At 63.6% G+C, this 42,288-nt stretch carries 26 protein-coding genes and 2 pseudogenes; 18 read left to right on the plus strand and 10 right to left on the minus strand.

Annotated features, from left to right (window positions below):
- Positions 1-6: 6 nt before the first annotated feature.
- The 3 genes from FJV77_RS18830 to FJV77_RS18840 form a co-directional block, all read right to left on the minus strand.
- Positions 7-690 (minus strand): M15 family metallopeptidase, encoded by a 684-nt coding sequence (locus tag FJV77_RS18830; protein ID WP_142868257.1) that lies wholly within the window; start codon positions 688-690, stop codon positions 7-9.
- Between the two features lie 40 nt (positions 691-730).
- A complete protein-coding gene (gene pbpC / locus FJV77_RS18835) occupies positions 731-2,821 on the minus strand; it encodes a penicillin-binding protein 1C (protein WP_246691308.1) in 2,091 nt (696 codons plus the stop codon).
- Between the two features lie 206 nt (positions 2,822-3,027).
- Positions 3,028-8,511: an alpha-2-macroglobulin family protein gene (locus tag FJV77_RS18840; protein WP_142868258.1), complete on the minus strand. Its 5,484-nt coding sequence runs from the start codon at positions 8,509-8,511 to the stop codon at positions 3,028-3,030.
- 279 nt (positions 8,512-8,790) lie between these two features.
- Here FJV77_RS18840 and FJV77_RS18845 point away from each other — a divergent pair, with 279 nt between their 5' ends.
- From FJV77_RS18845 to FJV77_RS18870, 6 genes are all read left to right on the plus strand, one after another.
- Positions 8,791-10,719, plus strand: a complete 1,929-nt coding sequence (locus FJV77_RS18845; protein WP_142868259.1) for an autotransporter assembly complex family protein — start codon at positions 8,791-8,793, stop codon at positions 10,717-10,719.
- 2 nt (positions 10,720-10,721) lie between these two features.
- Positions 10,722-16,769, plus strand: a complete 6,048-nt coding sequence (locus FJV77_RS18850; RefSeq protein WP_142868260.1) for a translocation/assembly module TamB domain-containing protein — start codon at positions 10,722-10,724, stop codon at positions 16,767-16,769.
- 256 nt (positions 16,770-17,025) lie between these two features.
- Positions 17,026-18,678 carry an ABC transporter substrate-binding protein gene (locus FJV77_RS18855; RefSeq protein WP_142868261.1) on the plus strand — a complete coding sequence of 551 codons (1,653 nt, stop codon included), beginning with the start codon at positions 17,026-17,028 and terminating at the stop codon, positions 18,676-18,678.
- Positions 18,679-18,905: 227 nt separating this feature from the next.
- Positions 18,906-19,940: an ABC transporter permease gene (locus FJV77_RS18860; RefSeq protein WP_142868262.1), complete on the plus strand. Its 1,035-nt coding sequence runs from the start codon at positions 18,906-18,908 to the stop codon at positions 19,938-19,940.
- Positions 19,941-19,952: 12 nt separating this feature from the next.
- Positions 19,953-21,110, plus strand: coding sequence for an ABC transporter permease (locus FJV77_RS18865; RefSeq protein WP_142868263.1), 1,158 nt, complete (start codon positions 19,953-19,955; stop codon positions 21,108-21,110).
- A 45-nt stretch (positions 21,111-21,155) separates the two neighbouring features.
- A complete protein-coding gene (locus tag FJV77_RS18870; RefSeq protein WP_185970374.1) occupies positions 21,156-23,477 on the plus strand; it encodes an ABC transporter ATP-binding protein in 2,322 nt (773 codons plus the stop codon).
- A 12-nt stretch (positions 23,478-23,489) separates the two neighbouring features.
- Here the strand turns inward: FJV77_RS18870 and FJV77_RS18875 are convergent, their stop codons facing one another.
- Positions 23,490-24,080: a transglycosylase SLT domain-containing protein gene (locus FJV77_RS18875; protein WP_142868265.1), complete on the minus strand. Its 591-nt coding sequence runs from the start codon at positions 24,078-24,080 to the stop codon at positions 23,490-23,492.
- Positions 24,081-24,297: 217 nt separating this feature from the next.
- Here FJV77_RS18875 and FJV77_RS18880 point away from each other — a divergent pair, with 217 nt between their 5' ends.
- Positions 24,298-25,836: a trimethylamine methyltransferase family protein gene (locus FJV77_RS18880; protein WP_142868266.1), complete on the plus strand. Its 1,539-nt coding sequence runs from the start codon at positions 24,298-24,300 to the stop codon at positions 25,834-25,836.
- Between the two features lie 57 nt (positions 25,837-25,893).
- Entirely contained in the window at positions 25,894-28,320 is a 2,427-nt protein-coding gene (locus FJV77_RS18885; protein WP_142868267.1) for an FAD-dependent oxidoreductase, read from the plus strand.
- Positions 28,321-28,341: 21 nt separating this feature from the next.
- Here the strand turns inward: FJV77_RS18885 and FJV77_RS18890 are convergent, their stop codons facing one another.
- Entirely contained in the window at positions 28,342-28,737 is a 396-nt protein-coding gene (locus tag FJV77_RS18890) for a DoxX family protein (protein ID WP_142868268.1), read from the minus strand.
- A 209-nt stretch (positions 28,738-28,946) separates the two neighbouring features.
- On the opposite strand from FJV77_RS18890, the pseudogene FJV77_RS18895 reads away from it, so the two are divergent.
- Positions 28,947-29,434, plus strand: a pseudogene (locus FJV77_RS18895) (hypothetical protein).
- A gap of 64 nt (positions 29,435-29,498) precedes the next feature.
- On the opposite strand, the pseudogene FJV77_RS18900 reads toward FJV77_RS18895, so the two are convergent.
- Positions 29,499-30,276: pseudogene (locus tag FJV77_RS18900) on the minus strand (VOC family protein).
- Positions 30,277-30,473: 197 nt separating this feature from the next.
- On the opposite strand from FJV77_RS18900, the gene FJV77_RS18905 reads away from it, so the two are divergent.
- Complete coding sequence (locus FJV77_RS18905) at positions 30,474-31,178, plus strand: gamma-glutamylcyclotransferase (RefSeq protein ID WP_142868269.1); 705 nt, start codon at positions 30,474-30,476, stop codon at positions 31,176-31,178.
- 54 nt (positions 31,179-31,232) lie between these two features.
- On the opposite strand, the gene FJV77_RS18910 is transcribed toward FJV77_RS18905, so the two are convergent.
- Positions 31,233-31,643: a hypothetical protein gene (locus FJV77_RS18910; RefSeq protein ID WP_142868270.1), complete on the minus strand. Its 411-nt coding sequence runs from the start codon at positions 31,641-31,643 to the stop codon at positions 31,233-31,235.
- 233 nt (positions 31,644-31,876) lie between these two features.
- Between FJV77_RS18910 and FJV77_RS18915 the strand changes: the two genes are divergently transcribed.
- The 6 genes from FJV77_RS18915 to FJV77_RS18940 all read left to right on the plus strand — a co-directional run bounded on the left by FJV77_RS18915 (position 31,877) and on the right by FJV77_RS18940 (position 37,277).
- The gene (locus FJV77_RS18915; protein WP_142868271.1) at positions 31,877-33,232 is read left to right on the plus strand and encodes an NAD(P)-dependent oxidoreductase; all 1,356 of its coding nucleotides are present in this window, start codon (positions 31,877-31,879) and stop codon (positions 33,230-33,232) included.
- Positions 33,233-33,237: 5 nt separating this feature from the next.
- Complete coding sequence (locus tag FJV77_RS18920; protein WP_142868272.1) at positions 33,238-34,080, plus strand: methyltransferase domain-containing protein; 843 nt, start codon at positions 33,238-33,240, stop codon at positions 34,078-34,080.
- A gap of 12 nt (positions 34,081-34,092) precedes the next feature.
- A complete protein-coding gene (preA, locus tag FJV77_RS18925; RefSeq protein ID WP_142868273.1) occupies positions 34,093-35,406 on the plus strand; it encodes an NAD-dependent dihydropyrimidine dehydrogenase subunit PreA in 1,314 nt (437 codons plus the stop codon).
- 416 nt (positions 35,407-35,822) lie between these two features.
- Positions 35,823-36,341 (plus strand): Rrf2 family transcriptional regulator, encoded by a 519-nt coding sequence (locus FJV77_RS18930; protein ID WP_142868274.1) that lies wholly within the window; start codon positions 35,823-35,825, stop codon positions 36,339-36,341.
- A gap of 31 nt (positions 36,342-36,372) precedes the next feature.
- A complete protein-coding gene (locus FJV77_RS18935; RefSeq protein ID WP_142868275.1) occupies positions 36,373-36,831 on the plus strand; it encodes a carboxymuconolactone decarboxylase family protein in 459 nt (152 codons plus the stop codon).
- Positions 36,832-36,899: 68 nt separating this feature from the next.
- A complete protein-coding gene (locus FJV77_RS18940) occupies positions 36,900-37,277 on the plus strand; it encodes a DoxX family protein (protein ID WP_142868276.1) in 378 nt (125 codons plus the stop codon).
- 2 nt (positions 37,278-37,279) lie between these two features.
- Here FJV77_RS18940 and FJV77_RS18945 read toward each other — a convergent pair whose 3' ends face one another.
- Both FJV77_RS18945 and FJV77_RS18950 read right to left on the minus strand, forming a co-directional pair.
- On the minus strand, positions 37,280-37,999 hold the full coding sequence (locus tag FJV77_RS18945) for an SDR family oxidoreductase (protein ID WP_142868277.1): 720 nt from the start codon (positions 37,997-37,999) through the stop codon (positions 37,280-37,282).
- Complete coding sequence (locus FJV77_RS18950) at positions 37,996-38,835, minus strand: SDR family oxidoreductase (protein ID WP_142868278.1); 840 nt, start codon at positions 38,833-38,835, stop codon at positions 37,996-37,998. Before FJV77_RS18950 ends, FJV77_RS18945 begins: the two co-directional genes overlap by 4 nt.
- 104 nt (positions 38,836-38,939) lie before the next feature.
- On the opposite strand from FJV77_RS18950, the gene FJV77_RS18955 reads away from it, so the two are divergent.
- Complete coding sequence (locus FJV77_RS18955; RefSeq protein WP_142868279.1) at positions 38,940-39,812, plus strand: helix-turn-helix transcriptional regulator; 873 nt, start codon at positions 38,940-38,942, stop codon at positions 39,810-39,812.
- A gap of 237 nt (positions 39,813-40,049) precedes the next feature.
- On the opposite strand, the gene FJV77_RS18960 is transcribed toward FJV77_RS18955, so the two are convergent.
- Positions 40,050-40,679 carry a TetR family transcriptional regulator C-terminal domain-containing protein gene (locus tag FJV77_RS18960; RefSeq protein ID WP_142868293.1) on the minus strand — a complete coding sequence of 210 codons (630 nt, stop codon included), beginning with the start codon at positions 40,677-40,679 and terminating at the stop codon, positions 40,050-40,052.
- 254 nt (positions 40,680-40,933) lie between these two features.
- Here FJV77_RS18960 and FJV77_RS18965 point away from each other — a divergent pair, with 254 nt between their 5' ends.
- Positions 40,934-42,262, plus strand: a complete 1,329-nt coding sequence (locus FJV77_RS18965; RefSeq protein ID WP_142868280.1) for an aspartate aminotransferase family protein — start codon at positions 40,934-40,936, stop codon at positions 42,260-42,262.
- The last annotated feature ends 26 nt before the right edge of the window (positions 42,263-42,288 follow it).

The raw sequence follows: 42,288 nt of genomic DNA on the forward strand, positions 1-42,288 counted from the left end.
GTGGTTTCAATTCGCAGTGACGGGGAAGTCGAAGCGCTGCTTCGGAAACGGCTCGTTTGCCAGCGTGTAGTGCCACCATTCGCGCGTATAATTCTTGAAGCCGCCGGCGCGCATGGCATCGAGCAGCTTTTTGCGGTTGGCCGCCGCATCGGCCGCGAGCGGGCGATGGGCGGTTTCGCTCGCCGGATCGAAACAGTCGAAGCTGGTGCCGAAATCCAGTGTGCCGGCACCCGTAGCACCGCAGGCAGCGGATGATGTGCTTTTGCCATCGCTGCGGGCAATGGCGACATCGACGGTCGAGCCGCGTGAATGGGTGGACAGTCCGCCGATATAGCCCTTGGCGATGAGGTCGCCGCGCTTGACCTTGGGATACCATTGCGGGTCGGACGGGCCGCCCTCCCTGGTCCATTCGCCCATGTCGACGACGGCGCGAGCCGGCCGGTAGCAGTCGAAGACGACCAGCGTCAGGCCATCGGTGGCGAGCGCTTTCTGCACGCCGGACAGCGCTTGCGCCGCCTGCCTTGTGAGGATGCAGACCGGCGCGTCATAGCCGTCGGCCTTGCGATGCAGAAAATTTTCCAGGCCGGCATAGCGGATGTCCTGGCGGATTGTGGAATCGACATCGGCAAGGCGGACAAAGCCGGCGGGCAGGGGATCGGCGGAGGCAGGCAGAGCGAAGACGAAAGGCATGAGGACGCAAAGTCCAATGCTTTGAATCGCCTGGCGCCACCTATTCAACGAACACCTTCACGCTCGCCGCGCGTCCTACGGCGTCGATAACGGTGAGGGTCGAATAGCCGGCGCCGTCTGGCAGCCAGGTGGCGGTGCGGCGGCGGTCGATGCCGACGAGCGGCTTGCCGTTGGCGAGCCAGCGGAATGGTGCGCGACCGCCTTGCAGCTTCAGCACCAGCGGCGAGGCCTCGGCGGAATTGGTGGCGAGATCGACGCGGGCGCCGTTGGGCGGGAAGATGATCGTCGGCGCCGGCTCGGTCGGGCCTGCCTGCACCAGCCCGTCGGCGCCCGCGCCGAAACGGGCCAGTGTCACCGGCAGATCTTCGCGTTTGGCCTTGACGACGCCGGCCGGCTGGCTGGGCAGCGGCACGGCGGCGAGGCCTGAACGGACAAAGCCCTCGAACAGGATGGGGGCGGCCGAGACATAGCCGGAAAGGCCGGGCACGGCGCCCGCATCGGCGCGGCCGACCCAGACGCCCAGCACGTAGCGGCCGTCGAAGCCGACGGACCAGGCATCGCGGTAGCCATAGGATGTCCCGGTCTTGTAGGCGATGCCGCGCTGCAAGGCGCCCTCGGGCGGCTTGACGCCCGACAATATGTCGGTGATCTGCCAGTTCGCCTGGGCGTCGAGAATGGTGGCGGTGGTGCGTTCGGCATTGGCCGGCTCGGTGCCGTCGTGCAGCGTGTTCGCCTTGCCGCCATTGGCGAGCCCCGTATAGAGCTGGACGAGATCGCGTAGCGTCACGCCGACGCCGCCGAGGCCGATGGCGAGGCCCGGCGCCTCGTTGACCGGCAGCACCGGGCTGACGCCGGCCTGGCGGAAGCGTGCCATCAGCCGCGCCGGGCCGACAGAATCAAGCACCCGGATCGCCGGCACGTTGAGCGACAGCTGCAGCGCCTGGCGGATCGAGACATCGCCCTGATAGCCCATGTCGAAATTCTTCGGCCGGTAGCCGCCGAAATCGACCGGGCTGTCCTCGATCAGCATTTCCTGCGCCACCAGCCCCTGCTCGAAGGCGAGGCCATAGATGAACGGCTTCAGCGTTGAACCGGGCGATCGCACGATCTTGGTCATGTCGATCCAGCCCGAACGGCTGGCATCGAAGAAATCGGCCGAGCCCACTTCGCCCAGAATGTCGCCGGTGCGGGCATCGGCCATCACCATGGCGACGGAGAGGCGAGGGCCAAGCTTGATGGCGGCATCGCGCGCCACCTGTTCCAACCCTTGCTGGACGCTTTTGCGGATCGTCAGCTGCAGCGGCTTGCCCGGGATGGCCTTGGGCAGCATGGCATAGGCGGCGTGCGGCGCCAGCGCCGGCAGTTTGCGGCGCAGGCCCGAGACATCGTCAAGTGCTGCACGCGCGGCCTCACGCTCGCCGAGCAGGCCTGATGAAACCATGCGGGTCAGCACGCGGTCGCGGGCGGCATGCGCAATGTCGAGATTGCGGTCGGGGCGGCGCTTTTCCGGCAATTGCGGCAGCGCCACCAGCAAGGCGGCTTCCGAGACCGTCAGCCGCTTCGGCTCCTTGCCGAAATAGGCGAGGGACGCGGCGCGCACGCCTTCGAGATTGCCGCCATAGGGCGCCAAGGTCAGGTAGCGTTCGAGGATCTCCTGCTTGGATAGCCGCCGCTCGATCTGGATGGCGCGCAGCATCTGCTTGAGCTTGGAGCCGAGGCTGCGGCTTTCGCGCGGCTCGATCAGCCGGGCGAGTTGCATCGACAGCGTCGAGCCGCCGGAAACGATGTGGCCGTTGGTGACAAGCTGGCCGCCGGCACGCGCCAGCGCCAGCAAATCGACGCCGTCATGATCCCAGAAACGTTTGTCTTCATAGGTGACCAGCATGTCGACGAACTGCTTGTCGACCTGGTCGAGGTGTGTATCGAGCCGCCAGTAGCCGTCCGGCGTGGCGAAGGCGCGCAACAGCTGGCCGTCACGGTCCTGGACTTCGGTCGAGACGGTGAGCTTTTCGGGCAAAGGCGGCGGGTAGGCGCGGTCGAGCTGCCAAAGGGTGGCGGCTGCAACCGAAAGAATCCCGGCGCAGGTGGCTGCGGTTATTGCGGTGCGGCGGAGAAATTTCCTCGAAAGCATGGCGCCGCCCCTCATTGTCCTGCCGGACATTTCTCCCCGTATAGAGACGGGGAGAAAGACGCTATTGCCGATGGTTTCGCCAATTGCCAACGTGGCAGAACAAGCAGGGAAATTCGCGATAGTCCCCTTCTCCCCGTCACTGTACGGGGAGAAGGTGCCGGTAGGCGGATGAGGGGCAGCGCCATCGCTACGTCTATCAAGGCGCCTTACGGCGCCTTGATCTCCATCATGCCGGTGGCGGTGCGGGCCGAATATTGCGGCCGGTACATGTCCTCCACCGTGGCTGCCGGGTGGGCATAGGTGCCCGGCGTCACCGCGCGCACGACATAGGCCAGCATGATGTTGCGGTCGCCGTCGCCGTCATTGGGGTTGAATGCCGCGACGAAACGGTCGTCGCGGAATTCGAGATGGGCAGCGTCGGTCTGCGCCAGCCAGGTGAAGTTCGACAGCTGGGCGCTGGAGACCAGGCCCGGATTGTCGATCTCGAAGCCGGCCGGCAACAGGTCGGTGATAAGCAGGCGCGACGGCCAGCGGTTCTGCTCGTAGACCTTGAGCACGACCACATAGCGTTCGTTCTGCGTCGCCTCGGTGACGTTGGCCTCGGTGCCATCGAGCTTGTAGTAGGTGCGGTCGATGGTGAAGCCGTCACCGCCGGCCGGCAAGGGCTCGACCGGCGAGGCGACCGTGGTGACGACCGCCTGCAGCGGCGTCGAGCCGGTGTTGGCGATGGTCAGCGGGCTGTCGGCGATATCGCTGCCGCTTACTTGAGTGGAATACCCACCGGCATGCGGCGCGCCGTTGACCGACAGCTTGATCGAGTCGTTGCCAGACTTCAGCGCACGAGCCGCCAGCAGCATCCAGGACTCGTCCTGCGTGCTCGTCCAGCGGGCATCGGCGCGTTCCCTTGCCACCAGCCGGATCAGCTCCGGCACGATGGTCGGCACCGGCTTCGATTCGGCGGCGAGCGCCAGGATCGCGGCGCCGTCACGCAGCCGCGAGCCATAGTCGGACCGGTAGTAGTCGTAGTCGGTGGTCGACTTGGCCAGTTGCAGCGCCGTCTGGAAGGTCGCTTCCGAACGTTGTGCATCGCCGTAGAGCGCCAGGCTCGCCGCCAGCTGGGCGACGGCCATAGGGCTGGAGAAGGCTTCGAGCTTGGTGTCGGCGTAGTAGCGCAGATCGCCGACCGAGGCCTTCTTGTTGCGAGCCAGAACGTAGAGCGCGTAGGCGATTTCGCTGCCGCGGTCCTGGACGTCCTGGTCGTAGCCGACCGAGTTCTGCAAATTGCTCAACGCCTGGCTCATCGCCAAAGCAGGGACGTCGTAGTTCTGCTCCCGCGCCCGGGTCAGGAAGTCGGTGACATAGGAATCGAGCCACAGATCGCCGGAGCCCGGGCCCCACAGGCCGAAGCTGCCGGCCGAAGCCTGGTAGCTCAGCACCTTGTAGATGGCGGCCTGGACGCGGTCGTGCAGATCGGGGTCGCTTGCCATGCCGATGGAGGACGCCAGGTCGTTGACGTAGAGCAGGGGCATGGCGCGGCTGGTGGTCTGCTCGGCGCAACCATAGGGGTAGCGGTCGAGCGTCATCAGCAGCGACGGCACGTCGAAGGCGGCTGCCTGCGAAACGCCGACGCTGACCGAGGCGCCGTCGAGCAGGCTTGCCGCGAGCAGCTCCTTGTCGACGCGCAACGAGCCGCCATTGCCCTTGAGGTCGACGACCAGGCGCGTGGTGACCGGCAATTGCGCCGGGCGCACCGGGACGTAGAGCGTCTGCTCGACAGCGGTGCCGTCGCCATGGGCGAGCTTGATGGTGATCGAGGCATTGCCCGCCGTCTGTGCAATCAGCGGCACGGTCAGCGTCTGGCGCTTGCCTTTGGCCAGCGTCAGCTTTTCAGGCAGGGGGTTGTCGCCGGTCGAGAGGTCGCCTGTGGTGTCGATCGACAGTGCATAGTCACCTTCCGGGCCGTCCGTGTCGGCGACGTCGAGCCGCATGACAGCGGCATCACCCGGCGCCAGGAAGCGCGGCAAGCCGGCGGTGATCACCACCGGATCGCGGACAATGACGTCGGTCGAGGCATGGCCGACCGCATCCTTGGTCCAGGCGACAGCCATGACGCGCACGGTGCCGTTGAACTGCGGGATGTCGAAGTCGATCCTTGCCTTGCCGTCGGCGTCGAGCTGGACCGGGCCGGAGAAGAAGGCGACCAGCTTTTCGGTCGGCGGGCTGCCTTGCGTCTGCATTGCGGCGCCGTCACCGCCGGTCCTGAGCTTGCCGGTGGTGCCGAGCGAGCCGTCGATCAGGCGGCCATAGATGTCGCGCACCTCAAGCCCCAGCATGCGCTGGCCGAAATACCAGTCCTCCGGATTCGGCGCCTTGTAGTTGGTGAGGTTCAAAATGCCGACATCGACGGCCGCGACCGTGACATAGGCATTGCTGCCCGCTGCAACGCCGGCGACTGAAACCGGGATCGACAGCTGCTGGCGCGGCATCGTCTTGTCCGGCGGCGTGAGCGTAACCGCGAGCTTTTTCGAGCCCGGATCGACCGTCAGCCATTTCACGCCGATGGCGCGGGCCGGCATGCGCGTCTCCTGCGCATCGCCCGGTCGGAACAGGGTTGCGGTGATGTAGGCGCCGGCGCCCCAGTCGTCGCCGACCGGGATGTCGACCGTGCTGCCGCCGGCCGGCACGGTTGCCGTGATGGTCTTGAGCAGCTTGTCGGCGCCGATGGTGACCAGAAGTTCGCCGGCAAAATGCGGCGACACTTTCAACTTGGCCACTTCGCCGGCGGCGTAGCTATCCTTGTCAAGGGCGATCTCGAGGCCATCAGGGGTTTCGGTGGAGGTCGAGGAGACATACCAGCCGGCGTCGAACTCATAGCTGGTCGCCGGGCCCTCGGGATCGGCGGTCTCGATTTCGAGCCGGTACTGGCCCCAGTCGACCGGCATCGTCACGGTCGCCTCGGTATCGGCGTTGAGATCGACCTGGCCATTGGCCATCGACTTGGTGAAGGTCACCGGCTCGTAGTTCCAGGAGTTGTTGTTGCGGTACCACTGGTAATTGCGTTCGACCTTGACCAGCGACCACTGCGCGCCTTTCAGCGTTTCGCGCTTGCCGTCGGGATCGACCGCAATCAGGCTGAATTTGGCGATGCCGCCCTGCGGCACTTCATTGTCCTCGAAATCCGGACGGATGCCGATCATGTGGCCCTGTGGGCGAATGCCGATGTTGAGCGAGCGCTCAATGGCACGGCCGCCGGTTTCGCGCATGCGCACCGTGACCTTGGCGTCGACCAGCTTGGTAGTGGCGGGCAACTGATCGACCGTGACCGGGAAGGTCGCCTTGCCGTCGTCGCCGACCACGGGAAGACCGGTGAAAGGGGTGACCGAAGGCTCGGCCGACTGTTCATCGGCAAGGCCGAACGAATAGCCGGCGAAACGGTCCCAATCGCGCGCCGTCGACAGCGTCAGTTCGCCTTCGAGGGCGAGGCCAGCAGCCGGTGCGCCATAGAGGAAGCGGCCGTCAATGTCGATGTTGGCGGTTTCGCCCTGGGCGATCTCCTGCTTGTCGGACTTCATGTCGAACTCGATGCGATCCGGCACGAAGTCTTCGACCAGGAACATCTGGCTGGAGACGGCGGCCTGCTTGGGATCGGTGTAGATCGACACTGTCCAGGTGCCGCGCATGGCGTTGGCTTCGAGCGGCAGGTCGACGGCATAGCCGCCGGCCGAGACGCCGTCGGCGACAATGCGGCGGTTCTCGACGCCGTCGGGACGGGTGAAGATGAAGGTCAGCGGCAGGTTCTCGACCGCCTTGGAGGCGCCGTCGCGGGCAAGGGCTGCGACATGCACGTCCTCGCCGGCGCGGTAGATGCCGCGTTCGGTCCAGGCATAGACATCGAGCGCACCAGGTGCGGCACGTCCGGAGACGCCGCGATCGGAAAGATCGAAGCCGGCGCGGCCCATGTCGAGAAAGACGAAGTCGTTGTCGCCCTGCTTGGCCATCAGCACGGCCGGCACCATGCCGCCGTCGCCGCGCGTCAGGCCGGGGTTGAAGACGGCGTGGCCTTCGGCATCGCTGGTCGCGGTGCCGAGGATTTCATTGTTCCTGGCCAGCAGCGTCAGTTCCGCGCCGGCGATCGGCTTGGCGGTGCCGAGCGAGCGGGTGAACACATTCAGCCCATCCTGGCCGGTATAGGTCGAGAGGCCGATGTCGGAAACGACGAACCACTGGGTGGCAAGCGAATTGTAATCGTCGTCGTCATTCTCGTTGACCGGTTGCGCGGTCAGCACATAGACGCCGGGCTTGCGCTGCGGCAAGGCCTCGTCGACCGGGAACGACGTGGTGACGTCCTTGTTGAGGTCGTTGGCGATGTCGAGCTGGCCCTGCCAAACAGGCTCGCCCATCTGGTCGGAAATGCTTGAGATGTCGTAGCCGTCGAGCTGCTTCAGGAACTGGTAGCCGGACAGAAGCTGCGCCAGGGAACGATCGCCGATGCGGTAGAGCTTCATCTGCGCAGCGGTCATGTTGACGGTGACGACCGGAATACCGCGGCGGGCGCCGGCCGGCAGCACGAAGCTGTCGCCGGTGAAGCGGGCGGACGGTGCGCGGTCCTGGACATAGATCGACAGCACGACAGGCGCTGCGGTGACCTCGCCGATTGCGGCCGGCAGGCCGGCGCGGAAGGTCACTTCGTAATGCTGGCCATGCTCCAGACCTTCGACGCAGATCTGCTTGTCCTTGGCTTCGACGCCCTTGGGCGGCTGGTTGTCGACGGTGACGAACTGCGCGTAATCGACGCCGGTCTTGACCAGTTCCTCGGAGAATTGCGCGCAGATGCGCGGCGCGCTGGTGTCGGCATCGACCGAGTGATCGATGACGCGGAAGCCCTTGCGGGCCTTGAGGTCCTCATATTCGGCCTTGACGGCCGGCGAACTGACCAGAGCAAGGCTCGCCTCATAGGCCTGCAGGGCCGGGCGGTAGAGATCGCGGCGGTCGAGGCCGTTGCCCAGCAGCGCCAGCACCTCGGCGCGGGTCTTGGTGGTGCGCAGCAATTTGTAGGCGTTGATGGCGGCGGAGGTGCCTTTAACCGGCAGATTATAGGATTCTGAACTGCCGCTAGCCGGCTGTATGGCAAGCGTTTCACGCGCCAGACCGAGCCAGAGCTGGCCGTCATCGGGCAGGACCGAGACCGCGGCCTCGTATTTGTTCATGGCCTGGCCATGGTCGCCGGTCAACGCCGCCTGCTCGGCTGCGGCGCGGAGCGCTTCCAGACCCTCGGTTGGCTTGTCATAGGCCGGATCGGTCAGCTTGTTGCGGTACTGCTGGGCCTGGTCAGCCATCCAGTTGGGGAAGAAGGTGAGTTCCGGCGGGGCGCCGATATCGGGATCGCCATCGACATTGACGACCTTGCCGGCGATAGCGCCGCTGAACGGTTTCAACTGGTTAAAGTCGGATTTGAGGAAGCACCACTTGGCCTTGTTGTTGTAGGTGAAGGCGCGGCAGGCGGGGTCGCCGAGGCATGTGGTCTTGCACTGATCGAGGCTGACATTCTGGTCCGATCTGAGATCGAAACCGAAATAATCCGAATTGTTTGAGGTCACCACCCGGCGGGCTTCGGCCGCTTGCGCGACAGTTCCCCAGGCGAAAAAGAGAAGGATCAGGATAGACAGACCACGAGCCGCGCGCATTGCCATAACACCCTCCAGACACTGCTGACGTCCAAGGCTTGTTCAAGCTCCAGTCAAGCTTGTCAACACGAGGACGGGCAGGTTTCCGCCCACCAACGGTTGCCATGCCGGCTGATACCGGTATGTGAGACAGTTCATCCACAGGGAAAGGGATCACGCTTTCTTGCGGCAACGCAAAAGGTGTGAATTCCAAGCCCTGCCTATTTCAGACAATTGGATTGTGGCCCCTTTACGAGCACTTCAGAACTTCATTCCAATTTTAGTTTTGTAGCCTAGGTTGTCTTAATGCCGGCGTATGAAGCGCAGATGTCGAAGGGACGCACGCCACGGCGTGCGCTTTCGCGCGCGCTGATTTTGGCGTTGGCGTGCTCGACCGTGCTCGTCGTCGAATCAGGCTCGGCCGCCGCCTTCGAGATTTTCGGCATCAAATTGTGGGGTTCGTCTGATAACGAGGACGCTGATATCGTCGACCCGCTGCGCTATTCCGTCAGCATCGAGGCGCCCGATGCCGACAAGGACCTGGTCAAGAAGCTCGAAAACGCCTCGACGCTGAAAGCCGACGAGGAGCGCCCGGTTTCCGGCTCGCTCGGCTTGCTGGCCAAGGCGCGCAGCGACCGCGAGCAACTGGTCGCGGCGCTTTATTCGGATGCCCGCTATGAGGGTGTGGTCACCATCACCATTCAGGGCAAGGCGCTCGACGATTTGCCGCCGGATGCCGAATTTACCGGTCCGCAGCCGATTCCGGTGGTGATCAGCATCGCCAGCGGGCCCAAATTCACGCTCGGCAACATCCGGCTGGAAGGCGATGCCGCAGGGCTTGCGAGCGCCGATTTCGGCCTGATCGCGGGCGGGGATGCCGGTTCGGGCGCCGTGCTCAAGGCCGAAGCGCTGATTGTGCGGGCGCTGAAGCAGGAGGGCCGGCCGCTGGCCCGGATCACCGATAGGCAGATCGTCGCCGAGCACAACACCTCGACGCTCGACGTGACGCTGACGGTGGCCGCTGGACCGGTAGCCGGCTATGGCGACACCACCGTCGAAGGCACCGAAAAGGTCGATCGCGAGTTCACCGAATACATGACCGGGCTGAAACGCGGCCGGCAATATTCGCCTGACGAGATCGACGATGCCCGCGACCGGCTGCTTGGGCTCGAAGTGTTCAACAGCGTCACGCTGAAGGAAGCCGACAGTCTCGACGCCGACGGCAACATCCCGATCGGCGTCCAGGTCAGCGAGCGCAAGCCCCGCTATTTCGGCGTCGGCGGCACGTTCTCCAACACCGAGGGGCTCGGCCTCGAAGGCTATTGGGGCCATCGCAATCTGTTCGGCCGGGCCGAAAAGCTGCGCATTGACGGCAAGATCAGCGGTATCGGCAGCAATGATCTCAGCGAGCTCAACTACAATGCCGGCATCATGTTCGAAAAGCCGGGCGTGGTCGGACCGGCCTCGAAATTCATCGCCAGCGTCAAGACAGTGCTCGAACATCCCGACGCCTACGACCATTTCTCGATCAAGGGCAGCACCGGCCTGTCCTATGAGATCGACAAGAAGCAGACGGTGTCGGCTGAAATTGCGCTCGACTATTCCAGGGTCACCGACACCTTCGGCAAACACAAATACCTGATTGCCAGCATCCCGCTGCAATATGTCTATGACAACAGGGACAACCGGCTCAACCCGACAAGCGGCTTCAGGGTGCTGGCCTATGCCGAACCGAGCTACGACATTATGAGCGGTGCTGCCTTCCTCAAGCTGAAGGGCGAGGGATCGGCCTATCAGTCGCTCGATACGGCTTCGAAGTTCGTGCTTGCCGAACGCGTCGCCCTGGGTTCGATTGTCGGCACCAGTCTAGAGCACGTTCCGGCCGACCGGCGCTTCTATTCCGGAGGCGGCGGCTCGGTGCGCGGCTATGCCTATCAGGGCATCGGTCCCAAGGACATCGACAATCAGCCGATCGGCGGGCTGTCCTTCTTCGAGACATCGGTCGAGATGCGCATCGCGCTCACTGACACGATCGGCATCGTGCCGTTCGTCGACGCCGGCACCGTCTCGACCAAATCGACGCCGGACTTTTCCGACATGAAGGTCGGCGCCGGCGTCGGCCTGCGCTATATTACGCCGTTCGGGCCGCTGCGCATCGACGCCGCCCTGCCGCTCAACCGCGACCGTGGCGATCCGCGTTTCGGCATCTATGCCGGCATCGGACAGGCTTTCTGACGATGAAGATGTTGAGACGCATTCTTCGCCTCTTTTTCTACACGCTGCTGATCGTGCTGGCGGCGGCCGTCGGCGCGCTTGTCGTGCTGACCAAGACCGAGCGTGGCCGCGAAAACCTTGCCGGCATCATCTCGAACATTGCCTCATCAGGGGACAGCAAGGTCACCGTCAGCGGCATTGACGGCATCTGGTCGGGCGCGCTGACGGTGGACCACGTCGTGCTGGAAGACCGCGAGGGCGCATGGCTGGTGGCGCGCAAGGTGGCGGTCGACTGGTCGCCGCTGGCATTGCTGTCGAAGAACTTCAGCGCCGACCGCATCGCCGCCGAGCGCATCGAACTGGCACGGCTGCCGGTTGCGAGCACGGAGCCTGCCAAGAGCGGGTCGACCGGCCTGCCGGTTTCGCTCGATATCAGGCAGATCGATCTGCCGCAGATTGCGCTCGGCCAGCAACTTGCCGGCAGCGGTATTGCCGAACTCGCGGCCAAGGGATCGGCCAAGGTCGATGCCTCGCCGCTGGCGATTGAGACGGTGCTCAACGTTACCCGCCATGACGGCAAGCAGGGCAATGTCGACGCCAACATCCATTTCGCGCCCGCCGACAACAAGCTAGACCTCGATCTCAGGGCAGCCGAGCCGGCCGGCGGCATCATTGCCAATCTGCTCAAGCTGCCGGGCGCGCCGCCAGTCAACATCGTTGTCTCCGGCACTGGGCCGCTGGCCAACTGGAGCGGCGTCGGCACTTTCATGGTCGACGGCCAGATCGTCACCCAGCTTACCGGCCGTCATCAGCTGACCGACAGGGGCAACCGGATCGAGGCCAAGGGCGACGGTTCCTTCGAAGGTTTTCTGCCGGAACAGTTCAGATCGCTGTTTGCCGGCAAGACCAGTTTCGACCTCGCCGGCACCGCAACCGCGGCCGGCGGCGTCGACATCGAGCGCGCCACGATCGAGAGCGGCGCTGTCCACGGCACCGCCTCAGGCATGGTCGACCCGAAGGGCGCCAGCGACCTTTCGGTCGAACTCGCTTCCAAGGGCGAGCCTGTCACGGTCAATGTCGGCACCCCGGCGCAACCGATCATGGTGGCCATAAACAATGTCACGGCGCGCGCGTTCGGCGACGGCAAGGCGCCGATGATCGACGCCGGCGCTTCACTCGTCTCGGTGGTGGCGGGCGGCTCCCAGGTGAACAATCTCGATGCACGGATCCATTCCGACGGCTTCGACATCGAGAACCGCAGCGGCCCGGTCAGCGTGTCGCTGGCGGCAGCCGGCCTGAAGACCGACGTGGCGACGCTGGCGCCGCTGATCACCGGCAAGCTGACGGCCTCTCTGGCCGGTACGGTCAGCAAGGATGAAATCTCGCTCGATGAGGGCACGCTGCGCAGCGACGCGCTCAATGCCGGACTGACGGCCAAGGTGACGCTGGCCGACCTCGCCATGACGCTGAAGATGAATGCCGATGCGGTGTCGACGGCGCTGCCGCCGCAGATCAGTTCGCTGCTTGGCGAACGGGTCAAGTTCGCGGCGACGGCCACCCGCGATCCGCAGGGGGCCTTCGCCGCCAATTCGATCGAGCTGACCTCCGGTTCGCTCAGCGCCAGCGGTACCGCCAGCGCGCAAGGCAGCGACATCCAGGCCGACATCAAGGGCAAGCTCGGCGATGTCTCAGTACTGTCGCCGCTGGTTGGCGTGCCGGTTGCCGGCGGTGTCGATTTCGCGCTGACGGCAAGTGGCGCGCGCAACGCGCCGGATTTTTCTGTCGCGGCCGACAGCGCCAGCCTGACGGCGTCGGGGCGGACGGTCAAGGACATCAAGCTGATCGCCTCGGGCAAGGCGGACATCGCAAGCCCGGCGGCGCAAGTCTCGCTGACCGGCTCGGTCGACGAGCAGCCGCTCGCCATCAAGGCGGCGCTGGTGACCAGCGAAGGCAAGCGCTCCATCAACGGGCTCAGTGTGGCGCTGGGCGAGAACAAGGTGTCGGGCGGCCTCGCGCTGGACGAAAAATTCCTGCCGCTGGGCACGCTGACCATCGCCGCTCCCGACATCGCGCCGCTGGCGTCGCTGGCCGGGCAGACGGTGGCCGGCGACATCGGCGGCACCGTGGTCTTCGCCAAGGACGGCGAGGCGCCCACCGTCACCATCAATGCGGCCAGCGTGTCGGTTGCGCGCGGTGATGTGGCGGCCAAGGCGATCACCGTCAGCGCGCTGATCGCCAACTATCTCGACAGCCCGGCGATCTCCGGCACGATCAAGGCCGACAGCGTGACGTCGGGAGCGACCGTCGTCAGCGGCATCGGCGTCGACCTGAAGCGCGACGGCGACTGGACCAACTTTACCGGTGGTGCCACCATATCAGGCATTCCGGCGACGGCCGTGGGGCGGGCGAAGATCGCCGGCGGCACGACCAGCATCGAGATCGCGTCCGGCGAGGCGACGGTGCGCGGCATCAAGGCGGCGGTTACCGAGTCGTCCAGCCTGACGATCGCCGATGGCGTGACCAGCATTCAAAGGCTGGTGGTCGATCTCGGCGGCGGCTCGGTCACGCTGTCGGGCACGGCAGGCCAGACGCTCGATGTGGCGGCAACTTTCTCCGCCTTGCCGGCAGCCCTCGCCAATGATTTTTCGCCTGGCCTCGACGCCGCGGGCACGCTGGACGGCACGGCGCAAATCACCGGGGAGTCGGCCAATCCGGACATCCGCTTCAATGCAAGGCTCGCCGGTGCCGAGACCAACCAGACCCGCCAGGCCGGGCTCGGGCCGCTCGATCTCGATGCGGCCGGCAGTTATTCCACGGCAGGTGGCGTCGTGTTGGATCAGGCAACGCTGTCGGGCGAGAAAATCTCCGGCAAGGCGGCCGGGACCATCAACCCGAACGGCGCCAGCGATTTTGCGCTCGACCTGACTTCGTCCGGTCCGAGCCTGCCGCTGACGCTTGGCAGCACTGAGAGCCCAATCAAGCTCGAACTGCAGGCGCTGTCGGTGAAGGCGGCCGGACAGGTTGCGCAAGCAAAGCTCGACATCTCGGCGGTGTTGCCGTCGGTGGCGACGAATTTCACCAAGGTTGAAGGCATCGCGCTGGCGCTGCATTCCGATGCGTTCGATGTGAAAAGCCGAACCGGTCCGATCTCGGGCACGGTGACGGCGGAAAAGATTGGTCTCGACAATCCGACCATCGCCCCGCTGATTGCCGGCAAGATCACTGCCAAGGTCGCCGGCAGTTTGGCGGCGGATGCCATCACCATCGACAGCGGTTCGGTGCAGGGCGCAGCGCTGGAAAGCGCCTTCAATGGCCGCGTCTCGCTGGCCGACGGCGCCATCGACCTCAACCTCAAGGCTGACGCCCTGTCGGCGGCATTGCCGGCAGCGGCGCGCGGCGTGCTGGCCGAGCGGACGCAGCTCAGCGCTACACTCAAGCGTGATACGCACGGCAATGTCAGTGCCAGTCCTGTCAAACTGATGTCAGGCGCGCTGACCGCCGACGGCCAGGCCAGCCTCGTCGACAACAAGCTCAGCGCCGACATCAAGGGCGCACTGTCGGACATCTCGCTGCTGTCGAAGGACGCCAAGGGCGGGGTTGGCTTTGCGCTCAACGCGCAAGGGCCTATCATGGCGCCGGACCTGTCGCTGACGGTGAGCAGCGACCGGCTGCTGGTTGTGGAGCGTGAAATCACCGGGCTGAAGCTGACCGCCACCGGCAAGGCCGATGCCGCCAGCCCGGCGGCCAATGTGCAACTGACCGGCAATGTCGCCGGACAGGCGCTGCAAGGCAGCGCGGTGCTGGCGACGGCGGACGGCAAGAGCGCCATCAACGGCTTGCTGCTGTCGCTCGGCAAGAACAGGATTTCCGGCGACCTAGCGCTCGACGAGGCTTTCGTGCCGGTCGGCACCATCGCGCTCGACTTGCCCGACATCGGGCCGCTGGCAGCGCTGGCGCTGGAAAAGGCCGAAGGCGACGTGCGCGGCACCATAGCCTTCACCAAGAGCAGCGATGGCCCTAACGTCGCCGTCAAGGCGTCGACGGCGTCGATCACGCGCGGCGACTTGCGGGCGAAGACCGTGTCGATCGATGCGCTGGTCGCCAACTATCTCGCCGCGCCGGTCATCTCAGGCAAAATCCGCGCCGACAGCGTCATCTCGGGAGGCACCGCTATCAGCGGCATCGATGTCGACCTGAAGCGCGACGGCGACTGGACCGGCTTTTCCGGCGGTGCCACCGTCAAAGGCATTCCGGCGAAAGCGGCGGGCCGGGTGAAAGTGGCAGGCGGCACCACCACCATCGAACTCGCTGCCGGGCAGGCCACGGTGCAGGGCATCAAGGCCGCCATCGCGCAGGCCTCGACCGTCAGCATCGCCAATGGCACGACGACATTGGACAGGCTGGTGCTCAATCTCGGCGGCGGCACGGCGACGGTGACGGGCAAGGTCGGGCAGGCGCTCGACATCAATGCCGCGCTGGCCAAGGTGCCGGCATCGCTGGCCAACAGTTTTTCGCCGGGCCTCGATGCCGCCGGGTCGATCTCCGGGACCGTGAAGGTGACGGGCGCGCCGGCCAATCCGGCCGTTGCCTTCGACATCGACGCCGGAGGGGTGCAGACGTCGCAGACGCGCAATGCCAGCCTTGGCGGCATGAACATCTCTTCGTCGGGCACCTTCGCCGGCAAGAAACTCACCTTCAACGCCGACATCAGCGACGGCGCCGGGCTTGGCCTCAAGGGTGGCGGCAGCGTTACCACAGCGGGAACGCCGGCGCTGGTGCTCGACTTCAACGGCAAGGTGCCGTTTTCCTTCCTTGCCGCCAAGCTTGCCGCGCAAGGCCTGTCGCTGAGCGGCACGGCCAACGTCAATGTCCAGGTGCGCGGCCCGGCGACGTCACCCGTAATCGGCGGCACAGTCAGCACGTCCGGCGCACGCCTGGTCGACGCGCGCTCGGGCCTTGCCGTCAACGACATCGCCGCCGACGTTTCGATCGGCAATGGCGTCGCCCGGATCAATCGGCTGACCGGCACGCTGTCGACGCGCGGCAGCCTGTCGGCCAGCGGCACCGTCGGCATCAATCCGGCGCAAGGTTTTCCTGCCGACTTGTCGATCAAGCTGGTCGATGGCCGCTACACCGACGGGCGGGTGGTCACCGCCAATCTCGGCGGCGATCTGACGATCAAGGGGCCGCTCACCTCGGCGCCGGTGATTTCGGGCACCGTCAACCTCGCCAAGACCGTCATCACCGTTCCGGAGAAACTGCCGGGCTCGCTGACGGCACTCGGCGTCAAGCACAAGAACGCGCCCGCCAGCGTGCGGGCGCAAGACAAGGCCTTGCGCCCGGCCACTGCCAGCGGCGGGGGCGGCAGCGGGCTTGTCCTCGACGTCACCGTCAACGCGCCGAACCAGATCTTCATCCAGGGCAGGGGCGTCGACGCCGAGCTCGGCGGTTCGCTGAGGCTGACCGGTCCGGCGGCGTCGCCGCAAGCAGTCGGCACATTCACCTTACAGCGCGGGCGGCTGTCGATCCTCGGCAAGCGGCTGACCTTCACCGAAGGCTCGGTCGGCTTTTCCGGCTCACTGGTGCCCTACCTCAATTTGACGGCGACATCGACGACGACCAGCGCCACCGTCACCATCGTGGTGTCGGGCGAAGCGACCAATCCGAAATTCACCTTCTCCTCGGTGCCGGCACTGCCCGAGGATGAGGTGCTGGCGCAATTGATCTTCGGCCGCTCGATGTCGAACCTGTCGCCGCTGCAGATCGCCCAACTCGCCGAGGCCGCCGGACAACTGGCTGGCGTCGGCGGTTCGACCTCGCTGCTCGAAAATTTGCGCAGTGCAATCGGCGTCGACGATCTGGACGTAACCACCGACGAAAAAGGCGGCACCGCCGTCTCGGCGGGCAAATACGTCAACGACCGTACCTATGTGACGATCCAGAAGGGCGACAAGCCCGGATCGGGCAAGGCGACGATCGACCTCAATGTCGGGCGCGGCGTCAAGCTGCGCGGCGAGGCCAACGATGGCGGCGAAGCCAAGGGCGGCATTTTCTACGAGAAGGAATATTGATCCTTGGGCCGGACTTTGGGCCCACCGCTGGAACTGGCCAAGCTTGAGTCAAGGTCTCAGTTTAACCGACGAAACGAGATTCCTGAGGAATCCATTGGGCAGTAGCAAATTTGCGTCAAGACTGTCGCTATCACGCGAACCGCTCCCCTTTCAAAGTTGCACATTCGCTAACATGTTCCCAATCCATGCCGTCTTTGACATCACGGCCTGGATGCGGAATGTTACAAGGCGGAAAGCCAACAATGGGAGTTAAGTCATGACAATTTACAAGAGTAATGGCGATCGCGTTCCCGACCACATCCTGGCCATGGCCGAAGAAGCCAAGGCGGGCAAGGTCGATCGCCGCGAGTTCCTCGCTCTGGCCAGCGTCTTCGGCGCGTCCACAGCGATGGCCTATGGCATGCTCGGACTGGTAGACCCGACGCCGGCCAAGGCCGAAGAAGTGCAAGGCAAGAAAGGCGGCACGCTGAAGGTCGCGATGTGGGTCAAGGATCCGAAGGATCCGCGCAAGGCCGACTGGTCGGAAATCGCCAACGCCGAGCGCCAGGCGCTCGAGCCGCTGGTCAAGTACACGACCGAATACACCTTCCGCCCCTATCTGCTCGAAAGCTGGGACGTCAACGACGACGCCACCGAATACACGCTGCATGTGCGCAAGGGTGTGACCTGGTCGAACGGCGATGCATTCACCGCCGATGACGTGATCTTCAACCTCAAGCGCTGGGGCGACAAGAAAGCCGAGGGCAATTCCATGCCCGGCCGTCTCGGCACCCTGATCAAGGACGACAAGCTCGACGAGAGTGCCGTAACCAAGGTCGACGATCACACCATCAAGCTGAAGCTGGGCTCGCCAGATATTTCTATCATCCCCAATGTCTGCGACTATCCGGCCCTGATCGTCCACAAGAGCTTCGATGAAAAAGGCGGCGATTTCAAAGCCTGTCCGATCGGCACCGGTGCTTTCGAGCTGGTGTCCTACGATGTCGGCCAGAAGGTGGTCTACAAGCGCCGCGAAGACAACAAGTGGTGGGACGGCGAAGTCTTCCTCGATGGCATCGAGTTCATCGACTATGGCACCGATCCGGCGGCCACGGTCAGCGCCTTCGAAGCGGGCGAAGTACACACCAACTACGAAACCACGGCCGACTATGTGTCGATCCTCGACGGCATGGATCTGGTGAAGTCCGAAGTGGTCACCGCCTCGACCATCGTCTGCCGCACCAACGTCAACAACAAGCCTTATGACAACCAGAAGGTCCGCAACGCGCTGCAGCTCGGTGTCGACAACGCCGTCGTCCTGCAGCTCGGCTATGGCAATGCCGGCACCGTCGCCGAGAACCATCACGTCTGCCAGATCCATCCGGAATATTTCGAACTGCCGAAGATCTCGCGTGATCCCGCCAAGGCCAAGGCCTTGATGGCGGAAGCCGGCCAGGCTGATTTCGAGCATGACCTGATCACGGTCGACGAGGACTGGCAAAAGAACACCGGCGATGCGATTGCAGCCCAGTTGCGTGACGCAGGGATCAAGGTGAAGCGTACGGTGCTGCCGGGCTCGACGTTCTGGAACGACTGGACGAAGTATCCGCTGTCCATGACCACCTGGAACATGCGGCCGCTGGGTGTCCAGGTTCTGTCGCTGGGCTACCGCACCGGTGAGTCCTGGAACGAGACAGCCTGGTCGAATCCCGACTGGGACGCCAAGCTCAATGCCGCGCTTGCCGTTGCGGACGCGGCAAAGCGCAAGGACATGATGAAGGACATCGAGCAGATCCTGCAGGATGCCGGCATCATCGTCCAGCCTTACTGGCGCAAGCTCTACAGCCACTCGGTCAAGGCGGTGCAGAACTACAAGATGCACCCGACCTTCGAACGCGACTATGGCAAGGTCTGGCTCGAGCAGGCCTGATCGGACCGATTGGGGGAAGGAGCTGTCCGCTCCTTTCCCCTGTCCCTTGCATCACCCGGGATCTGAAGTCGGCGCAGCAAGAATGTTGCGGACTCTTCGAGCAGGGACGTGCAATAAAACAGAGTTGATCGCATCCGAGGGTTCGCCTGACAGCCAGCTCCGCCGTTCGCGGCAGAGACGGTTTGGCAAGCCGACTCCAACCCCAACCAGACCGGCAGGGGGCCGCCATGCTTTCTTTTGTTATCAGGCGTCTCGGCACAATGGCATTGACTATGCTGTGCTTGACGATGATCGTCTTCTTCCTGATCAATCTCGATCCCAATCTCAAGAAGCTGGCGATCAGTCAGACCGAAATGCACACGTCTGCCGAGCAGCTCGAAAACTGGCTGGCCGGACACGGCTATCGGCAGAATTTCTTCGTGCGTTATGGCCAATGGCTAGGCGTCGTGCCCAAGCAGCCAGTGACCGACCCGGCGACGGGCAAGCCGGCGCAGCGTTTCACGTTCTGCAACGATCCGGTCGTGCCGACATTCTCCGGCGTGCTGGAGGGCGATTTCGGCTGCTCGACCAAGTTCAAGACCACGGTCGCGTCAAAGCTCTTCCCGGCGCTTAGCGCCACCGGGCTATTGATGTTGTGCGTGCTCATGGTGATGGTGCCGATCTCGCTGCTGGTCGGCATCCTTGCCGGCATGCGGGAGGGTTCGCGAACGGACCGGACGCTGTCCGTCGCTTCTATCGCCTCGACGGCGACGCCCGAATATGTCTCGGGCGTCATCTTCACCGTCATATTCGCCTCCTGGCTCGGCTGGCTGAACGGCTCGGCGGCCTCTGCAAGCCAGGGAATCACCTTCTATAATTTCACGCTGCCGGTGATGACGCTGGCGATCTACGGCATCGGCTATATCGCCCGCATGACGCGCGCTTCGATGGTCGAGGTGATGACGCAGCAATATATCCGCACCGCCCGCCTGAAAGGCCTCTCCTTCGGCAGCGTCGTGGTCAAGCACGCACTGCGCAACGCGCTGATTGCGCCGTTCACCGTGATCATGCTGCAGTTTCCCTGGCTGCTCACCGGCGTCGTCATCGTAGAGGTGATGTTCCGCTACCAGGGTTTTGGCTACACGCTGGTTGAGGCCGCCGGCAACAACGACATCGACCTTCTGCTCGGCTGCTCGCTGGTCTCGGTGTTCATCGTGCTGATCACGCAGCTCATTTCCGACGTCGGCTACGCGTTTCTCAATCCGCGTATCAGAGTTCAGTAGGGGGCAAGGCGGATGCAGGTCGAATATATCAGCGCCTTCAATGTCGTCTTGGGCGTCCTCGGGCGTTTCTGGCCGGTCTGGATCGCTCTTGCCATCGTCATGGGGGCGAGCTTTGCCTACAAGAAGAAGCTGGCGCTCTACGGCCAGCTGTTCGACAGCGGCGTCGGCATCGTCGGCGTCGGCATCTGCCTGTTCTGGCTGTTCACGGCGATCTTCGCGTCGACCATCTCGCCCTTCGATCCGCTGGCACAGGTGCCGATCATGAAGGACGCGCTGCCGGGCGGGATCGAGCCGGTATCCAAGCTCATCTACTATTTCGGCGGCGACAAGCTCGCCCGCGATGTCTTCTCGCGCATGGTCTATGGCAGCCAGATCGTGCTGATCATCGCACCGGCGGCGACAGGGTTCGCGCTGATGGTCGGCATCACGCTCGGCCTGCCCGCCGGCTATTACGGCGGCAGGATCGACACCGTGCTGTCGTTCCTGGCCAATCTGGTGCTGGCTTTCCCGGTGATCCTGCTGTTCTACCTGCTGGTGACGCCGGGCATCATGGACACGCCCATCCCGTACGCCATGGCCGGGCTGTTCTTCCTGTTCCCGATCATCTTCTTCTCCGTGCTGTTCTGGACGCGCTACAAGAACCGTCCCGACCGGCTTTACATCCTGCTCGGGCTGACGCTCGTCATCGGCGGCTGGGTCTATGCCGGCCTCGTCTTCGACAAGGATCCGCTGAAAATCATCCACATCGACCCGAACCAGCTCAACATCTTCGTGGCGGTGGTGTTCGCCTCCAGCCCCGGCGTGTTCCGCATCGTGCGTGGCCTTGTGATGGACATCAAGACGCGCGACTATGTGGCGGCGGCGCAGACCCGCGGTGAATCGCCCTGGTACATCATGCTGTGGGAGATCCTGCCCAATGCGCGCGGACCGCTGATCGTCGATGCCTGCCTGCGCATCGGCTACACCACGATCCTGCTCGGCACATTGGGGTACTTCGGTCTCGGCCTGGCCCCGGAGAGCCCGGACTGGGGCACCGCGATCAAGGACGCCAGCCGCCTGCTGCGCTCCTTCATCCACCCGGCGTTGCCGCCGACGATCGCGCTGATGTCGTTCGTGCTGGGGCTGAACCTGCTCGCCGACTCGCTGCGCGAACAATCGATGAAAGACTGATCTGCGGGTTCGGCCCGACGCATGAAAACAGGATTGGAGCGACCCATGAATGAGGCAGTTCGAAATCCCGGAGAACCGATCATCGAGATCGAGAATCTGTCGATCTCCTTCTTCACCCGCAAGGGCGAGATCCCTGCCGTCATGGATTTTTCCTGCACGGTGATGCCCGGCGAGGCGATGGGCATCGTCGGCGAATCCGGCTGCGGCAAGTCGACCGTATCGCTCGGCATCATGCGCGACCTCTCCAACATCGGAAAGATCGTCGGCGGCAAGATCAAGTTCCAGGGCAAGGACATGGGCGAGCTCTCCGACGAGGAGCTGCGCGCCATCCGTGGCAACAAGATCGCCATGATCTACCAGGAGCCGATGGCGAGCCTGAACCCGGCGATGAAGGTCGGCCAGCAATTGATGGAAGTGCCGCTGATTCATGACAAGGTGTCGAAGGAAGAGGCCTACACCCGCGCGCTGGACATGGTGCGGGCGGTGAAGCTGCCCGATCCCGAGCGCATGATGCGCTCCTATCCGCACCAGCTCTCCGGCGGCCAGCAGCAACGCATCGTCATCGCGATGGCGCTGTTGTCGAAGCCGGCGCTGCTGCTGCTCGACGAGCCGACGACGGCGCTCGATGTGACGGTGGAGGCCGGCATTGTCGACCTGGTCAAGGGACTGGGCGAAAAGTTCGGCACGTCGATGATCTTCGTGTCGCACAATCTCGGCCTGATCCTGGAAACCTGCGACCGCATCACTGTGATGTATTCGGGCGAAGCGGTCGAGACCGGCAAGATCAAGGACGTGTTCGACCGGATGCGTCATCCCTATACGCAAGGGCTGTTCCGTTCGATCCCGCTGCCGGGCGCCGACAAGAATTCGCGGCCGCTGATCTCCATTCCGGGGCAATTGCCGCTGCCGCACGAGCGGCCCAAGGGCTGCAATTTCGGTCCGCGCTGCCACCATTTCGTCGAGGGCGTCTGCAACGCCGCCGAAATCCCTATGATCGAAGTCGCCGGCCATGAAGGGCATTTCTCGCGCTGCGTGCGCTTCAACGAGATCGACTGGGAAGCACTGCCGCCCGGCGCCAAGAAGGTCAATGAGCGCGTCGTGCCCGGCGCGCCGGTGCTCAAGATCGAGGACCTCAGGAAATACTACAAGGTCGGCGGCAGCGAGGTATTCGGGTCGAGCGAAGGCCGCGTCGTCAAGGCCAATGAGACGATCTCGTTCATGGCGCGCGAATCCGAGACCGTCGCCATTGTCGGCGAGTCCGGCTGCGGAAAGTCGACGCTTGCCAAGGTTCTGCTCGGCCTGGAGACGGCAAGTTCCGGCACGGTGACGCTCGGCAACAAGGAGATCCAGTCGACCGGCATCGAGAAGCGCAGCGTCGATACGGTGTCGTCGATCCAGATGGTGTTCCAGAACCCGTTCGATACGCTCAATCCCAGCCACTCCGTCGGCTCGCAGATCATCCGCACGCTGGAAAAATTCAATGTCGGCAACAACGTCGCCGAGCGGCGCAAGCGCATGCTGGAACTGCTCGACCTAGTAAAGCTGCCGCGCGCCTTCGAGACCCGCAAGCCGCGTCAGCTGTCAGGCGGCCAGAAGCAGCGCATCGGCGTGGCGCGCGCCTTTGCCGGCGACGCCAAGGTGGTGGTGGCTGATGAGCCGGTCTCGGCCCTCGACGTCTCGGTGCAGGCGGCGGTGACCGAGCTGCTGATGGACATCCAGCGCAAGAACAAGACGACGATGCTGTTCATCAGCCACGATCTGTCCGTCGTGCGCTACATCGCCGACCGCGTGGTCGTTATGTATCTCGGCTATATCGTCGAGCAAGGCACGACCGACCAGATCTTCGCGCCGCCCTACCACCCCTATACCGAGGCGCTGCTGTCGGCGATCCCGATCGCCGACACCAGCGTGGTCAAGAAGCACATCGTGCTCGAAGGCGATATCCCGTCGGCGATGAACCCGCCGAGCGGCTGCCCGTTCCAGACACGCTGCGGCTACAAGAAGCTGGTGCCCGACAATCTGTGCGAGACCAAGGTGCCGCCGGTGAAGAACCTCGGCGATGGTCATATGAGCCTGTGCTGGTTGTCGGACGACGTGCTTTCGACGATGGAGCCGGTGATCAAGTTCGACAAGGAACACGCCGCGCATGAAGGTGTGCCGGAAGACGCACCGCAAAGCACTGGGCCGGGTTCGACAGGAACAGCGCCCAAACGGCCGCGTGGCAAATCGTCGACCGCGGAAGCGGACGAGATCGGCGAGGCCGTGGAGCAGGGCCAGGCTGGGATGCGAGCCCGTCGCCACAAAGTACAAGACGAGGCTTCCGAAACCGGTGTTAAGAAGCCGAAAGATACGACAAGGCGGCACTAAACCAGGAAGGTGCTAGTTTTCGCATTGCCGTAGCTGCGCATCATAGTCGCGGGCCATCTTGTCTGTCGCCCGCGCATAGCCCTGCACGCCGGCATCGCCGCGGTTGCCGCGGCCATAGGCGGTCCAGCCGAGATAGTAGGCGAGATAGAGATTGTAGGTGTCGTTGCGGGCGACACCGAACGTGTCGGCGGTTTTTGAGTGGTACCAGCCGACGAAATCGACGGCATCGGCGAATTTTGTCCGCCGCGCCGCCCAGCTGCCGGTTTCGCTCTGGTATTGCGACCAGGTGCCGTCGAGCGCCTGCGAGAAACCGGTGGCCGAGGAGACGTGCTTCCACGGAATGAAGCCGAGCAGCTTGGTGCGCGGCGGCCTGGCGTTGCTCTTGAAGCCGGACTCCTTGCGCACCGTCGCCATCAGCACGGGAACGGGGATACTGTATTTCTGCGATGCCCGCTCGGCCGCCGCCTGCCAGTTGTCGAACCAGCCGTCATTCTGGTCGAAGACGGCACAGACATTGTTGATATGGTTTGGCGGCGTCGCGCAGGCCGACAACGCCAGCAGCACACCAACCGCTACAATTTTACTAAAACTCGACCTACGCATGGGAAGACGAATAGGCCGAAATCATAAAGGGAATCTTGCGGCGTTTCTTAACGGGCTGCCGGCTCGGCTCCGTTGGTGAGAGCCGGTATCATTATTTCGACCTCTTGCGCCGCTTTTGTCTTCATTCAAATTCGAAAATGCCGCCTTGGCTAAAATCACGCCCGCGAAGGGCGGATTTCTGACAGCCATATCCGGATACCGGCGCTCTGATGCCGGCATGAATGAACCAAGACGCAAGCGCGGCGCCGAGCGGACCAGCAACAGGGGGCCGTCGGCCATCCCGCAACTGCCGCTCAGGCGGGTGACCAATCCCTATCCGCCGATGGCACTGCTGTCGGCCGACCAGATAGAGGCGATCCATCAGGCGTCGATGCACATCCTCGAAAATTTCGGCATCGAGGTGATGAGCCCGCGGGCGCTGTCGCTGTTCGAGAAGGCCGGCGCCACGGTCGATCATGCGACGGCGAATGTGCGCATCGACAGGGGGCTGGTTGCCGAGGCGCTGAAGACCACGCAGTCCAGCTACCGGCTGACGCCGCGCAATTCGGCCAACGCCATCCATCTCGGTGGCAACACGATCAATTTCACCTTGGTCGCCGGGCCGCCCAATGTGCATGACATGGAGCGCGGCCGGCGCGCCGGCAATTTGCGCGACTATGCCGATCTCACCCGGCTGGCGCAGCATTTCAATTGCATCCACATGCTTGGCAACCAGGTCTGTGCGCCGGTCGAGCTGCCGGCCAATACCAGGCATATGGACACCTATTTCACCAATCTGACGCTGACCGACAAATCCTTTCATGTCTCGGCGATCGGCAGGGGCCGGGCGCTGGACGGCATCGAGATGATGGCGATCGCGCGCGGGCTGACGCTGGATGAGATGCGCGACGATCCAGGCATCGCCACCATCATCTCGGTAAACTCGCCGCGCCGCTTCGACGAGATGATGGCCGAGGGGCTGATGACCATGGCCGAGTTCGGCCAGTCTGTGGCGGTGACGCCGTTCACGCTGATGGGCGCGATGAGCCCGGTGACGCTCGCCGGCGCATTGGCGCAGCAGAATGCCGAAGCACTGTTCGGCGTGGTGCTGACGCAATTGGTGCGCCCCGGCGCGCCGGTCATGTATGGTGCCTTCACCTCCAATGTCGACATGAAGTCGGGCGCGCCGGCCTTCGGCACGCCGGAAAACACCAAGGCCAACATTGCCTCGGGGCAGTTGGCGCGGCGCTACAATCTGCCTTACCGCACGACGCCGGGATCGGCCTCCAACGCCGCCGACGCGCAAGGCGCCTATGAGACGCTGATGGCGCTGTGGGGTGCGGTGCTCGGCCACGGCAACCTCGTCTATCATGCCGCCGGCTGGCAGGAGGGCGGGCTGACGGCATCGTTCGAGAAGCTCATCATCGATGTCGAGATGATCCAGCACATGATGGAGTTTCTGCGCCCGATCGTCGTCGACGAGGCGGAACTGGCGGTCGAAGCGCTGGGCGCTGTGCCGACCGGCGGTCACTTCTTCGGCGAGCCCCACACGCTGGAACGCTATGCGACCGCCTTCTACCAGCCGATGCTGTCCAACTGGCAGAACTACGAGGCATGGCAGGAGGCTGGCGGCCTCGACACGACGGCGCGGGCGACGCGGCTGTGGAAGAAGGCGCTGGAAGACTATGTCGAGCCGACGATGGATCCTGCGGTGCGCGAGGCGCTGGAGGCATATGTGGCCAGGCGCAAGGAAGCGATCGGGCAGGGCGAGCCGTGATGCTTCCCATCCTGATTCATCTCATCGATCCAACTCCCTGATATCAGAGAAGAATCCATGAAATCGCATGCAAAGGTCGTGGTCATTGGCGGTGGCGTCGTCGGATGCTCGGTTCTGTTCCATCTGGCGCGCCATGGCTGGACCGATGTCGTGCTTCTGGAGCGCGATGAGCTGACTTCGGGCTCGACCTGGCACGCAGCCGGTGGCATGCACACCATCAATGGCGACCCCAACGTCGCCAAGCTGCAGAAATACACGATCTCGCTCTACAAGGAGATCGAGGAACTGTCGGGCCAGGCGACCGGCGTGCACCTGACCGGCGGCGTGCTTCTGGCGGCGACCGAGGCGCGGCTCGACTGGCTGCGCGGCGTCGTTGCCAAGGGGCGTTATCTCGGCATCGACCTCGAGGAAATCTCGGCCAACGAGGCGGCCGAACTGATGCCGCTGCTTGACCCGAAACAATTCGTCGGCGCTGTCCGCAACAAGGAGGACGGCCATCTCGATCCCTCTGGCGTGACCCATGCCTATGCCAAGGCGGCGCGCAAGCTCGGCGCCGAGGTCGAGCGCTTCACCAAGGTGGAGGACATTGTGCGGCGGCCCGACGGGCTATGGCGCGTCATCACCAACAAGGGCGAGGTGGTGGCCGAGCATGTAGTCAATGCCGGCGGCCTGTGGGCGCGCGAGGTCGGCCGCATGGTCGGGCTGGAACTGCCGGTGCTGGCGATGGAACACATGTACCTGATCACCGAGGACATGCCCGAGGTCGCCGCTTGGAACGCCAAGACCGGTACCGAAATCATCCATGCTGTCGATTTCGACGGCGAGCTTTATCTGCGCCAGGAGCGCGGCGGCATGCTGATGGGCACCTATGAGAAGGCCAATAAAGTGTGGTCCGAGTTCTCCACACCGTGGAATTTCGGGCATGAATTGCTGGAGCCGGACATCGACCGCATCGCGCCGTCGCTCGAGGTCGGCTTTCGCCATTTCCCGGCCTTCGAGAGAACCGGTATCAAGCAGATCATCAATGGCCCGTTCACCTTCGCGCCGGACGGCAATCCACTGGTCGGGCCGGTGCGCGGGCTGCCGGGTTTCTGGGTCGCCTGCGGCGTCATGGCCGGCTTCAGCCAGGGCGGCGGCGTCGGACTGGCGCTGTCCAACTGGATGATCGAAGGCGATCCCGGCGCCGATATCTGGGCCATGGATGTTGCGCGCTATGGCGACTGGGCAACGATGACCTACACCAACGCCAAGGTGCGCGAGAATTATTCGCGCCGCTTCTCGATCCGTTTCCCCAATGAGGAACTGCCCGCCGGGCGGCAGCTGAAGACGACGCCGATCTACGATTTGTTGGCGGCCAAGGGGGCGCAGTGGGGCGTTTCCTATGGGCTGGAAGTGCCGCTCTGGTATGCGCCTTCGGGCGTCAAGGACGAGTTCTCGTGGCGTCGGTCCAGCGATTTCACCCATGTCGCGAAAGAAGTCGCGACGGTTCGTGAAGGCGTCGGCCTGGCGGAGATTTCGAACTTCGCCAAATACAAGGTGACCGGCGAGGAGGCGGCCGCCTGGCTCGACCGGATCTTTGCCTGCAAGCTGCCAAAGCCGGGCCGGATGACGCTGGCGCCGATGCTGAAGGACGACGGCAAGCTGATCGGTGATTTCACGCTTGCCAATGTTGGCGACGGCGAGTGGTTCATCGCCGGCTCCGGCATTGCCGAGCAGTATCATATGCGCTGGTTCGAGGCGCATTTGCCTGGGGAAGGCTCGGTGCGCATCGAGGCGCTCGGGCAAAAGATGACCGGCCTCGCCATCGCCGGGCCGAAGGCACGTGACGTGCTGGCGAAAGTCAGCCGTGCGGATGTCGCCAATGCGGCGTTCCCGTTCATGGCGGTGGCGAAAATGGATATCGGCATGGCGCCGTGCCTGGTCGGCCGTGTCAGCTACACCGGCGATCTCGGCTACGAAATCTGGGTGGCGCCGGAATACCAGCGCGCCGCCTTCCAGGCGCTGATGGCGGCGGGAGAAGAGTTCGACATCGGGCTGTTCGGCTCGCGTGCGCTCAATGCGCTGCGGCTGGAGAAAAACTATGGTTCATGGGCGCGCGAGTACCGGCCGATCTATGGGCCGCTGGAGGCCGGGCTCGACCGCTTCGTCGCCTATGGCAAGGATGCCAATTTCATCGGCAAGGCCGGCGCTCTCGCCGAGCGCAAGCTGGGCGGCAAGCTCCGGCTGCGCACCTTCATTCTCGATGCCGACGACGCCGATGTCATCGGCGACGAGCCGATCTGGTTCGGCGGCGCGGTGCGCGGCTGGGTGACGTCAGGCGGCTATGCGCATCATCCGAAAAAATCCGTCGCCCTCGGCTATGTGCCGAAGGAGATCGCCGACGAGAGCGACGGCTTTGAGATCGAACTTTTGGGCAAGCGCCATGCCGCACGCATGCAGGCGGCGCCGCTGTTCGATGCCAATTTCGAACGGATGCGGGGATGAGGGTCACCCCCGCAAGGGACATCAGGCGTTGCGGCGATTGTCGAGCGCGAAAGCGCCGGCACCGGCAAACACCAGATAGAGGAAGATGAAGCAGAAGGAGATGGCGGCGTCGCCGTTGTTGTTGATCGGGAAGAAATCGCGCGGGTAGTGCGCCATGAAATAGGCAATGGCCATTTCGCCGGCCAGCAGGAAGGCGACGGGGCGAGTGAGCAGACCGAGCGCCAGCAGGGTGCCGCCGGCGAATTCGAGAATGCTCGCCGTCAGCGTCAGACCGGTGAGGGCGTGCGGCTCACCGCTGCTCACCGGGAAATTGAACAGTTTCTGCGAACCATGCTCGATGAACTGCAGGGCCGTGACGATGCGCAAGATGCCGAGCATCTGCGGCTGAAATCTGGCGAGACCGTCAAAAAGCTTCATCTAAAACTCCATTTTTCCAGCCCTTCCGTTCGGCCATAGATTATCGCCCGACAGTGGACCATTCACTTCCCATGGCCTGCCATCAACAATCGGTGATTGGAAATCACTTCCAGTCGGACTTCGATATTTGTTCTCGGTATGGTTGCATTTATATCGCTATGGTTGTATATCTGCATGTAGACTCTCCAACCAAATGGGTTCCCCTGGTCATGAAAAAAGTCGTCCTCAGCCTGTTCGCAATCCTTGCAGGCACCAGCTTCGCCATGGCCGCAGACGGCGGCTGTGATGCCTTCAAATGGCCGGTGGCGCGCGAGCAGGCGCTGTTCGCGGCAGCGCCTGCTACGCAGTCCGGCGCTGCCCTCGCGGCCGGCGAGGCCGCGGACCTGGCGCTTGAGCCGGTCGACGCGGTCAGCTTTACCGTGCCGCCGGAACGTGCGCCGGCAGCCGGAACGTTTGGCGCGACGGCGAGCGTGACCGTCCACCGGAAGGCGAGCTCCAGATCAGCCTGTCAGGCGAGGCCTGGATCGATGTGATTCAAGACGGCCATGCCACGAAGTCGGCAGCGTTCAGCGGTGTGAAGACCTGTCCCGGCATTCGCAAGAGCGTGCGCTTCAAGCTGACGCCGGGCGCAGCCACCATCCAGCTCAGTGGCGCCAAGGACGAGAGCATCAAGGTCGCGGTGCTGGCGCCGGAATGATGCGCTTCCTCATCGCACCGGCGTGCGATGAGAGCAGTTTCGTGTTGATGCGCCTCTGGCCGGATCAGCGTCCCGGCGCGATCAGCGCGAAATAGGCGCCTTGCGGATCGGTGAACTGGGCGATCCATTTGGCCGGTCGGCACCGGCATCGGACCCATCACGATCTTGCCGCCATTGTCGGTGACGCGTTTGGCGGCGGCGTCGATGGCTTGGACATTGAAGTAGAACAGCCATACCGGCACCGGCAGCTGCTGCGGCTTGTTCATGATGCCGCCGCCGGATTCCGGGCCGGCCGAGAAGGTCTGATAGATGCCCATCTCGCCAATATCCATGCTACCGGCATCGGTCCAGCCGAACTGGCTGGAATAGAAATCGAAGGCCTTCTGTCGGTCCGCTGCATAGAGTTCATGCCAGCCGACATGGCCGGGTGTGGTGGCCGGCAGGACGGGCTGGTCGGGTCCATTGGGCTGCAGGAACATGAAGGTGGCGCCCTGCGGGTCGGCGACCACGGAGAAGCGGCCGACGCCTGGAATGTCGTCCGGTTCGCGGTAGACCGCGCCGCCGGCGGCCTTCACTGCCTTAGTCGAGGCGTCGGTATCCTTGGTATGGATATAGCCGATCCAAGCCGGCTTCATACCGGTTTTGGCAGCCTCCTCGGGCAAGGTCATCAGCCCGCCGACGCCACGCTCGGCGGAATTCACCACGATGTAGCGCGGCATACCGGGCGCCTTGTCGAAGGGCTCGGCCCGCCAGCCGACCACCTTGGTGTAGAAGGCCTCAGCGGCGTCGAGGTCGTCAGTCATCAGTTCGTACCAGAAGAAGGGCATCGGGGTTTTCGGCATTTTTTCGGTCTCCTCACCTTCATGCATCGATCGTTGTCCGATCCATCAAAGGACGATTTCAGCGGCGCAAATCCGACAGCGCGCATGAGAGAATTCAACGGCTGCGTTGACACATCGTTCCGCATTTCGTCGCGCCCGGCGGCTTGCACGTGCGGCGGTTTTCGACTTTCCTTGGGCGAACGAGGGGTAGTCGTTTCATGCGCTGTATGTCGCTCACGTCAGAGCTTGTCGCACTGTGTCATCGCCAGGAGACCGATCCTGGGCCTGACGGCAGTTGGACACAGTTGACGGACGAGGATTACCGCAGCCTATCGGCGCGACTGGCCGAGGAAGCGGATGACGGGCCGCTCTGGGTGTTCGCCTATGGCTCGCTGATCTGGAAGCCGGCTTTCGAATCCGTCGAACGGCAGCGCGCCACCGCTTTCGGCTGGCATCGCTCGTTTTGTCTCGACATGGTGCGCTGGCGCGGCACCGCCGCACAGCCTGGGCTGATGATGGCTCTGGAACGCGGCGGGCGATGCGATGGCGTCATCTACAGGCTGCCCGACGGCGACAAGGCCGAGCAGATTGAAAGGCTGCTGCGGCGCGAAATCGACGACCATGAGAGTGTCAGCTCGGTCCGGTGGGTTCCGGTGCGCACGGCGCAAGGGGTGGTGCGGGCGCTCGGCTTCTGGGTCGGGGTGACGGGCAGAGGCACATCGCTCGGGCAGCCGCTGGACCGGGTGGCGCGGGTGCTGGCGCGGGCCTGTGGCCATGTCGGCTCGGGCGCCGAATATCTCTACAACACCGTCAGCCACCTCGAGGAATTCGGCATCCGCGACCGCAATCTGTGGCGCCTGCAGCAGCTGGTCGCCGATGAGATACGGTCGATCCATGGCAGTACCCTTGGAGCGAGCGCCTAGACGGCACCCTAACCAGCGCCGGCCCATCATCAATCTGAGGTCTGTCCCGGGTGGTCAGATCCAACCGGCTGTGGCTTCACGAGCGATCACCTCAACTGTGCATTCGAGACTAAGCAACAGAAAATGCGAGCAGTCGTCTGTTGGGCCTGGGATCGATCGCAACCAATGTGAATTTTCCACCCGCAGGATGGGCCACCTATAGGTTTTTTGGGCGCCGGAATCTATCAACGGGATCGAGTCGCCATCGCGCACATGGGCCAGCCCCAGCATGTCGTTATGAGCCGAAAGGACCTCCACTCCATGAAAGTCTATCTTGAGGGTTCGTTTGGCCGTCCCGACGAGGAAGTCGCCTTCGACGATCAGTTCAAAGTAATTGTCGGATTTCAAACGCCAAACCTGACAGGCAGCAAGTGGTAAATCTTCCACAGGCTCCCACCGATGAACCGTCTCCTGATCGTTGGTCATCGCTTTCTCCATTTTGCTCAATCGCCTATCATCCCGCGTGAGCTTCGAACAGTTTGTCGCTGCTTGGGGCTGTCGTGCTCGTCTTCTTGGAGGCGCAACAGATTACCCATAACATGAGTAAAAAAATCATGTTATTGTAGAAGCTTTTCAGAGGCTTGCACCGAAAATTGACCAATTGATAAAAAAATAAAACGTGCTAGCCTTCCCCAAAACGAAAACATGGGGAACTGACGATGCCAGAAGGCCAGTTCAAGGACGGTATTGCCGGTGGCCGGCTGCCGACCGACCAGTATGCCGAGAATTTTTCCGACCTGCATCCGCCGCTCGATCATCACGAGGCCCTGGTCGAATCCGACCGCTGCTATTTCTGCTACGATGCGCCGTGCATGAATGCATGCCCGACCTCGATCGACATCCCGTTGTTCATCCGCCAGATCTCGACCGGCAACCCGATCGGTTCGGCCAAGACGATCTTCGACCAGAACATTCTGGGCGGCATGTGCGCCCGCGTCTGCCCTACAGAGACGCTGTGCGAAGAGGTCTGCGTGCGCGAGGTGGCGGAAGGCAAGCCGGTGCAGATCGGCCGCCTGCAGCGCTACGCCACCGACGTCGCGATGGCTGAGCACAAGCAGTTCTATCCGCGTGCGGAATCGACCGGCAAGTCGGTCGCCGTGGTCGGCGCCGGGCCGGCGGGCCTTGCCGCCGCGCACCGGCTCGCCCGCCATGGCCACGAGGTGACCATTCTGGAAGCCCGCCCCAAGGCCGGCGGCCTCAATGAATATGGCATCGCAGCTTACAAGAGCATCGACAATTTCGCCCAGGCCGAGGTCGACTATGTCACCGGGATCGGCGGCATCGACATCCAGAACGGCAAGGCGCTCGGCCGCGACTACCAGCTGTCGGACCTGATCCGGAATTACGATGCCGTCTTCCTCGGCATGGGGCTTGGCGGCGTCAATGCGCTGCGCGCCGAGGGCGAGGATGCCGACGGCGTCACCAATGCGGTCGAGTTCATCGCCGAACTGCGCCAGGCCAGCGATCTCGCAAGCCTGCCGGTCGGCCGGCGCGTCGTCGTCATCGGCGGCGGCATGACGGCGATCGACGCGGCGGTGCAGTCGAAGCTGCTCGGCGCCGAGGAGGTGACGATCTGCTACCGGCGCGGCCAGGAGCATATGAACGCCTCCGAGTTCGAGCAGGATCTGGCCGCCGCCAACGGCGTCACCATCCGCCACTGGCTGCAGCCGCGGCGGGTCATTGCCGAGAACGGCAGAGTGTCGGGCATCGAGCTCGAATACACCGCCATGAACGGCGACAAGCTTGCCGGCACCGGCGAGCGGCTGACGCTCGTCGCCGACCAGGTGTTCAAGGCGATTGGTCAGAGTTTTGTGCCGGCGGCACTCAACGGCAGCGGTGCATCGATCGAACTCGAGGCCGGCCGCATCAAGGTCGATGCGGAAGGCCGCACCTCGCTCGCCAATGTCTGGGCAGGCGGCGACTGCATCTTTGGCGGCGACGACCTGACCGTCTCGGCCGTAGCCCAAGGGCGCGATGCGGCTGAGAGCATTAACAGGAGCCTGACGCAGGGATAGAGATCATGGCCTCGGTGGAATCGGGCATCGCCCGTCACTACGACGTATCGGGTCTTGAGCAGAACATCCTTGCCGTGCTCGCCGATACCGGTGTGGACATTGCCCGTCTGCGCGCCGGCGATCTCGAAGCGGTCGACGAGTTCCACATTGGCGGTATCGCCGCCACCAGGGAACTCATCGGCCAGATGGGTTTGAAGCCGGGGGCCAGGCTGCTCGACATTGGTTCCGGCGTGGGGGGCCCAGCCCGCTTTGCCGCCAACAATGCCGGTGCCGATGTCACCGGCATTGATCTGACGCAAAGCTATGTCGACATCGCGACCAGCCTGTCGAAGCGGGTGGGAATGGCCGACAAAGTCCGGTTCATGCAGGGCAGCGCGCTGGACATGCCGTTCAGCAACAAAAGCTTTGATACAGCCATGATCCTGCATGTCGGCATGAATCTTCCCGACAAGAAAAAGCTGATGAGCGAGGCGGCGCGTGTGCTCAAGCCGGGCGGCATCTTTGCCGTCTACGATGTGATGCGGCTCAAGGCAGGTGCGCTGACCTATCCGTTACCATGGGCATCCGATGAGAGCACGTCCTTCGTCGCCACGCCCGACGACTATCGCTCGGCTGCCGCGGCTGCAGGGTTCTCTGTCACCGCCGAGCGCCCACGCGGCGCCTTCGCCATCGACTTCTTCGCCACGATACGGGCGCGCATGGCTGCGGCGCAGGCGGAAGGCAAAAAACCGCCGCCCGGCGTTAATCTTATCATGGGCGAGAACGCCCGCACCAAGATCGCCAATCTCACCGCCGCGCTTGAAGGCGGCATTCTCGCACCCGTCGAACTGCTCCTTCGTCTCGGTTGAAAGGGACCTGTCATGGCTGACATCCGCAACAACTTCGTCGGCATCAAATCGCCCAATCCGTTCTGGCTGGCTTCGGCGCCGCCGACCGACAAGGCGTATAACGTCATCCGCGCCTTCAAAGCTGGCTGGGGCGGTGTGGTCTGGAAGACGCTCGGCGAAGAAGGCCCGCCGGTGGTCAACGTCAACGGCCCGCGCTACGGCGCGATCTGGGGCGCCGACCGCCGCCTGCTCGGCCTCAACAATATCGAACTGATCACCGACCGCGATCTGCAGGTCAATCTGCGCGAGATCAAGCAGGTCAAGAAGGACTGGCCCGACCGCGCCATCGTCGTCTCGCTGATGGTGCCGTGCGTCGAGGAAAGCTGGAAGGCGATCCTGCCGGTGGTCGAGGAGACCGAAGCTGACGGCATCGAGCTCAATTTCGGTTGCCCGCACGGCATGTCGGAGCGCGGCATGGGTGCGGCTGTCGGTCAGGTGCCGGAATACATCGAAATGGTGGTGCGCTGGTGCAAGGCCAACACCCGCATGCCCGTCATCACCAAGCTGACGCCCAACATCACCGATGTGCGCAAGCCCGCGCGTGCGGCACTTGCCGGCGGCACCGACGCGGTGTCGCTGATCAACACCATCAACTCGATCACCGGTGTCGACCTCGATAGCTTCGCGCCGCAGCCGACCATTGACGGCAAGGGTTCGCACGGCGGCTATTGCGGCCCGGCGGTGAAGCCTATCGCCATGAACATGGTGGCCGAGATCGCCCGCGACCCCGAAACCCACGGTCTGCCGATCTCCGGCATTGGCGGCATCACCACCTGGCGCGATGCAGCCGAATTCATGGCGCTCGGCGCCGGCAATGTGCAGGTGTGCACGGCGGCGATGACCTACGGCTTCAAGATCGTGCAGGAGATGATTGCCGGCCTGGAAAACTGGATGGACGAGAAGGGCCACGCCTCGCTCGACGACATTGTCGGCCGCGCCACGCCCAACGTCACCGACTGGCAGTACCTCAACCTCAACTATGTTGCCAAGGCGCATATCGACCAGGATGCCTGCATCAAATGCGGCCGCTGCCACATCGCCTGCGAGGACACTTCGCATCAGGCGATCACCAACATGGTCGACGGCAAGAGGCATTTCGAGGTCATCGAGACCGAATGCGTCGGCTGCAATCTGTGCGTCAATGTCTGCCCGGTCGAAAACTGCATCACCATGGAGCCGCTGGCCGCAGGCGTGATGGACCAGCGCACCGGCAAGCCGGTCTCGCCGGTGTATGCCAACTGGACGACGCATCCGAACAACCCGATGGCCAAGGTGGCGGCGGAATAGGGTTTGCTTCACGGTTTAGCTTAATCGCCCTGTGCACCCGCATGGGGCGATTTTGCATCTGTGCGATGCTTCGATTTCAGAGGTTAGCGCCGCCCCTCATCCGCCCTTCGGGCACCTTCTCCCCGTGAACGGGGAGAAGGCAAGCTGCGGCGGCCGCTGTCGCCTTTTCCTGCAACGTCAGTAATTGGCGAAATCATCGATGACGGCATCTTTCGCCCCGTTTACGGGGAGAAATGCCGGCAGGGCAATGAGGGCAGCGCCAACTTCGAGTCTATGCGCGGAGAATTCCTTTAGCTCTCCACACCACCGTTGGCACAACGAATAACATCGTCACGAACACGTGAAACTCTCCATTTTCCTATTGCAGATAAAAACTATCCACGATAAAATGTATCCACGAACTGGAGATCGTCACTATGAAGCTGGGCGAGGGCGTTGAAGCGGCCATCCACTGCGCAGCCACGCTTGCCAGCGTGGAGGGCAACAGCACCATGCCGGGCGCTGCCTTGGCAGAGTCTTTCGGCCTGTCGCCGAGCTATCTCTTGAAGCATCTCAACATGCTGACGGCGGAGCGCATCCTGGAATCGGTACCCGGGCCGGCGGGCGGTTACCGGCTGGCGCGGCCGGCCGAGCGCATCACGCTGCTCGATATCGTGCTGGCGATCGAAGGGCGGGAGCCGGCGTTTCGCTGCGGCGAGATCCGCCGCAACGGGCCAGTCAAGCTCGACGCGTCCGCCTATGTAAAACTGTGCGGCATCAACGCCGCGATGCTGAAGGCCGAGCGCGCCTATCGCGCGGCTCTCGCGGAAACCCGGTTGTCCGACATCGTGGCTGACTACCAGGCAGAAGGCGATCCGAGATCGATCGCCGCCAGCTGCGCCTTTGTGGCGCGCCATCAGCGGCCGCAGAAATCCGCTTCGACCAAGCAAGTTTAATCCCCGCCAGAGAGACGTGAAAGGAAAGACGATGAAACAGAGACTGCAATTCTTCGCCAAGGCGCCGGAAATCATGAAGGCGGTGTCGGCGCTCAACAAGGCGGTCGACGAATGCGGGCTGGAAGTGGGCCTGCTGCATTTGATCAAGCTCAGGGCTTCGCAGATCAATGGCTGTTCCTACTGCGTCGAGATGCACAGCCGCGAGGCGCGGCGCGACGGTGAGACCGAGACACGGCTCTATCTGGTTTCGGCCTGGAAGGAATCGCCGCTGTTCTCCGAGCGCGAACGCGCGGCCTTTGCCTGGACCGAGGCCACGACCCTGATCGCCAACAATGGCGTGTCGGACGAACTCTATGCCCGCACGCTCGCGCATTTCTCGGAAGAGGAACTGGTCAAGCTGTCGGTCGCAATCGGCATGATCAACACCTGGAACCGGCTCTGCATTCCGTTCCATGCCGTTCATCCGATGCCGGCTGCCAAAGCAGCCTGACCGTCCGGTTTTGTAACGGAGCGCTGTCGAGAGGGCGGCGCTCCGACTGTTTTCAGTGGGAGGATTTCATGCCTGTCGATTTGCCTTTGACCTTGTTGTTTATCGGCCGCCTGTTGCTCGGCGGCGCCTTCGTTTTCGCCGGCCTGCGCAATGTCCAGAACGAGACCTTGCTGACCGGGCTGATGGCCGCGCGCGGCGTGCCGCAGGCCAAGCTGGCGCTGTGGGCCGGCATCGTCCTGCAGACCGTTGCCGGCGCGCTGGTGATGGCAGGCGTGTGGACCGCGATCGCAAGTGCTGTGCTGGTGCTGTTTCTTATCGCCGCCACGCCGATGTTCCACAATTTCTGGGACCATCAGGGTCCGGACCGGGCATCGCGCATCAACGGCTTCGTCGGCAATGTCGCGCTGGGCGGCGGGTTCCTGACGCTGATCGCGCAGTCGCTGTAAGTTTACGCCGCGAAGCGCAAACCACCATCGCAGGTCAGCACCTGGCCGGTCATGAAGCCGTTGGACACGAGAAAGGCGATTGCACCGGCGACATCTTCGGCGTGGCCGATCCTCCCGACAGGCGTCTTGCCGGCATAGTCGGCAAAGACCGCCTGCCGCTGGTCGTCGGGCAGAAAATCCCACCACGGCGTATCGATGACGCCGGGCGCCACGACATTGACGCGCAGCGGCTTCAGCTCGACCGCGAGGATCGGCACCACCGTCAGCAGCATGCCGTTGACGGCGGCGATGCCGGCAACGCCGGGCGCGGTCAGCTGCGCCGATACCGCCGATATGAAGGTGACCGATCCCGATTTGTCGAGCGTCGGCAAAGCCGCTTGCAGGCAAGACAGCTGCGGACGGACCTTCTCGTCGACGCCGCCGGCGATATCGGCAAGGTCGAGGCTCGCGAATGGGCCAAGCCCCTTGCCGCCGCTAGCAGCCAGAACGAGGTGATCGAAGGGTCCGAGGTCATCGAAGAACCGACGGACTTCGTCCGGCTTCGAAGCATCGAAGGCGGCCTTTTCGGCGGCGCCGCCAAGGCTCTTCCACGCACCAATCAGCTTTTCCTCGTTGCGTCCGGTGATGGTCACCTTCATGCCCGGGCCAAGCAGTTTCCGAGCCGTCGCCAGGCCGATGCCGGACGAGCCGCCGATGATGACCGTGTGTTCGATCTTGCTCATGAATGCTGTTCCTTCGATTTTGGGGAAGCTTGGCCCACGAGGTCGAGGCTCAGGGTTCGCAATTGCTGCCGTGCCTTGGCGTCATAGGCTTGTGCGTCGGCGCGGGATTCCTTTTGGCCGTCGAAATAGAGGCCGCTGCGGCCCTCCAGTGCCGGAGAAGTCGCGAGGTTGAGGATGGCGTCGGCGCCGGTCTCGACCGAGCTCCATGGCGTCACGCCGGCCTGTCGGACCATAGTGGTGTTCATGTAGCTCGCCGGATGCAGGGCGTTGACGGTAACGCCGCTGCCTTTCAGCTCCTCGGCAAGGTCGATGGTGAACAGGATCTGCGCCAGCTTGCTCTGGCAGTAGGCGCGCACGCCGTCATAGCCATGGGTCAGCATGACATCGCCAAAATCGATCGCCTGCTGGCCGGCCGAGGCGACATTGACGATGCGCGATGGCGAACTCGCCCTGAGCAGCGGCAGCAGTTCCGACGTCAGCAGGAAACCAGCGAGATAATTGACGGCAAAGCGCAGTTCGAAGCCGTCGGCGCTGAGCTGTCGCTTGGCGCCGGCGGTGCCGATGCCGGCATTGTTGATGAGGATGTCGAGCCGGTTGGTTCTCGCAAGCACGGCCTCAGCGAGGCGACGAACTTCGGCCAGCGAAGCGAGGTCGGCGGCGAGAAATTCCGCCTTGCCGCCGGTCGCCTCGATTTCGGCGACGGTTGCCTTGCCGCGCGCGGCATCGCGGCCATGCACCAGCACGCGGGCGCCGGATCCGCCCAGCCGTTGCGCGACGACGCGGCCGACGCCGTCGGTCGAGCCGGTGATGAGGATTGTCTTGTCTTTCAGATCCATGTCGGAGAGCCTCCATATTCGCTCTGGATAACAAGATGGGGGGATCGGCGCGCCCCAAACAGTTCAAACTTTATCCTGGTATCAGTACTGCTATACTGCGCCCCATGGACGTTTCCGCACCATCACCCGAAGACAGCCGCCGGCGCGAGCTAGGTGCCTTCCTGCGTTCGCGCCGTGAAAGGCTTTCGCCGTCGGCCACCGGCATCGCGGTCGGCGCCAGGCGGCGCACGCCCGGGCTGAGGCGCGAAGAGGTGGCGATGATCGCCGGCGTTGGCACGACCTGGTACACCTGGCTGGAACAGGGCAGGGACGTGCGGCCTTCCGTCGAGGTATTGACGGCGCTTTGCGAGGCCTTGCGCCTCGACGCCGCCGAGAAGCGGCATTTGTTCACACTGGCCGGCCGCCAGCAGCCCGAGCGGCGGCGCATCACCCCGGTCAAGGTCGAAGGCCCTCTGTTGCACATGCTGCAGAGCCTGGTCCTGCAGCCGGCCTATATTGTCGGGCCGCGCTGGGATGTGCTGGCCTGGAATGCCGGAGCCGTCGCCATTTTCGGCGATTACGGCCTGCTGGAGGGCGACGCCCGCAACATCATCCATGGCGTGTTCACCGATCCGCACCGGCGCCATTTGCTGGTCGATTGGGAACAGCTGGCGCGCGCGACGCTTGCCGCGTTTCGCGCCGAGAGCGCGAAATACACCGGCGATCCGGATTTCGAGCGGCTGATTGCGCTGATGATGCGCTCCAGCCCGGAATTCCGCGAATGGTGGCCGCAGCGCGACGTGGTGCATCGTCTGTCCGGCAAGAAGTATCTGCGCCACCCGATCGCCGGCGCGATGGCGTTCGAGCATATGAGCCTGTCGATCGACGACGGCTCGGACATGAAGCTGATTGTCTACACGCCACTCGCCGAGCAGAATTCGATCGCCAAGCTCGAAAAATTGCTAGAGGCATTTCCGGCGGAACGGCGCAGCGCATGAAGTTGGTTGGCAGCACCCCTCAACTTCGTCATCCACGGGCGGAGCGGTAGCGAAGCGGACGCGTAGACCCGAGGATCCATGCCGTTAACTTGCGCGAAGGGGTGCAGCAGAGCAGAATTCTGGACCGTAGCGGCGCTCATGTGTCGCGGCATGGATCCTCGGGTCTGCGCCGCGTCGCTACGCTCCTTGCTTCGCCCGTGGATGACGAGGTGATGAGCGCTTCGGCCATTCGGTGCCTCAACCCTTCGGCTTCAACCCGTCGATGAACAGCTGTTCGAGAAACCGCGCAGCGTCCTCGAAGCGGCCGTCGCCGCCGCGGTCGGCGCCGAGCACGGCGCGGACCTGGACGTCGAAATCGGCGTAATGCTGGGTCGTCGCCCAGATCGAGAAGATGAGGTGCCAGGGATCGGTGCGGGCGATCTTGCCGGCGCGCATCCAGCCCTTGATGACGTTGGCCTTCTCGTCGACCAGCGTTTTCAGTTCGCCTTCCAAAAGCGGCATGATGCGCGGCGCGCCTTGCAGGATCTCGTTGGCGAACAGCCGGCTTTCCCTCGGGAAATCGCGCGCCATTTCAAGCTTGCGCCTGATGTAGCTTCTGAGTTCGGTCAGGGGATCGCCGATATCGTCGAGTTCGCGCAGCGGTGCCAGCCAGGTCGCCAGCAGCCGCTCCATCAGCGTCTCGTGAATGTCTTCCTTGCGGCGGAAATAATAGAGCAGGTTCGGCTTCGACATCCCCGCGGCTTCGGCGATCTGGTCGATGGTCGAGCCGCGAAAGCCGTTGGTGGAGAAGACTTCGAGCGCCGCTTCCAGGATCAGTTCGCGCTTTTCCTGCTGGATGCGAGTGCGGCGAGGAGCGGAGCCTTCCATGGCGTCGGTCATAAGGCCAAGCCTTGGTCGCGCGGGTCATCTGGACCAATTCTCTGGACCAGTTTTTCCCTGTGCCGTGGAGCGCACTTCGGAGGTCGCATTTCCGCTAGTAATCCCTTGACCGCCGACAGGGCGGTGCTAACGTTTGTCCAATCGGTCAAAATTTGCGTAGCATGAAAACGCAGCAAAGACCAAGCGTTGGAAAGACCAAGCGTTAGCCGCACCGAAACAGGTTAGAAGAGGAAGTCTTGGTCATGTCCAACCGGCTGAAAGTCACGCCGAACGATCTCAGCGCATTCTGGATGCCATTCACGGCAAACCGGCAGTTCAAACAGGCGCCACGCATGTTCGTGTCTGCCAAGGACATGCACTACACCACCAGCGATGGCCGCAAGGTGCTCGACGGCACCGCGGGTCTCTGGTGCGTCAACGCCGGCCATTGCCGACCCAAGATCACAGAGGCGATCCAGCATCAGGCCGCCGAACTCGACTATGCGCCGGCCTTCCAGATGGGCCACCCCATCGTGTTCGAACTGGCCAACCGCCTGGTCGACATCGCGCCCAAGGGCATGGACCATGTCTTCTTCACCAATTCAGGTTCGGAATCGGTCGACACGGCGCTGAAGATGGCGATCGCCTATCACCGCGTGAAGGGCGAGGGCGCGCGCACCCGCCTGATCGGCCGCGAGCGCGGCTATCACGGCGTCAATTTCGGCGGCATTTCGGTCGGCGGCATCGTCAGCAACCGCAAGATGTTCGGCACGCTTCTCGGCGGCGTCGACCATATGCCGCATACGCATCTGCCGGAGAAGAACGCCTTCTCCAAGGGCGTGCCGGAATATGGCGCGGAGCTCGCCAACGAGCTGGAGCGTATCGTTACGCTGCATGACGCCTCGACCATCGCCGCCGTCATCGTCGAGCCGGTCGCCGGTTCCACCGGCGTCATCCTGCCGCCGAAGGGCTATCTGCAAAAGCTGCGCGAAATCTGCACCAAGCACGGCATCCTGCTGATCTTCGACGAGGTCATCACCGGGTTCGGCCGCCTCGGCGCGCCGTTCGCCGCCGACTACTTTGGCGCCACGCCCGACATCATGACCACCGCCAAGGGCGTTTCCAACGGCGTCATCCCGATGGGCGCGGTGTTCGTGAAGAAGGAAATCCACGATGCCTTCATGACCGGCCCCGAGCACATGATCGAGTTCTTCCACGGCTACACCTACTCGGGCAATCCGATTGCGTGCGCCGCGGCACTCGGCACGCTCGACACCTATAAGGAAGAGGGCCTGCTCACCCGCGGCGAGGAGCTCGCGCCGTACTGGGAAGATGCGCTGCATTCGCTGAAGGGCGAGCCGCATGTCATCGACATCAGGAATATCGGCCTGATCGGCGCGATCGAACTGGCGCCGATCGCCGGCAGCCCGACCAAGCGGGCCTTCTCGGCCTTCGTCAAGGCGTTCGAGCGCGGCGCGCTGATCCGCACCACCGGCGACATCATCGCGCTGTCGCCGCCGCTGATCATCACCAAGGGCCAGATCAACGAACTGATCGACCATGTGCGTGAAGTGCTGAGGGCGATAGATTGACAAACTGGGCGCGGATACCCCTCCCC

This window comes from Mesorhizobium sp. WSM4306, from assembly GCF_007003975.1.
Taxonomy (GTDB): domain Bacteria; phylum Pseudomonadota; class Alphaproteobacteria; order Rhizobiales; family Rhizobiaceae; genus Mesorhizobium.

Excerpts from the sequence above, each read along its gene's own strand:
- FJV77_RS18960 (WP_142868293.1), bottom strand. The coding sequence starts at position 40,679 with ATGGAAGGCTCCGCTCCTCGCCGCACTCGCATCCAGCAGGAAAAGCGC.
- FJV77_RS18860 (WP_142868262.1), top strand. The coding sequence starts at position 18,906 with ATGCTTTCTTTTGTTATCAGGCGTCTCGGCACAATGGCATTGACTATG.
- FJV77_RS18840 (WP_142868258.1), bottom strand. The coding sequence starts at position 8,511 with ATGGCAATGCGCGCGGCTCGTGGTCTGTCTATCCTGATCCTTCTCTTT.
- FJV77_RS18875 (WP_142868265.1), bottom strand. The coding sequence starts at position 24,080 with ATGCGTAGGTCGAGTTTTAGTAAAATTGTAGCGGTTGGTGTGCTGCTG.
- preA (WP_142868273.1), top strand. The coding sequence starts at position 34,093 with ATGGCTGACATCCGCAACAACTTCGTCGGCATCAAATCGCCCAATCCG.
- FJV77_RS18955 (WP_142868279.1), top strand. The coding sequence starts at position 38,940 with ATGGACGTTTCCGCACCATCACCCGAAGACAGCCGCCGGCGCGAGCTA.
- FJV77_RS18940 (WP_142868276.1), top strand. The coding sequence starts at position 36,900 with ATGCCTGTCGATTTGCCTTTGACCTTGTTGTTTATCGGCCGCCTGTTG.
- FJV77_RS18965 (WP_142868280.1), top strand. The coding sequence starts at position 40,934 with ATGTCCAACCGGCTGAAAGTCACGCCGAACGATCTCAGCGCATTCTGG.
- FJV77_RS18870 (WP_185970374.1), top strand. The coding sequence starts at position 21,156 with ATGAATGAGGCAGTTCGAAATCCCGGAGAACCGATCATCGAGATCGAG.
- pbpC (WP_246691308.1), bottom strand. The coding sequence starts at position 2,821 with ATGCTTTCGAGGAAATTTCTCCGCCGCACCGCAATAACCGCAGCCACC.
- FJV77_RS18935 (WP_142868275.1), top strand. The coding sequence starts at position 36,373 with ATGAAACAGAGACTGCAATTCTTCGCCAAGGCGCCGGAAATCATGAAG.
- FJV77_RS18920 (WP_142868272.1), top strand. The coding sequence starts at position 33,238 with ATGGCCTCGGTGGAATCGGGCATCGCCCGTCACTACGACGTATCGGGT.
- FJV77_RS18950 (WP_142868278.1), bottom strand. The coding sequence starts at position 38,835 with ATGGATCTGAAAGACAAGACAATCCTCATCACCGGCTCGACCGACGGC.
- FJV77_RS18855 (WP_142868261.1), top strand. The coding sequence starts at position 17,026 with ATGACAATTTACAAGAGTAATGGCGATCGCGTTCCCGACCACATCCTG.
- FJV77_RS18915 (WP_142868271.1), top strand. The coding sequence starts at position 31,877 with ATGCCAGAAGGCCAGTTCAAGGACGGTATTGCCGGTGGCCGGCTGCCG.
- FJV77_RS18945 (WP_142868277.1), bottom strand. The coding sequence starts at position 37,999 with ATGAGCAAGATCGAACACACGGTCATCATCGGCGGCTCGTCCGGCATC.
- FJV77_RS18905 (WP_142868269.1), top strand. The coding sequence starts at position 30,474 with ATGCGCTGTATGTCGCTCACGTCAGAGCTTGTCGCACTGTGTCATCGC.
- FJV77_RS18910 (WP_142868270.1), bottom strand. The coding sequence starts at position 31,643 with ATGACCAACGATCAGGAGACGGTTCATCGGTGGGAGCCTGTGGAAGAT.
- FJV77_RS18830 (WP_142868257.1), bottom strand. The coding sequence starts at position 690 with ATGCCTTTCGTCTTCGCTCTGCCTGCCTCCGCCGATCCCCTGCCCGCC.
- FJV77_RS18885 (WP_142868267.1), top strand. The coding sequence starts at position 25,894 with ATGAAATCGCATGCAAAGGTCGTGGTCATTGGCGGTGGCGTCGTCGGA.
- FJV77_RS18865 (WP_142868263.1), top strand. The coding sequence starts at position 19,953 with ATGCAGGTCGAATATATCAGCGCCTTCAATGTCGTCTTGGGCGTCCTC.
- FJV77_RS18845 (WP_142868259.1), top strand. The coding sequence starts at position 8,791 with ATGCCGGCGTATGAAGCGCAGATGTCGAAGGGACGCACGCCACGGCGT.
- FJV77_RS18890 (WP_142868268.1), bottom strand. The coding sequence starts at position 28,737 with ATGAAGCTTTTTGACGGTCTCGCCAGATTTCAGCCGCAGATGCTCGGC.
- FJV77_RS18850 (WP_142868260.1), top strand. The coding sequence starts at position 10,722 with ATGAAGATGTTGAGACGCATTCTTCGCCTCTTTTTCTACACGCTGCTG.
- FJV77_RS18880 (WP_142868266.1), top strand. The coding sequence starts at position 24,298 with ATGAATGAACCAAGACGCAAGCGCGGCGCCGAGCGGACCAGCAACAGG.
- FJV77_RS18930 (WP_142868274.1), top strand. The coding sequence starts at position 35,823 with ATGAAGCTGGGCGAGGGCGTTGAAGCGGCCATCCACTGCGCAGCCACG.